60 protein-coding genes (1 of these 60 cut by a window edge) are annotated in these 55,570 nt (G+C 57.7%); 46 read left to right on the top strand and 14 right to left on the bottom strand.

Annotation, left to right across the window (positions count from 1 at the left end):
* The 32 genes from fusA to bfr all read left to right on the top strand — a co-directional run.
* Positions 1-843, top strand: the 3' end of a protein-coding gene (gene fusA, locus HYI44_RS14675) for an elongation factor G (RefSeq protein WP_122838844.1). 1,263 nt of this gene lie to the left of the window's left edge; the window shows 843 of its 2,106 coding nt (coding positions 1,264-2,106); its start codon lies beyond the left edge, outside the window; its stop codon occupies positions 841-843.
* A gap of 31 nt (positions 844-874) precedes the next feature.
* Complete coding sequence (gene tuf / locus HYI44_RS14670) at positions 875-2,068, top strand: elongation factor Tu (protein WP_008145495.1); 1,194 nt, start codon at positions 875-877, stop codon at positions 2,066-2,068.
* 141 nt (positions 2,069-2,209) lie between these two features.
* Complete coding sequence (rpsJ, locus tag HYI44_RS14665) at positions 2,210-2,521, top strand: 30S ribosomal protein S10 (RefSeq protein WP_003186070.1); 312 nt, start codon at positions 2,210-2,212, stop codon at positions 2,519-2,521.
* An 80-nt stretch (positions 2,522-2,601) separates the two neighbouring features.
* The gene (gene rplC, locus HYI44_RS14660; protein ID WP_003186059.1) at positions 2,602-3,237 is read left to right on the top strand and encodes a 50S ribosomal protein L3; all 636 of its coding nucleotides are present in this window, start codon (positions 2,602-2,604) and stop codon (positions 3,235-3,237) included.
* Positions 3,238-3,249: 12 nt separating this feature from the next.
* Complete coding sequence (gene rplD / locus HYI44_RS14655; protein ID WP_007896707.1) at positions 3,250-3,852, top strand: 50S ribosomal protein L4; 603 nt, start codon at positions 3,250-3,252, stop codon at positions 3,850-3,852.
* On the top strand, positions 3,849-4,148 hold the full coding sequence (gene rplW / locus HYI44_RS14650) for a 50S ribosomal protein L23 (protein ID WP_002555488.1): 300 nt from the start codon (positions 3,849-3,851) through the stop codon (positions 4,146-4,148). The genes rplD and rplW overlap by 4 nt, the downstream gene beginning before the upstream one ends.
* Before the next feature lie 14 nt (positions 4,149-4,162).
* Positions 4,163-4,987 carry a 50S ribosomal protein L2 gene (gene rplB / locus HYI44_RS14645; RefSeq protein WP_008030897.1) on the top strand — a complete coding sequence of 275 codons (825 nt, stop codon included), beginning with the start codon at positions 4,163-4,165 and terminating at the stop codon, positions 4,985-4,987.
* A gap of 16 nt (positions 4,988-5,003) precedes the next feature.
* Positions 5,004-5,279, top strand: coding sequence for a 30S ribosomal protein S19 (gene rpsS, locus HYI44_RS14640; protein ID WP_002555486.1), 276 nt, complete (start codon positions 5,004-5,006; stop codon positions 5,277-5,279).
* A 13-nt stretch (positions 5,280-5,292) separates the two neighbouring features.
* Positions 5,293-5,625, top strand: a complete 333-nt coding sequence (gene rplV, locus HYI44_RS14635; RefSeq protein ID WP_003103908.1) for a 50S ribosomal protein L22 — start codon at positions 5,293-5,295, stop codon at positions 5,623-5,625.
* Between the two features lie 13 nt (positions 5,626-5,638).
* Positions 5,639-6,325, top strand: a complete 687-nt coding sequence (gene rpsC / locus HYI44_RS14630) for a 30S ribosomal protein S3 (RefSeq protein WP_003176422.1) — start codon at positions 5,639-5,641, stop codon at positions 6,323-6,325.
* Positions 6,326-6,337: 12 nt separating this feature from the next.
* On the top strand, positions 6,338-6,751 hold the full coding sequence (rplP, locus tag HYI44_RS14625) for a 50S ribosomal protein L16 (RefSeq protein WP_122838845.1): 414 nt from the start codon (positions 6,338-6,340) through the stop codon (positions 6,749-6,751).
* Positions 6,751-6,942, top strand: a complete 192-nt coding sequence (gene rpmC / locus HYI44_RS14620) for a 50S ribosomal protein L29 (RefSeq protein WP_008030901.1) — start codon at positions 6,751-6,753, stop codon at positions 6,940-6,942. The genes rplP and rpmC overlap by 1 nt, the downstream gene beginning before the upstream one ends.
* Before the next feature lie 2 nt (positions 6,943-6,944).
* A complete protein-coding gene (gene rpsQ, locus HYI44_RS14615) occupies positions 6,945-7,211 on the top strand; it encodes a 30S ribosomal protein S17 (protein WP_003176419.1) in 267 nt (88 codons plus the stop codon).
* A 23-nt stretch (positions 7,212-7,234) separates the two neighbouring features.
* On the top strand, positions 7,235-7,603 hold the full coding sequence (gene rplN, locus HYI44_RS14610; protein ID WP_002555479.1) for a 50S ribosomal protein L14: 369 nt from the start codon (positions 7,235-7,237) through the stop codon (positions 7,601-7,603).
* 11 nt (positions 7,604-7,614) lie between these two features.
* On the top strand, positions 7,615-7,929 hold the full coding sequence (gene rplX, locus HYI44_RS14605; RefSeq protein ID WP_003176416.1) for a 50S ribosomal protein L24: 315 nt from the start codon (positions 7,615-7,617) through the stop codon (positions 7,927-7,929).
* A 22-nt stretch (positions 7,930-7,951) separates the two neighbouring features.
* The gene (gene rplE, locus HYI44_RS14600) at positions 7,952-8,491 is read left to right on the top strand and encodes a 50S ribosomal protein L5 (RefSeq protein ID WP_003176415.1); all 540 of its coding nucleotides are present in this window, start codon (positions 7,952-7,954) and stop codon (positions 8,489-8,491) included.
* 13 nt (positions 8,492-8,504) lie between these two features.
* Positions 8,505-8,810: a 30S ribosomal protein S14 gene (gene rpsN / locus HYI44_RS14595; RefSeq protein WP_003176414.1), complete on the top strand. Its 306-nt coding sequence runs from the start codon at positions 8,505-8,507 to the stop codon at positions 8,808-8,810.
* Positions 8,811-9,018: 208 nt separating this feature from the next.
* Positions 9,019-9,411 (top strand): 30S ribosomal protein S8, encoded by a 393-nt coding sequence (gene rpsH, locus HYI44_RS14590; protein WP_008065722.1) that lies wholly within the window; start codon positions 9,019-9,021, stop codon positions 9,409-9,411.
* Between the two features lie 12 nt (positions 9,412-9,423).
* Positions 9,424-9,957 carry a 50S ribosomal protein L6 gene (gene rplF, locus HYI44_RS14585; protein WP_003176412.1) on the top strand — a complete coding sequence of 178 codons (534 nt, stop codon included), beginning with the start codon at positions 9,424-9,426 and terminating at the stop codon, positions 9,955-9,957.
* 10 nt (positions 9,958-9,967) lie between these two features.
* Complete coding sequence (gene rplR, locus HYI44_RS14580; protein ID WP_017341069.1) at positions 9,968-10,318, top strand: 50S ribosomal protein L18; 351 nt, start codon at positions 9,968-9,970, stop codon at positions 10,316-10,318.
* Positions 10,319-10,321: 3 nt separating this feature from the next.
* On the top strand, positions 10,322-10,822 hold the full coding sequence (gene rpsE / locus HYI44_RS14575; protein ID WP_003186035.1) for a 30S ribosomal protein S5: 501 nt from the start codon (positions 10,322-10,324) through the stop codon (positions 10,820-10,822).
* 2 nt (positions 10,823-10,824) lie between these two features.
* A complete protein-coding gene (gene rpmD / locus HYI44_RS14570) occupies positions 10,825-11,001 on the top strand; it encodes a 50S ribosomal protein L30 (RefSeq protein ID WP_003186033.1) in 177 nt (58 codons plus the stop codon).
* 3 nt (positions 11,002-11,004) lie between these two features.
* Positions 11,005-11,442 carry a 50S ribosomal protein L15 gene (rplO, locus tag HYI44_RS14565; protein WP_007896782.1) on the top strand — a complete coding sequence of 146 codons (438 nt, stop codon included), beginning with the start codon at positions 11,005-11,007 and terminating at the stop codon, positions 11,440-11,442.
* A complete protein-coding gene (secY, locus tag HYI44_RS14560; RefSeq protein WP_008073883.1) occupies positions 11,443-12,771 on the top strand; it encodes a preprotein translocase subunit SecY in 1,329 nt (442 codons plus the stop codon).
* 27 nt (positions 12,772-12,798) lie between these two features.
* Positions 12,799-12,915 carry a 50S ribosomal protein L36 gene (gene rpmJ / locus HYI44_RS14555; RefSeq protein WP_002555468.1) on the top strand — a complete coding sequence of 39 codons (117 nt, stop codon included), beginning with the start codon at positions 12,799-12,801 and terminating at the stop codon, positions 12,913-12,915.
* A 130-nt stretch (positions 12,916-13,045) separates the two neighbouring features.
* Positions 13,046-13,402 carry a 30S ribosomal protein S13 gene (gene rpsM, locus HYI44_RS14550; protein ID WP_024077676.1) on the top strand — a complete coding sequence of 119 codons (357 nt, stop codon included), beginning with the start codon at positions 13,046-13,048 and terminating at the stop codon, positions 13,400-13,402.
* A gap of 30 nt (positions 13,403-13,432) precedes the next feature.
* Positions 13,433-13,822, top strand: a complete 390-nt coding sequence (rpsK, locus tag HYI44_RS14545) for a 30S ribosomal protein S11 (RefSeq protein ID WP_002555466.1) — start codon at positions 13,433-13,435, stop codon at positions 13,820-13,822.
* An 18-nt stretch (positions 13,823-13,840) separates the two neighbouring features.
* On the top strand, positions 13,841-14,461 hold the full coding sequence (rpsD, locus tag HYI44_RS14540; protein ID WP_003210056.1) for a 30S ribosomal protein S4: 621 nt from the start codon (positions 13,841-13,843) through the stop codon (positions 14,459-14,461).
* 22 nt (positions 14,462-14,483) lie between these two features.
* The gene (locus tag HYI44_RS14535; protein ID WP_003186012.1) at positions 14,484-15,485 is read left to right on the top strand and encodes a DNA-directed RNA polymerase subunit alpha; all 1,002 of its coding nucleotides are present in this window, start codon (positions 14,484-14,486) and stop codon (positions 15,483-15,485) included.
* A gap of 42 nt (positions 15,486-15,527) precedes the next feature.
* The gene (gene rplQ / locus HYI44_RS14530; protein WP_007896790.1) at positions 15,528-15,914 is read left to right on the top strand and encodes a 50S ribosomal protein L17; all 387 of its coding nucleotides are present in this window, start codon (positions 15,528-15,530) and stop codon (positions 15,912-15,914) included.
* A 239-nt stretch (positions 15,915-16,153) separates the two neighbouring features.
* Positions 16,154-17,608: a catalase gene (locus HYI44_RS14525; protein ID WP_225569702.1), complete on the top strand. Its 1,455-nt coding sequence runs from the start codon at positions 16,154-16,156 to the stop codon at positions 17,606-17,608.
* 149 nt (positions 17,609-17,757) lie between these two features.
* The gene (gene bfr, locus HYI44_RS14520; protein WP_045057470.1) at positions 17,758-18,222 is read left to right on the top strand and encodes a bacterioferritin; all 465 of its coding nucleotides are present in this window, start codon (positions 17,758-17,760) and stop codon (positions 18,220-18,222) included.
* Between the two features lie 78 nt (positions 18,223-18,300).
* On the opposite strand, the gene uvrA is transcribed toward bfr, so the two are convergent.
* A complete protein-coding gene (uvrA, locus tag HYI44_RS14515) occupies positions 18,301-21,135 on the bottom strand; it encodes an excinuclease ABC subunit UvrA (RefSeq protein ID WP_225569701.1) in 2,835 nt (944 codons plus the stop codon).
* Positions 21,136-21,326: 191 nt separating this feature from the next.
* On the opposite strand from uvrA, the gene HYI44_RS14510 reads away from it, so the two are divergent.
* The 8 genes from HYI44_RS14510 to HYI44_RS14475 all read left to right on the top strand — a co-directional run bounded on the left by HYI44_RS14510 (position 21,327) and on the right by HYI44_RS14475 (position 31,278).
* Complete coding sequence (locus HYI44_RS14510) at positions 21,327-22,724, top strand: MFS transporter (protein ID WP_045057472.1); 1,398 nt, start codon at positions 21,327-21,329, stop codon at positions 22,722-22,724.
* A 9-nt stretch (positions 22,725-22,733) separates the two neighbouring features.
* A complete protein-coding gene (locus HYI44_RS14505; protein WP_045057473.1) occupies positions 22,734-23,267 on the top strand; it encodes a single-stranded DNA-binding protein in 534 nt (177 codons plus the stop codon).
* A 143-nt stretch (positions 23,268-23,410) separates the two neighbouring features.
* A complete protein-coding gene (locus HYI44_RS14500; RefSeq protein ID WP_225569700.1) occupies positions 23,411-24,625 on the top strand; it encodes a site-specific integrase in 1,215 nt (404 codons plus the stop codon).
* The gene (locus tag HYI44_RS14495) at positions 24,615-26,135 is read left to right on the top strand and encodes a site-specific integrase (protein ID WP_225569699.1); all 1,521 of its coding nucleotides are present in this window, start codon (positions 24,615-24,617) and stop codon (positions 26,133-26,135) included. The genes HYI44_RS14500 and HYI44_RS14495 overlap by 11 nt, the downstream gene beginning before the upstream one ends.
* Positions 26,128-28,143, top strand: a complete 2,016-nt coding sequence (locus HYI44_RS14490; RefSeq protein ID WP_225569698.1) for an integrase — start codon at positions 26,128-26,130, stop codon at positions 28,141-28,143. The genes HYI44_RS14495 and HYI44_RS14490 overlap by 8 nt, the downstream gene beginning before the upstream one ends.
* A 2-nt stretch (positions 28,144-28,145) precedes the next feature.
* Entirely contained in the window at positions 28,146-28,559 is a 414-nt protein-coding gene (locus tag HYI44_RS14485) for a hypothetical protein (RefSeq protein WP_225569697.1), read from the top strand.
* Positions 28,559-28,999: a VPA1267 family protein gene (locus HYI44_RS14480; RefSeq protein ID WP_225569696.1), complete on the top strand. Its 441-nt coding sequence runs from the start codon at positions 28,559-28,561 to the stop codon at positions 28,997-28,999. Before HYI44_RS14485 ends, HYI44_RS14480 begins: the two co-directional genes overlap by 1 nt.
* Positions 28,996-31,278 carry an ATP-dependent DNA helicase gene (locus HYI44_RS14475; protein WP_225569695.1) on the top strand — a complete coding sequence of 761 codons (2,283 nt, stop codon included), beginning with the start codon at positions 28,996-28,998 and terminating at the stop codon, positions 31,276-31,278. The genes HYI44_RS14480 and HYI44_RS14475 overlap by 4 nt, the downstream gene beginning before the upstream one ends.
* A gap of 317 nt (positions 31,279-31,595) precedes the next feature.
* Here the strand turns inward: HYI44_RS14475 and HYI44_RS14470 are convergent, their stop codons facing one another.
* The 3 genes from HYI44_RS14470 to HYI44_RS14460 form a co-directional block, all read right to left on the bottom strand.
* Positions 31,596-32,096: a hypothetical protein gene (locus tag HYI44_RS14470; RefSeq protein ID WP_225569694.1), complete on the bottom strand. Its 501-nt coding sequence runs from the start codon at positions 32,094-32,096 to the stop codon at positions 31,596-31,598.
* A 390-nt stretch (positions 32,097-32,486) separates the two neighbouring features.
* Complete coding sequence (locus tag HYI44_RS14465; protein WP_225569693.1) at positions 32,487-34,691, bottom strand: OsmC domain/YcaO domain-containing protein; 2,205 nt, start codon at positions 34,689-34,691, stop codon at positions 32,487-32,489.
* Between the two features lie 135 nt (positions 34,692-34,826).
* A complete protein-coding gene (locus tag HYI44_RS14460; protein WP_122838848.1) occupies positions 34,827-35,381 on the bottom strand; it encodes a cysteine hydrolase family protein in 555 nt (184 codons plus the stop codon).
* Between the two features lie 101 nt (positions 35,382-35,482).
* On the opposite strand from HYI44_RS14460, the gene HYI44_RS14455 reads away from it, so the two are divergent.
* The 3 genes from HYI44_RS14455 to HYI44_RS14445 all read left to right on the top strand — a co-directional run bounded on the left by HYI44_RS14455 (position 35,483) and on the right by HYI44_RS14445 (position 38,456).
* On the top strand, positions 35,483-36,469 hold the full coding sequence (locus HYI44_RS14455) for a GlxA family transcriptional regulator (RefSeq protein WP_225569692.1): 987 nt from the start codon (positions 35,483-35,485) through the stop codon (positions 36,467-36,469).
* A gap of 129 nt (positions 36,470-36,598) precedes the next feature.
* Positions 36,599-37,708, top strand: coding sequence for a DUF3182 family protein (locus tag HYI44_RS14450; protein WP_122838850.1), 1,110 nt, complete (start codon positions 36,599-36,601; stop codon positions 37,706-37,708).
* A complete protein-coding gene (locus HYI44_RS14445) occupies positions 37,698-38,456 on the top strand; it encodes an alpha/beta hydrolase family protein (protein WP_045057478.1) in 759 nt (252 codons plus the stop codon). The genes HYI44_RS14450 and HYI44_RS14445 overlap by 11 nt, the downstream gene beginning before the upstream one ends.
* Positions 38,457-38,530: 74 nt before the next feature.
* On the opposite strand, the gene HYI44_RS14440 is transcribed toward HYI44_RS14445, so the two are convergent.
* The 4 genes from HYI44_RS14440 to HYI44_RS14425 are packed head-to-tail and all read right to left on the bottom strand — an operon-like array spanning position 38,531 to position 42,510.
* Positions 38,531-39,517 (bottom strand): lysylphosphatidylglycerol synthase domain-containing protein, encoded by a 987-nt coding sequence (locus HYI44_RS14440; RefSeq protein ID WP_225569691.1) that lies wholly within the window; start codon positions 39,515-39,517, stop codon positions 38,531-38,533.
* Entirely contained in the window at positions 39,504-40,796 is a 1,293-nt protein-coding gene (gene clsB, locus HYI44_RS14435) for a cardiolipin synthase ClsB (protein WP_122838853.1), read from the bottom strand. Before clsB ends, HYI44_RS14440 begins: the two co-directional genes overlap by 14 nt.
* Complete coding sequence (locus HYI44_RS14430) at positions 40,793-41,587, bottom strand: endonuclease/exonuclease/phosphatase family protein (protein ID WP_412548491.1); 795 nt, start codon at positions 41,585-41,587, stop codon at positions 40,793-40,795. Before HYI44_RS14430 ends, clsB begins: the two co-directional genes overlap by 4 nt.
* Positions 41,584-42,510 (bottom strand): DUF72 domain-containing protein, encoded by a 927-nt coding sequence (locus HYI44_RS14425; protein WP_122838855.1) that lies wholly within the window; start codon positions 42,508-42,510, stop codon positions 41,584-41,586. The genes HYI44_RS14430 and HYI44_RS14425 overlap by 4 nt, the downstream gene beginning before the upstream one ends.
* 231 nt (positions 42,511-42,741) lie before the next feature.
* Between HYI44_RS14425 and HYI44_RS14420 the strand changes: the two genes are divergently transcribed.
* Positions 42,742-44,865 (top strand): mechanosensitive ion channel family protein, encoded by a 2,124-nt coding sequence (locus HYI44_RS14420; RefSeq protein ID WP_225569690.1) that lies wholly within the window; start codon positions 42,742-42,744, stop codon positions 44,863-44,865.
* 130 nt (positions 44,866-44,995) lie between these two features.
* On the opposite strand, the gene HYI44_RS14415 is transcribed toward HYI44_RS14420, so the two are convergent.
* Positions 44,996-49,300, bottom strand: coding sequence for a DEAD/DEAH box helicase (locus tag HYI44_RS14415; protein ID WP_225569689.1), 4,305 nt, complete (start codon positions 49,298-49,300; stop codon positions 44,996-44,998).
* Between the two features lie 135 nt (positions 49,301-49,435).
* Here HYI44_RS14415 and HYI44_RS14410 point away from each other — a divergent pair, with 135 nt between their 5' ends.
* Complete coding sequence (locus HYI44_RS14410; protein ID WP_122838858.1) at positions 49,436-50,320, top strand: sugar nucleotide-binding protein; 885 nt, start codon at positions 49,436-49,438, stop codon at positions 50,318-50,320.
* Positions 50,313-51,242: an NAD-dependent epimerase/dehydratase family protein gene (locus tag HYI44_RS14405; RefSeq protein ID WP_225569688.1), complete on the top strand. Its 930-nt coding sequence runs from the start codon at positions 50,313-50,315 to the stop codon at positions 51,240-51,242. The genes HYI44_RS14410 and HYI44_RS14405 overlap by 8 nt, the downstream gene beginning before the upstream one ends.
* Before the next feature lie 93 nt (positions 51,243-51,335).
* Here HYI44_RS14405 and HYI44_RS14400 read toward each other — a convergent pair whose 3' ends face one another.
* The 5 genes from HYI44_RS14400 to HYI44_RS14380 form a co-directional block, all read right to left on the bottom strand.
* Positions 51,336-52,034 (bottom strand): OmpW/AlkL family protein, encoded by a 699-nt coding sequence (locus HYI44_RS14400; RefSeq protein ID WP_225569687.1) that lies wholly within the window; start codon positions 52,032-52,034, stop codon positions 51,336-51,338.
* 247 nt (positions 52,035-52,281) lie between these two features.
* Positions 52,282-52,800 (bottom strand): DUF3299 domain-containing protein, encoded by a 519-nt coding sequence (locus HYI44_RS14395; RefSeq protein ID WP_122838861.1) that lies wholly within the window; start codon positions 52,798-52,800, stop codon positions 52,282-52,284.
* Between the two features lie 11 nt (positions 52,801-52,811).
* Positions 52,812-54,077: an ABC transporter permease gene (locus HYI44_RS14390; protein WP_225569686.1), complete on the bottom strand. Its 1,266-nt coding sequence runs from the start codon at positions 54,075-54,077 to the stop codon at positions 52,812-52,814.
* A gap of 1 nt (position 54,078) precedes the next feature.
* The gene (locus tag HYI44_RS14385) at positions 54,079-54,789 is read right to left on the bottom strand and encodes an ABC transporter ATP-binding protein (protein ID WP_045057489.1); all 711 of its coding nucleotides are present in this window, start codon (positions 54,787-54,789) and stop codon (positions 54,079-54,081) included.
* A 137-nt stretch (positions 54,790-54,926) separates the two neighbouring features.
* The gene (locus HYI44_RS14380; protein ID WP_225569685.1) at positions 54,927-55,529 is read right to left on the bottom strand and encodes a DUF2796 domain-containing protein; all 603 of its coding nucleotides are present in this window, start codon (positions 55,527-55,529) and stop codon (positions 54,927-54,929) included.
* Positions 55,530-55,570 lie beyond the last annotated feature (41 nt).

The following is a 55,570-nucleotide window of genomic DNA, read 5'->3' as shown; positions in this document are numbered from 1 at the left end:
GAGCCTAAGACCAAGGATGACCAGGAAAAAATGGGTATCGCTCTGGGCAAGCTTGCTCAGGAAGATCCATCTTTCCGCGTCAAGACTGATGAAGAGACTGGTCAAACGATCATCTCCGGCATGGGCGAGTTGCACCTGGACATCCTGGTTGACCGGATGCGCCGTGAGTTCAACGTCGAAGCCAACATCGGTAAGCCTCAGGTTTCCTATCGTGAGCGCATCACGAAGAACTGTGAAATCGAAGGCAAGTTCGTTCGTCAGTCCGGCGGTCGTGGTCAGTTCGGCCACTGCTGGATCCGTTTTGCTCCTGCTGACGAAGGTCAGGAAGGTCTGCAATTCGTGAACGAAGTAGTGGGTGGTGTGGTTCCTAAGGAATACATCCCGGCTATCCAGAAGGGCATCGAAGAGCAGATGAAGAACGGCGTTGTTGCCGGCTATCCGCTGATCGGCCTGAAGGCTACTGTGTTTGATGGTTCCTACCACGACGTCGACTCCAACGAGATGGCGTTTAAGGTGGCTGCATCCATGGCGACCAAGCAACTGGCCCAGAAGGGCGGTGGTGAGCTGCTTGAGCCGATCATGGCGGTAGAGGTTGTTACACCTGAAGACTATATGGGTGACGTGATGGGCGACCTTAACCGTCGTCGCGGCATGATTCTGGGTATGGAAGATACGGTTTCCGGCAAAGTTATTCGTGCCGAGGTTCCGTTGGGTGAGATGTTCGGTTACGCAACCGACGTTCGCTCCATGTCCCAAGGTCGCGCAAGCTACTCTATGGAATTCAAAAAATACAATACGGCTCCGTCGCACATCGTCGAAACCGTTACCAAAAAACAAGGCTGATTCAGCCCCTTTAGGCTAGGAGTTAATTGTCGTGGCTAAAGAAAAATTTGACCGTACCCTCCCGCACGTCAACGTTGGCACTATCGGTCACGTCGACCACGGTAAAACCACGCTGACCGCTGCTCTGACTCGCGTCTGCTCCGAAGTTTTCGGTTCGGCCGTTGTTGCTTTCGACAAGATCGACAGCGCTCCGGAAGAAAAGGCTCGTGGTATCACCATCAACACCGCGCACGTTGAATACAACTCGCTGATCCGTCACTACGCTCACGTTGACTGCCCAGGTCACGCTGACTATGTGAAGAACATGATCACCGGTGCTGCGCAGATGGACGGCGCTATCCTGGTTTGCTCGGCCGCTGATGGTCCGATGCCACAAACCCGTGAGCACATCCTGCTGTCCCGTCAGGTTGGCGTTCCGTACATCGTTGTCTTCCTGAACAAGGCTGACATGGTAGACGACGCTGAGCTGCTGGAACTGGTTGAGATGGAAGTGCGCGATCTGCTGAGCACTTACGACTTCCCAGGCGACGACACCCCGATCATCATCGGTTCCGCTCTGATGGCTCTGAACGGCCAAGACGACAACGAAATGGGCACCACTGCCGTTCGTAAACTGGTTGAGACTCTGGACAGCTACATCCCAGATCCAGTCCGTGTTATCGACAAGCCGTTCCTGATGCCAATCGAAGACGTATTCTCGATCTCCGGTCGCGGTACTGTTGTAACTGGCCGTATCGAGCGTGGTATCGTCAAGGTTCAGGATCCACTGGAAATCGTTGGTCTGCGTGACACTACCGTCACCACCTGCACCGGTGTTGAAATGTTCCGTAAGCTGCTCGACGAAGGTCGTGCTGGCGAGAACTGCGGCGTGCTGCTGCGCGGCACCAAGCGTGACGACGTTGAGCGTGGCCAGGTTCTGGTCAAGCCAGGTTCGGTTAAGCCGCACACTACCTTCGAAGCTGAAGTGTACGTGTTGAGCAAAGAAGAAGGCGGTCGTCACACTCCGTTCTTCAAAGGCTACCGTCCACAGTTCTACTTCCGGACCACTGACGTGACCGGTAACTGCGAACTGCCGGAAGGCGTTGAAATGGTAATGCCAGGCGACAACATCAAAATGGTTGTCACCCTGATCAAAACCATCGCAATGGAAGATGGTCTGCGTTTCGCCATTCGTGAAGGCGGTCGTACCGTCGGCGCTGGCGTCGTAGCCAAAATCATCGCTTAATAAGTGATGACTTGAAAAAGCCCCCGCCTAGCGGGGGCTTTTTTATTGGGTTGACACTGTGGTAGCCCGTCTATAGAATTGCGCCTCCTTTTAACGGGCGTATTGCGCTCGCTGGGAATAGCAGCCGGAGTCTGAAATCCAATGCAAAATCAGCAAATCCGTATCAGGTTGAAGGCTTTTGACCATCGCCTGATCGACCAATCCACCCAGGAAATCGTGGAAACCGCGAAACGTACTGGTGCTCAAGTGCGTGGTCCAATTCCACTGCCTACCCGTAAAGAGCGGTTCACCGTTCTGGTCTCCCCGCACGTCAACAAAGACGCGCGTGACCAGTACGAGATCCGTACTCATAAGCGCGTGCTGGACATCGTCCAGCCAACGGATAAAACCGTTGATGCTCTTATGAAGCTTGATCTTGCGGCCGGTGTGGAAGTGCAGATCAGCCTCGGCTAAGACTCGGTCTTAGTCGTGTAACGCTCTGAAATGGGCGGCCATAGCGGGTGAAAGCCCCGTACACTCATGAGGTTTACAACATGACTATTGGTGTAGTCGGTCGTAAATGCGGTATGACCCGTATTTTCACCGAAGAAGGTGTCTCCATTCCGGTCACGGTCATTGAGATCGAGCCGAATCGCGTCACCCAGTTCAAAACTGAAGAAACCGATGGCTATCGTGCAGTGCAAGTCACTGTAGGCGAGCGTCGTGCTTCGCGTGTTACAGCTGCTCAGGCTGGCCACTTCGCTAAAGCGAACGTTGCCGCTGGTCGTACCGTAATGGAATTCCGCCTTGAAGAAGGCGAGTACCAGGCCGGCGATCTGATCAACGCTGAAATCTTCGCCGCTGGTCAACTGGTTGATGTAACCGGTCAGTCCAAAGGTAAAGGCTTCCAGGGTACGATCAAGCGTTGGAACTTCCGCGGGCAAGATAATACCCACGGTAACTCCGTGTCCCACCGCGTTCCAGGCTCTATCGGCCAGTGCCAGACTCCTGGTCGTGTATTCAAGGGCAAAAAAATGTCCGGTCATATGGGCGCTGAGCGCGTGACCGTGCAGTCCCTCGAAGTAGTGCGCGTGGACGCTGAACGCAATCTGTTGTTGGTCAAGGGCGCTGTTCCTGGCGCTACTGGCGGCAACTTGGTTGTACGTCCAGCAGCCAAGGCTCGCGGTTAAGGGGAAGCTGACATGCAATTAAATGTAAATGACGCTCAAGCGATCGAAGTTTCCGAACTGACATTTGGCGGCGAATTCAACGAGACGCTGGTTCACCAAGCAGTCGTGGCCTACATGGCCGGCGGCCGTCAAGGTAGCAAGCAGCAAAAGACCCGTTCCGACGTTCGTGGTGGCGGTAAGCGCCCATGGCGTCAGAAAGGTACTGGCCGCGCGCGTGCCGGTACTATCCGTAGCCCAATCTGGCGTGGCGGCGGTACCACTTTCGCAGCTCGTCCTCAGGATCACACCCAGAAGCTGAACAAGAAGATGTATCGCGCAGCAATGCGTTCCATCCTTGCTGAGCTGGTGCGTACTGATCGTCTGGTTGTGGTTCAGGACTTCGCTGTTGATGCACCGAAGACCAAAGATCTGCTGAACAAACTGACCGGCATGGGCCTGACTGACGTCTTGATCGTGTCTGAAGTAGTTGATCAGAACCTGTACCTGGCTGCTCGCAACCTGCCACACGTTGATGTACGTGACGTGCAAGGTTCCGATCCAGTTAGTCTGATCGCATACGACAAGGTGTTGATCACCGTGTCGGCCGTGAAGAAATTCGAGGAGCTGCTGGGATGAACCAGGAACGCGTATTTAAAGTTCTGCTTGGCCCGCACGTTTCCGAGAAGGCTACGGTTCTGGCTGACAAAAAAGGCCAGTTCGTTTTCAAGGTTGCAACTGACGCAACCAAGCTGGAAATCAAGAAGGCCGTCGAAAGCCTGTTCAGCGTGAAAGTAGAGCGTGTTACTACCCTGAATGTTCTGGGTAAGAGCAAGCGCACTGCTCGCGGTCTGGGCAAGCGTAATGACTGGAAGAAGGCAGTTATCTCCCTTCAGCCAGGCCAAGATCTCGATTTCAGCAGCAGTGCTGAGTAAGGAAGGGGTGCATCATGGCAATCGTTAAATGCAAACCGACTTCCCCTGGCCGCCGTCATGTGGTCAAGGTGGTCAACCAGGAGCTGCATAAAGGCGCTCCTCACGCACCGCTGCTCGAGAAGAAATCGAAGTCTGGTGGTCGTAACAACAATGGTCGCATTACCACTCGTCACATCGGTGGTGGCCATAAGCAGCATTATCGTCTGGTCGATTTCCGTCGCAACGACAAAGATGGCATTCCAGCCACTGTCGAGCGTATCGAATACGATCCAAACCGTACTGCTCACATTGCTCTTATGTTGTACGCAGACGGCGAACGCCGTTACATCATCGCCCCTAAAGGCGTGAACGCTGGCGACCAGCTGATTTCGGGTGCTTTGGCTCCGATCAAGCCGGGCAACCAGTTGCAACTGCGCAGCATTCCAGTTGGTAGTACCGTACACGGCATCGAATTGAAGCCAGGTAAAGGCGCGCAAATCGCTCGTTCCGCTGGTGCTTCGGCTCAGCTGATCGCTCGTGAAGGTGTCTACGTGACCCTGCGTCTGCGTTCTGGTGAGATGCGTAAAGTGCTGGCTGAATGCCGCGCGACCCTGGGTGAAGTCTCGAACTCCGAGCACAGCCTGCGTTCGCTGGGTAAAGCTGGTGCCAAACGCTGGCGTGGCGTTCGCCCAACCGTTCGTGGTGTTGCCATGAACCCGGTTGACCACCCACATGGTGGTGGTGAAGGTCGTACCTCTGGTGGTCGTCATCCGGTATCGCCATGGGGCTTCCCGACTAAGGGCGCGAAGACTCGTGGTAATAAGCGTACCGACAAAATGATCGTCCGTCGTCGCAAGTAAATAGAGGGATACGACAGTGCCACGTTCTCTGAAAAAAGGTCCTTTTATTGATCTTCACCTACTGAAGAAGATCGAAGTGGCGGCGGAAAAGAACGATCGCAAACCAGTTAAAACCTGGTCGCGTCGTTCGATGATCCTGCCACAAATGGTCGGCTTGACCATTGCAGTGCATAACGGTCGTCAACATGTTCCAGTTCTCGTGAACGAAGACATGGTCGGCCACAAACTAGGCGAGTTTGCCGGTACCCGCACATATCGTGGGCACGTGGCAGACAAGAAAGCCAAGCGTTAAGGGGTAAGGAACGATGGAAGTAGCCGCTAAGTTGTCGGGCGCTCGAATCTCCGCCCAGAAAGCCCGCTTGGTCGCCGACCAGATCCGCGGGAAGAAGGTGGGCGAAGCGCTCAACCTGTTGGCTTTCAGCAGTAAGAAAGCCGCCGAGATCATGAAGAAAGTGCTGGAGTCGGCCGTAGCCAACGCCGAGCATAACGAAGGCGCAGACGTTGATGACCTTAAAGTCAGCACCGTTTTCGTCAACGAAGGGCGTTCGCTGAAGCGAATCATGCCGCGTGCCAAAGGCCGTGCTGATCGCATCGTCAAGCGGTCTTGCCATATCACTGTCAAGGTTGCTGACAAGTAACGGAGTCGAAGAGATGGGTCAGAAAGTACATCCCATTGGCATTCGCCTGGGAATCGTCAAGGAGCACACCTCCGTCTGGTACGCAGACGGTCGGACTTATGCGGACTATTTGTTCGCTGATCTGAAGGTGCGTGAGTATCTCCAAGACAAACTAAAAAGCGCGTCCGTAAGCCGTATCGATATCCATCGTCCGGCTCAAACAGCACGTATCACCATCCACACCGCTCGTCCAGGTATCGTTATCGGGAAGAAAGGTGAAGATGTTGAGAAACTGCGTCAGGACCTGACCAAGCAAATGGGTGTGCCTGTGCACATCAATATCGAAGAAATCCGCAAGCCGGAACTCGACGGTATGTTGGTTGCGCAGAGCGTAGCTCAGCAGCTGGAGCGTCGCGTAATGTTCCGTCGCGCTATGAAGCGCGCTGTACAGAACGCCATGCGCATTGGTGCCAAAGGCATCAAAATCCAAGTGAGCGGTCGTCTCGGCGGTGCTGAAATCGCACGTACTGAATGGTATCGCGAAGGTCGTGTGCCACTGCACACCCTGCGTGCCGACATCGACTATGCCAACTACGAAGCTCACACCACTTACGGTGTGATCGGTGTAAAGGTTTGGATCTTCAAAGGCGAAGTAATTGGTGGTCGCCAAGAAGAACTGAAACCACAAGCACCAGCGCCTCGTAAAAAAGCTGCTAAGTAAGGGGTACGCCAAATGTTGCAACCAAAGCGTACGAAGTTCCGCAAGCAGATGACTGGCCACAACCGTGGCTTGGCTCTGCGCGGTAGCAAAGTCAGCTTCGGCGAATATGCGCTGAAGTCTGTAGCTCGTGGTCGTCTCACCGCTCGTCAGATCGAGTCAGCGCGTCGTGCACTGACCCGTCACGTTAAACGTGGCGGCAAGATCTGGATCCGTGTATTCCCGGACAAGCCGATCTCCAAAAAGCCCCTCGAAGTTCGGATGGGTAAAGGTAAGGGTTCTGTGGAGTACTGGGTTGCCCAGATTCAGCCAGGCAAAGTCCTGTATGAAATCGAGGGCGTTTCTGAAGAGCTGGCGCGTGAGGCTTTTGCCCTGGCTGCTGCAAAGCTGCCGCTCGCCACCGCTTTTGTTAAACGGACGGTGATGTGATGAAAGCGAACGAACTTCGTGAAAAAGACGCGCCGCAGCTTAACGAGCAACTGCTCGGCCTGCTGCGCGACCAGTTCAATCTGCGCATGCAGAAAGCAACTGGCCAGTTGGGGCAGTCTCACCTGCTCCGGCAAGTTAAGCGTGACATCGCTCGCGTGAAGACTGTGCTCAAACAGCAGGCAGGTAAGTAATCATGGCTGAAGCCGAAAAAACCGTCCGTACGCTGACTGGCCGTGTTGTCAGCGACAAAATGGACAAGACCATCACCGTTCTGATCGAGCGTCGCGTAAAGCACCCGATCTACGGTAAATACGTTAAGCGTTCGACTAAGCTGCACGCGCACGACGAAACCAATCAGTGCCACATCGGCGACAAAGTCACTATTCGTGAAACTCGTCCTTTGGCCAAGACCAAGTCTTGGGCGCTGGTTGATGTTCTCGAACGCGCTGTGGAAGTCTAAGGACTAGGGGTCGGAGAAATTATATGATTCAGACTCAATCCATGCTCGATGTGGCCGATAACAGCGGCGCACGCCGCGTTATGTGCATCAAGGTGCTGGGTGGCTCCCATCGTCGTTACGCTGGTATCGGTGACATCATCAAAGTTACCGTGAAGGAAGCAATTCCCCGCGGTAAGGTGAAAAAAGGCCAAGTGATGACTGCTGTTGTAGTCCGCACTCGTCACGGCGTACGCCGTGCTGATGGCTCCATTATCCGCTTTGATGGCAACGCTGCTGTTCTTCTGAACAACAAGCAAGAGCCGATCGGCACCCGTATCTTTGGGCCAGTGACCCGTGAACTTCGTACTGAGAAGTTCATGAAGATCGTCTCGCTCGCCCCAGAAGTGCTGTAAGGAGATCCGACATGCAAAAGATTCGTCGTGACGACGAGATCATCGTGATCGCCGGCAAAGACAAAGGTAAGCGCGGTAAGGTGCTTAAGGTTCTCGCTAACAACCGTCTGGTTATTGGTGGTCTGAACCTGGTTAAGCGTCATACCAAGCCTAACCCGATGTCGGGCGTGCAAGGCGGTATCGTCGAAAAAGAAGCTCCACTGGACGCTTCTAACGTCGCCATTTTCAACGGCGAAACCAACAAGGCTGATCGCGTTGGTTTCAAAGTAGAAGACGGCAAGAAAATTCGTGTCTTCAAGTCGACCCAAAAAGCGGTTGATGCTTGAACACTGCTAGGTAGATGAGACCATGGCACGACTAAAAGAGATTTACTGGAAAGAAATCGCACCGAAGCTTAAGGAAGAACTTAAGCTTTCGAACGTGATGGAAGTTCCACGCGTTACAAAAATCACCCTGAACATGGGTCTGGGCGAAGCGGTCGGTGACAAAAAAGTCATCGAGCACGCTGTTGCCGACCTGGAAAAGATCACCGGTCAGAAAGTCGTTGTGACTTACGCTCGGAAATCCATCGCTGGCTTTAAAGTCCGTGAAGGTTGGCCGATCGGCGTCAAAGTGACCCTGCGCCGTGAGCGTATGTACGAATTCCTGGATCGTCTGCTGTCGATCTCCCTGCCTCGGGTCCGCGACTTCCGCGGCCTGAATGCCAAGTCCTTCGATGGTCGTGGTAACTACAGCATGGGCGTTAAAGAGCAGATCATCTTCCCGGAAATCGACTACGACAAGATCGATGCTCTCCGCGGTCTGGACATTACCCTGACCACCACTGCCAAGAACGATGATGAAGGTCGCGCCCTGTTGCGTGCTTTCAAATTCCCGTTCCGCAACTGATTGGAGTAGGAAAATGGCCAAGATGAGCATGAAAAACCGCGAGCTGAAACGTCAGCTCACGGTTGCCAAGTACGCCAAAAAGCGTGCAGCACTGAAAGCTATCATCGTTGATCTGAACGCAAGTCCAGAAGCGCGTTGGGAAGCTACAGTAGCTCTGCAGAAGCAGCCACGTGACGCAAGCGCCTCGCGCATGCGTAACCGCTGCCGCCTGACCGGTCGTCCACACGGTGTTTACCGCAAGTTCGGCCTCGGCCGTAACAAACTGCGTGAAGCTGCAATGCGTGGTGACGTACCTGGTCTGGTTAAAGCCAGCTGGTAAGTACCTTCGAAGTCCAGGTGGCCAGAATCGCAAGAGACTGACCGCCGGTGACCTAGAATCTGGAACAAGCCCCTTTTGGGGCTTGTTTCATTTCCGGAGTATGTCTAAAATACGCGGCTCGCCTGAGCCCGTGTGTTTTAGGCCCGGAGATTCTCGGCGACATATGTAGCCGCAAGGCTAATTTTTTTGTATTAGGAGCGTCTAGCCCATGAGTATGCAGGACCCGTTAGCGGACATGCTAACTCGAATCCGTAATGCCCAGATGGCTGAAAAGTCCGTCGTAAGCATGCCTTCTTCCACGTTGAAGGTGGCTGTAGCTAAAGTCCTGAAGGACGAAGGTTACATCGCGGGTTATCAGATCAGCAGCGAAACAAAACCACTGCTGTCTATCGAGCTGAAATATTTCGAAGGCCGTCCGGTCATCGAAGAAGTGAAGCGCGTTAGCCGTCCAGGCCTGCGTCAGTACAAGTCCGTCGATGATCTGCCAAAAGTTCGTGGCGGTCTCGGTGTGTCTATCGTCTCCACCAACAAAGGTGTGATGACGGATCGTGCTGCGCGCGCTGCCGGTGTCGGCGGCGAAGTTCTTTGCACTGTGTTCTAAGGGGGGATAAGCATGTCACGCGTCGCTAAGAACCCCGTTAAGCTGCCAGCCGGTGTCGAAGTCAAATTCGCAGGCCAACAGCTTTCGGTGAAGGGTGCCAAGGGCACTCTCGAACTGAACATCCATTCGTCCGTTGAGATCGTTGAAGAAGCTGGTGAGCTGCGTTTCGCTGCTCGCAATGGCGATCAACAAACTCGCGCAATGGCTGGTACCACTCGTGCGTTGGTAAACAACATGGTCCAAGGCGTAAGCCAAGGCTTCGAGCGCAAGCTCCAGCTGGTCGGTGTTGGTTACAAAGCGCAAGCAAAAGGCACAGTGCTGAATCTGGCTCTTGGCTTCTCGCACCCAGTGGATTATGAACTGCCGGAAGGCATCACCGCTGAGACTCCTAGCCAGACCGATATCCTGATCAAGGGCATCGACAAGCAGCTGGTAGGTCAAGTGGCCGCCGAGATCCGCGACTTCCGTCCACCAGAGCCGTACAAAGGCAAAGGTGTGCGCTACGCGGACGAAGTCGTCCGTCGTAAAGAAGCCAAGAAGAAGTAGGGCATAGCAAATGACCGACAAAAAAGTTACTCGACTGCGTCGCGCTCGCAAAGCACGCCTGAAAATGCACGAACTCGAAGTCGTGCGTCTCTGCGTGTTCCGCTCGTCGCAGCACATCTACGCCCAGGTCATTTCGGCCGACGGCGCCAAAGTTCTGGCATCCGCCTCGACTTTGGATAAAGAACTGCGTGATGGTGCCACTGGCAACATCGACGCGGCCACTAAGGTTGGCCAGCTGGTCGCTACGCGTGCTAAGGCCGCTGGCGTCTCGCAAGTGGCTTTCGACCGCTCTGGCTTCAAGTACCACGGCCGCGTTAAAGCGCTGGCTGATGCTGCTCGTGAAGCTGGGCTGGAGTTCTAAGTTATGTCAAATAACGACCAAAAGCGCGACGAAGGCTACATCGAGAAGCTGGTTCAAGTTAACCGCGTAGCCAAAACCGTTAAAGGCGGCCGTATCTTCACTTTCACCGCGTTGACCGTGGTGGGTGATGGTAAAGGGCGCGTTGGCTTCGGCCGTGGCAAGTCGCGTGAAGTGCCTGCTGCGATCCAGAAGGCAATGGAAGCTGCTCGCCGCAACATGATCCAAGTTGACCTGAACGGCACCACTCTGCAGTACGCAATGAAGTCCGCTCACGGCGCTTCGAAGGTGTACATGCAGCCTGCTTCTGAAGGTACCGGTATCATCGCTGGCGGCGCTATGCGTGCTGTCCTCGAGGTTGCTGGCGTTCAGAACGTTCTGGCCAAGTGCTATGGCTCGACTAACCCGGTAAACGTGGTTCACGCCACTTTCAAAGGTTTGAAAGCTATGCAGTCTCCTGAATCCATTGCCGCCAAGCGTGGCAAAAGCGTCAAGGAGATCTTCTGATCATGGCTACCGTTAAAGTAACGCTGATCAAAAGCATGACCGGCCGCATCCCTAACCACAAACTGTGCGTTAAGGGTCTGGGTCTGCGTCGCATCGGTCACACTGTAGAAGTACTTGATACTCCCGAGAATCGCGGGATGATCAACAAGGCTTACTACATGCTGCGTGTCGAGGGTTAATCGATGAAACTCAATGATCTGAGTCCAGCGCCGGGTTCCCGTCGCGAAAAGCATCGTCCGGGCCGTGGTATCGGTAGTGGTTTGGGCAAGACCGGTGGCCGTGGCCACAAAGGTCAGTCCTCCCGCTCCGGTGGCACCATTGCTCCAGGCTTTGAAGGCGGTCAACAGCCGCTGCATCGTCGCCTGCCGAAGTTCGGTTTCGTTTCCCTGAAAGCCATGGACCGCGCAGAAGTGCGTCTGTCCGAGCTGGCTAAAGTGGAAGGCGACATCGTCACCGTGCAGTCCCTGAAAGATGCCAACGTGATCAACGTCAACGTTCAGCGTGTGAAAATCATGCTGTCCGGCGAAGTGACTCGCGCTGTTACCATCGGAAAGGGAATCGGCGCCACCAAAGGTGCGCGTGCGGCTATCGAAGCAGCTGGCGGCAAGTTCGAGGAATAAATGGCTAAGCAAGGTGCTCTCTCTGCGCTCGGCAAAGGCGGTATGTCTGAACTCTGGGCTCGTCTGCGTTTTCTGTTCCTGGCGATTATCGTCTACCGAATAGGCGCACACATCCCGGTTCCAGGTATCAACCCGGACCGACTCGCGGACCTGTTTCGACAGAATGAGGGGACCATTCTTAGCTTGTTCAACATGTTTTCCGGCGGCGCGCTGGAGCGGATGAGCATCTTTGCACTGGGGATCATGCCGTACATTTCGGCGTCGATCATCATGCAACTGATGACAGCCGTCAGCCCGCAGCTGGAGCAGTTGAAGAAGGAAGGTGAAGCTGGGCGTCGCAAGATTGCCCAGTACACCCGCTACGGCACTGTCGTCCTCGCTCTCGTTCAGGCAATTGGCATGTCCATTGGTCTGGCGGGGCAGGGCGTATCGTTCACTGGTGACTTTGGCTTCCATTTCGTCGCAGTATCCACTTTTGTGGCTGGTGCGATGTTCATGATGTGGCTGGGTGAGCAGATTACTGAGCGTGGTGTTGGCAACGGTATCTCGATGTTGATTTTCGCAGGTATCGTCGCCGGTCTTCCGAGAGCGATCGGGCAGTCTTTCGAGTCTGCGCGTCAGGGTGATATCAACATTTTCGCCCTGGTTGCGATCGGTTTGCTGGCAGTAGCGATTATCGGTTTTGTGGTGTTCATTGAGCGTGGCCAGCGTCGTATTGCTGTTCACTACGCCAAGCGTCAGCAGGGCCGCAAGGTCTTTGCTGCGCAGACTAGCCACTTGCCGCTGAAGGTGAACATGGCCGGTGTTATTCCGGCTATTTTCGCGAGCAGCATTTTGCTGTTCCCGGCTTCGTTGGGTACCTGGTTCGGTCAGTCTGAAGGTATGGGCTGGTTGCAGGACATCTCGCAGTCGATCGCTCCTGGTCAGCCGTTGAATATTCTGCTGTTTAGTGCAGGGATTATTTTCTTCTGCTTCTTCTATACGGCGTTGATGTTCAATCCGAAAGACGTAGCGGAAAACCTGAAGAAGTCCGGTGCCTTTATTCCGGGCATCCGTCCAGGCGAGCAGTCGGCGCGCTACATTGATGGCGTTCTGACGCGTTTGACCCTGTTCGGTGCTCTATATATGACGGCCGTGTGCCTGCTGCCCCAGTTCCTGGTGGTTGCGGCAAACGTTCCGTTCTACCTTGGCGGGACCTCGTTGCTGATCGTCGTCGTGGTTGTGATGGACTTCATGTCCCAAGTACAATCGCACCTCGTTTCGCACCAGTACGAATCCCTGATGAAGAAAGCCAACCTGAAGGGTTACGGCAGCGGAATGTTGCGTTGAGTACCCATAAGGTTCGAGGAGTTGGTGATGAAAGTTCGTGCATCGGTGAAAAAGCTGTGCCGTAACTGCAAGATTATTCGCCGCGAAGGTGTTGTTCGAGTAATTTGCAGCGCGGAACCGCGTCACAAACAGCGCCAAGGCTGAGTGTGATTGTGCTTCAAGCCCGGTAGCTAGTGCGCTACCGGGTTGATTATTTGTTATTACAGCGATATTATCTCGCGCCCTATTTCTTGGCTTCCGGGGCGTAGGTAGCTGTCAATTGGAGTCCCACTGAATGGCCCGTATTGCAGGCGTTAACATTCCAGATAACAAGCATACTGTTATCTCGCTGACCTACATCTATGGTGTTGGTCGCACTACTGCGCAGAAAATTTGCGCAGTTGCTGGGGTAAACCCAGCCGCTAAGATCAAGGATCTGAGCGACGAGCAGATTGAATTGCTGCGTGGCGAAGTGGCGAAGTTCACCACTGAAGGTGACCTGCGTCGCGAAATCAACATGAAAATCAAGCGTTTGATGGACCTCGGTTGCTATCGCGGTCTGCGTCATCGTCGTGGTCTTCCAGTGCGCGGTCAGCGTACCAAGACTAACGCGCGTACCCGTAAAGGTCCGCGTAAGCCGATCCGCAAGTAATCGCCCCAGCGAATCGACAGGAAAATTATCATGGCAAAACCTGCTGCTCGTCCTCGTAAAAAAGTTAAAAAGACAGTGGTTGATGGCATCGCCCACATCCATGCTTCTTTTAACAACACAATCGTGACCATCACCGACCGTCAAGGTAACGCGCTTTCTTGGGCTACCTCCGGTGGTTCGGGTTTCCGCGGTTCCCGCAAGTCCACGCCGTTTGCTGCTCAAGTAGCTGCTGAACGTGCTGGTCAAGCTGCGCTGGAATACGGCCTGAAAAACCTCGACGTTAACGTCAAGGGTCCAGGTCCAGGTCGTGAGTCTGCTGTCCGTGCTTTGAACGGCTGTGGCTATAAGATCGCCAGCATCACCGACGTGACGCCAATCCCGCACAACGGGTGCCGTCCGCCGAAGAAGCGCCGCGTGTAATCCAGGAGATTGTAAAGAATGGCTCGTTACATTGGTCCAAAATGCAAACTCGCTCGTCGCGAAGGCACCGATCTCTTCCTGAAGAGCGGCGTGCGCGCGATCGAATCGAAGTGCAACATTGAAGCAGCACCTGGTATCCACGGCCAACGCCGCGGTCGCCAGTCCGATTACGGCACCCAACTGCGTGAAAAGCAGAAGGTCCGTCGTATCTACGGCGTTCTCGAGCGTCAATTCAGCGGCTACTACAAAGAAGCTGCTGGCAAGAAAGGTGCAACCGGTGAAAACCTGCTGCAACTGCTCGAATGCCGTCTGGACAACGTTGTATACCGTATGGGCTTTGGTTCGACTCGTGCCGAATCCCGTCAGCTGGTATCGCACAAATCCGTAAGCGTTAACGGTCAGACCGTAAACGTGCCGTCGTACCAGGTTCGTGCTGGTGACGTGGTCGCGATTCGCGAGAAAGCAAAGAACCAACTTCGCATTGTCCAAGCTCTCGATCTGTGTGCCCAACGTGGCCGCGTAGAATGGGTAGAAGTAGACACTGAGAAGAAGTCGGGCGTTTTCAAGAACGTTCCAGCTCGCAGTGATCTGTCCGCCGACATCAACGAAAGCCTGATTGTCGAGCTCTACTCCAAGTAAGGGCTAGAAAATAGGTGCATCCATGCAGATTTCGGTAAATGAGTTCCTGACACCCCGCCATATTGATGTGCAGGTTGTCAGTCCAACCCGCGCCAAGATCACTCTCGAGCCTCTCGAGCGTGGTTTCGGCCACACCCTGGGCAACGCGCTGCGACGCATCCTGTTGTCCTCAATGCCCGGCTGTGCAGTAGTCGAGGCCGAGATTGACGGTGTACTCCATGAGTACAGCGCCATCGAAGGCGTACAGGAAGACGTAATTGAAATCCTGTTGAACCTTAAAGGTCTGGCTATCAAGCTGCACGGTCGTGACGAAGTTACGCTGACCTTGTCGAAGAAGGGTTCGGGGGTGGTTACCGCTGCCGATATTCAGCTGGATCATGATGTCGAGATCGTTAACCCCGATCACGTAATCGCTAACCTGGCGTCTAACGGCGCCCTGAACATGAAGCTCACCGTAGCTCGTGGTCGTGGTTATGAACCGGCAGACTCGCGTCAGAGCGATGAAGACGAAAGCCGCAGCATCGGTCGCTTGCAGCTTGACTCTTCGTTCAGCCCGGTTCGCCGTATCGCATACGTGGTGGAAAACGCCCGTGTCGAGCAGCGTACTAACCTGGACAAGCTGGTTATTGATCTGGAAACCAACGGTACCCTGGATCCTGAAGAGGCTATCCGCCGTGCTGCAACCATCCTGCAACAGCAGTTGGCTGCGTTCGTCGATCTCAAAGGTGACAGTGAGCCAGTGGTTGTCGAGCAGGAAGACGAGATCGATCCGATCCTGCTTCGCCCGGTTGACGATCTGGAACTGACTGTACGTTCGGCTAACTGCCTTAAGGCGGAAAACATCTACTACATCGGTGACCTGATTCAGCGTACCGAAGTAGAGCTGTTGAAGACTCCGAACCTTGGCAAGAAATCCTTGACTGAAATCAAGGACGTTCTGGCCTCCCGCGGTCTGTCCCTCGGCATGCGCCTCGACAACTGGCCGCCTGCAAGTCTTAAGAAGGACGACAAGGCGACTGCCTGATCGTCGTAATCACCGAACGTTGTGTTTGGTAAGGAATGAACCATGCGTCATCGTAAAAGTGGTCGTCACCTGAGCCGCACCAGCTCGCACCGCAAGGCCATGTTTCAAAACATGGCGGTGTCGCTGTTCGAGCACGAGCTGATCAAAACTACACTGCCAAAAGCCAAAGAACTGCGTCGCGTTGCTGAGCCGCTGATCACTTTGGCCAAGACAGACAGCCTGGCTAACCGCCGTCTGGCTTTCGACCGTACTCGTTCGAAAGCTATCGTTGGTAAGCTCTTCAACGACCTGGGCAAGCGTTACGCTACCCGTGAGGGTGGCTACCTGCGCATCCTCAAGTGCGGTTTCCGCACTGGTGACAACGCGCCTATGGCGTACGTTGAGCTGGTTGATCGTCCAGTTGGCGGTGAAGCTGTATCCGCTGAGTAAGACGTCAGTCTGAAACGAAGAACCGGGCCTAGTTGCCCGGTTTTTTGTGTCTGCAAGAAATGCATCGCTCGTACAAGCTCCCTGTGGTGGTTACGGTCATCATTCGGTCGGGACTGTTGTTAGTATTTTTCTATTGATTGTCGCAAATTAATGAATTTGTAGATTAGGCGATCAATGGTAATACTCGTCTCAAGCCGATTAGCCGGCAAGATCCAGACCTGACAGAGGATGAACACCGCATGAGCCAAACCAAAACGCTAACCACCGCCAGTGGCGCTCCTGTCGCTGATAACCAGAATTCCCGCTCTGCAGGCCCTCGCGGCCCGCTGCTGCTCGACGATTTTCATCTGATCGAGAAGCTCGCACATTTCAACCGTGAAAACATTCCGGAACGCCGCGTCCACGCCAAGGGTTCAGGTGCCTATGGCACGTTCACGGTCACGCGTGACATTACCGAGTACACCAGCGCCAAGCTGTTCGAAGCGGTCGGCAAGCAAACCCCGACCTTCCTGCGATTCTCCACCGTAGGTGGTGAGCGTGGTTCGGCCGATACCGAGCGTGATCCACGGGGCTTCGCCCTGAAGTTCTATACCGAGGAAGGTAACTGGGACATCGTCGGTAACAACACGCCAGTGTTCTTCATCCGTGATCCGCTGAAATTTCCTGACTTCATCCACACGCAAAAACGTCTGCCCCAGAGCAATCTCAAAAGCGCGCAGATGATGTGGGACTTCTGGTCGCACTCGCCAGAGGCGCTGCACCAGGTCACCATCCTGTTCTCGGACCGGGGCATCCCTGACGGCTACCGTCACATGCACGGCTTCGGCAGCCACACCTACAGCCTGCTCAATGCCAAGGGCGAGCGTCACTGGGTGAAGTGGCACTACAAAACCCGACAAGGGATCAAGAACCTCGCGCCAGCAGATGCTGCACGCCTGGCCGGTACCGATCCAGATTACGCCCAGCGCGACCTGTTTGAAGCGATCGAGCGCGCAGACTTCCCGAAATGGCGCGTTTGCATTCAGATCATGACTGAAGCCCAAGCGGCTGCTCATTACGAGAATCCTTTCGACGTGACCAAGACCTGGTCGCAGAAAGAGTTTCCTCTGATCGAAGTGGGTGAGCTTGAGCTCAACCGTAATCCGCTGAACTACTTCGCTGAAGTCGAGCAAGCGGCATTCGGGCCAAGCAACATGGTCCCAGGTGTTGGCTTGTCGCCGGACCGCATGCTCCAGGGCCGTGTATTCGCTTATGCGGATGCCCACCGCTACCGCATAGGTACCAATCACCAGCATCTGCCGGTGAATGCACCTCGCAGCCCTGTGAACACCTACCAGCGCGACGGCTCGATGGCGTTTGGCAGCAATGGTGGTGCGGCACCCAACTATGAGCCCAACAGCTACGTGGACGCTCCTAAGCAGGCGCCTCGATACGCCGAGCCAGCCCTGCAGCTGAGCGGCGCCGCTGACCGCTTTGATCATCGCGAAGACACCGACTACTACAGTCACGCCGGTGCGCTGTTTCGCCTGATGAGCGACGAGCAAAAGCATTTGCTGGTCAGCAACATCAGCGCAGCGATGTCGGGTGTTTCCAGCGACGTGGTTGATCGTCAGCTGCAACATTTCTTCAAGGCCGATCCGGCGTATGGAGAAGCAATCGCAAAGGCACTCAACGTACAGATTAACGAAGTCTAAACGAGAAGCAGAACCGCCCTCATTTGGGCGGTTTTTGCGTTATTTAAGCCGGTTTTCTCTGAATATCTTCGCTTTTATTGCGTCTGGCGAGTGACGTTCCGGGCATGTTGGTTCAAACTACAGACTTTCAAGCAGGGAGATGTAGGGCGATGCAAGGCCACCCAGATGTTATCGATTACCTCAACACGTTGCTGACCGGCGAACTCGCCGCGCGTGACCAGTATTTTGTTCACTCGCGGATGTATGAGGACTGGGGGTTCACCGAGCTCTACGAACGCATCAACCACGAGATGGAAGAAGAGGCGCAGCACGCTGACGCCCTGATGCGTCGCATCCTGATGCTCGAAGGTACGCCACGCATGCGTCCGGATGACCTGGATGTGGGCACCACCGTGCCTGACATGCTCGCCGCCGACCTGCGCCTGGAATACAAAGTCCGCGCCGCACTCTGCAAGGGCATCGAGCTCTGCGAGTTGCACAAGGACTACGTCAGCCGCGAGATCCTGCGTATTCAGTTGAATGACACCGAAGAAGATCACACCTACTGGCTCGAGAAGCAGTTGGGCCTGATCAAGTTGATCGGTCTGGAGAATTACCTGCAATCGCAGTTCTGATTGCAAAATCTAAAGATCGTCCATACAAAAAAGCCCCTGTCACCGACAAAGTGACAGGGGCTTTTTCATAGGCGCAGATCAGTCCCGGTCGCGAGCCAGCAACGGCTTGAGATAAAAACCGGTGTGAGACTGCTTCATCTCGGACACTTCTTCGGGTGTGCCCACTGCGATGATCTGCCCACCCTTGGAGCCACCCTCGGGGCCGAGATCCACCAGCCAGTCAGCCGTCTTGATCACATCCAGGTTGTGCTCGATCACTACCACGGTATTGCCGTGGTCGCGCAGACGGTGCAACACATCGAGCAGTTGCTGGATATCCGCAAAGTGCAAGCCGGTGGTCGGCTCATCGAGGATGTACAGGGTCTTGCCCGTGTCACGTTTCGACAGCTCGCGGGACAGTTTGACCCGCTGGGCTTCACCGCCGGACAAGGTGGTCGCCGACTGTCCGAGCTTGATGTAGGACAAGCCCACGTCCATCAGGGTCTGAAGCTTTCGCGCCAGAGCCGGAACCGCATCGAAGAATACCCGGGCTTCCTCGATGGTCATCTCGAGGGTTTCGTGAATGTTCTTGCCCTTGTACTTGATCTCCAGGGTTTCGCGGTTGTAGCGCTTGCTCTTGCAGACGTCGCACGGCACGTAGATGTCCGGCAGGAAGTGCATCTCTACCTTGATCAGGCCATCACCCTGGCACGCTTCGCAGCGGCCACCCTTTACGTTGAAGGAGAAGCGACCCGGGCCGTAACCACGGGATCGGGACTCCGGTACGCCGGCAAACAATTCGCGAATCGGCGTGAACAGTCCGGTGTAGGTCGCCGGGTTGGAGCGCGGCGTACGACCGATCGGGCTCTGATCGATGTCGACAACCTTGTCCAGATGCTCCAGCCCCTTGATGCTGTCGTGTGCGGCAGCTTCGAGTGTGGTTGCACCGTTCAGCGCAGTGGCGCTCAGGGGAAACAGGGTGTTGTTGATCAGCGTCGACTTGCCCGAGCCGGACACGCCGGTCACGCAGGTCAACAGGCCGATCGGAATCTCCAGGTCGACATTGCGCAGGTTGTTGCCGCGAGCGCCCTTGAGAGACAACGACAGCTTCTTGTTGCGTGGGGTGCGCTTGGCGGGCACCGCGATCTTCACACGTCCGGACAAATACTTGCCGGTCAATGAATCCGGGTGGGCCATGACCTCGGCGGGCGTGCCCTCGGCAACGATATGTCCGCCGTGTACACCGGCGCCTGGGCCGATATCCACTACGTAATCCGCCAGGCGGATCGCGTCTTCATCATGCTCGACCACGATCACCGTGTTACCGATGTCGCGCAGGTGCTTGAGGGTGCCCAGCAGACGGTCGTTGTCACGTTGATGCAGACCGATTGAAGGCTCGTCGAGGATGTACAGCACGCCCACCAGGCCGGCGCCAATCTGGCTGGCCAGGCGGATTCGCTGGGCTTCACCGCCGGACAAGGTGTCAGCACTACGGTCCAGCGAGAGGTAGTCGAGACCCACGTTAACCAGGAACTGCAGGCGCTCGCGTATTTCCTTGAGGATTTTGTCGGCAATTTCACCGCGACGACCGGTAAGCTTCAGCCCACCGAAATATTCACAGGCGTCGCCAATCGGCAGGTTGGTCACTGCCGGCAGCGTCTTCTCGCCCACCCAGACGTGCCGCGCTTCGCGACGCAGTCGGGTGCCGCGGCAGTCCGGGCAAGGCTGGGTACTCAGGAACTTGGCCAGCTCTTCGCGTACCGACGCCGACTCGGTTTCGCGATAGCGACGTTCCAGGTTAGGCACGATGCCTTCGAATAGGTGCGAGCGTTTGACGATATCGCCACGGTCATTCAGGTATTTGAAGTCGACGTTCTGCGAGCCACTGCCATGCAGAATGAATTTCTGCTGATCGGCGGGCAATTCGTTGAATGGCACTTCAAGGCTGAATTTGTAATGCGAGGCCAACGACCCGAGCATCTGGAAGTAATAGACGTTGCGCCGATCCCAGCCGCGTATGGCGCCCTCTGCGAGTGTCAGCTCGCCATTGACCAGTCGCTTGATATCGAAAAACTGTTTCACCCCCAGGCCGTCGCAGGTGGGGCAAGCGCCAGCCGGGTTGTTGAAAGAAAACAGCTTTGGCTCAAGCTCGCTGATCGCATGGCCGCAGATCGGGCAGGCGAAGCGCGCGGAGAAGATGATCTCTTCACCAGGCTCGTCGTCCATCGGCGCTACCAGGGCAATGCCGTCGGCCAGTTTCAAGGCGGTCTCGAAAGACTCGGCCAGGCGCTGTTGCAGATCGGCGCGAACCTTGAAGCGGTCGACCACGACATCAATCGAATGCTTTTTCTGCTTGTCCAGCTTCGGCAGTTCATCCAGCTCGCACAGCCGGCCGTTCACCCGGGCGCGCACGAAGCCCTGGGCGCGCAGCTCTTCGAAGACCGAAAGGTGTTCGCCTTTGCGCTCGCGAATGACCGGGGCCAGCAGCATCAGCTTGCTGCCCTCCGGTTGGGCGAGGACCAGGTCGACCATCTGGCTGACGGTTTGCGCTTCCAGCGGGATATCGTGGTCCGGGCAGCGCGGGATACCAACGCGGGCGTACAGCAGGCGCAGGTAATCGTAGATTTCGGTGATGGTGCCGACGGTCGAGCGCGGGTTGTGCGACGTCGACTTCTGCTCGATGGAAATCGCTGGCGACAAGCCTTCAATGGTGTCGACGTCAGGTTTTTCCATCATCGACAGGAACTGCCGCGCATAGGCCGACAGCGATTCGACGTAGCGGCGCTGGCCCTCGGCGTACAGGGTGTCAAAAGCCAGGGAAGACTTGCCGGATCCGGACAGGCCGGTGATGACGATCAGTTTGTCCCGTGGCAGGGTCAGGTCGATGTTCTTCAGGTTGTGGGTTCGGGCCCCACGAATCAGGATCTTGTCCAAAGTGGCCTCGCTTGGCGGGCGTCGAAAACGTAGGAGTATACGGCCAAATACTGGATGGATGCACACTATCAAACGAGCGGGTTATTCTCTTACATGAAGAGTCTGTCAGGTGAGCGCGGCAAAGCGTCGCGATATACCCTGTCAATCGATGGGACTGGTAGAATCGCCGCCGGTTCACATGAGGTTTTTCCATGCACGATCCCCACAGCGAACGCATGAGTGGCAGTGAGACCCGCGCAGCAAGCGGTCTGGCCCTGGTGTTCGCCTTCCGTATGCTTGGCATGTTCATGGTGTTGCCCGTGTTGGCGACCTATGGCATGGACCTGGCTGGCGCCACCCCGGCCCTCATCGGACTGGCGATTGGCGCTTACGGCCTGACCCAGGCGCTCTTCCAGATTCCGTTCGGCTTCATTTCCGATCGCATCGGCCGTCGCCCGGTGATCTACCTGGGGCTGATCATCTTTGCCCTGGGTAGCGTATTGGCCGCCAATGCCGATTCGATCTGGGGGGTGATTGCCGGGCGGATCCTGCAGGGTGCAGGCGCGATTTCCGCTGCGGTGATGGCACTGCTGTCCGACCTGACCCGCGAGCAGCACCGCACGAAAGCCATGGCCATGATCGGCATGACCATCGGTTTGTCATTCGCCGTCGCAATGGTCGTGGGCCCTCTGCTGACACGCGCCTTCGGCCTCTCCGGGTTGTTCCTGGCCACTGGCGCCATGGCGCTGCTTGGCATCGTCATCGTGATGTTCATGGTGCCCCGTGCCACCGGTCCGCTGCAGCATCGAGAATCCGGTGTGGCCCGCCAGGCGCTGCTGCCAACGCTCAAGCATCCGGACCTGTTGCGCCTGGACCTGGGCATTTTTGTGTTGCACGCCATGTTGATGTCCAGCTTCGTCGCCTTGCCCCTGGCACTGGTCGAAAAAGCAGGCCTGCCCAAGGAGCAGCACTGGTGGGTTTACCTCACTGCGCTGCTGATTTCCTTCTTCGCCATGATCCCGTTCATTATCTACGGCGAGAAGAAACGCAAAATGAAACGAGTTTTATTGGGCGCGGTGCTGACGCTGATGCTCACTGAGCTATTCTTCTGGCAGTTCGGCGATAGCTTGCGGGCTCTGGTAATCGGCACGGTGGTGTTCTTTACCGCGTTCAATCTGCTGGAAGCTTCGTTGCCATCGCTGATCAGCAAGGTTTCACCGGCAGGCGGCAAGGGCACGGCCATGGGGGTTTATTCCACCAGTCAGTTCCTCGGTTCGGCGTTGGGCGGGATCATGGGCGGGTGGATGTTCCAGCATGGCGGTTTGTCGGCTGTGTTCCTTGGATGCGCCGGGCTGGCTGCCCTCTGGTTGGCCTTTGCTGTTACCATGCGCGAACCACCCTACGTGACGAGCCTGCGCTTGCCGCTGTCGCCCGAGGCGATCCGCGAAGCGGGTCTGGTCGAGCGCCTGATGGCCGTCGTAGGGGTAACAGACGCAGTCGTGGTTGCTGATGAAGCAGCCATTTACATCAAATTGGACACCGAACTATTGGATCGCACCACCCTCGAGCGCCTGGTGAACAACCCGGCCCCGACAGCGTGCGAAGCCTAGGAGAACGTTATGGCCCGTGGGGTTAACAAAGTCATATTGGTCGGCACTTGCGGCCAGGATCCCGAAGTTCGCTACCTGCCTAACGGTAACGCCGTGACTAACCTGAGTCTGGCGACCAGCGAACAGTGGACCGACAAGCAAACCGGTCAGAAGGTCGAGAAGACCGAATGGCACCGTGTATCGATGTTCGGCAAGGTTGCCGAGATCGCCGGCGAATACCTGCGTAAGGGTTCGCAGGTGTACATCGAAGGCAAGCTGCAGACCCGCGAATGGGAAAAAGACGGTATCAAGCGTTACACCACTGAAATCGTGGTCGACATGCAAGGCACCATGCAGTTGCTGGGCGGCCGTCCACAGCAGGGCGACCAGCAAGGCGGGGGCAACAACTACCAGCAGTCCGCCCCGGCTCCACGCCAGCAGGCTCCGCGCCCGCAATCGGCACCGCAACAGTCTGCACCGCAACAGTCGCGTCCAGCCCCTCAGCAGGCCGCTGCGCAGCCGGCTCCGGATTTCGACAGCTTTGATGACGATATCCCGTTCTGAGTCCCACCAAAGACCTTTTTGTTAGGTTTTTCCTGAGAGCCCCCGCATTGCGGGGGTTTTCTCGTTTTTGAGCCGTAAAAAATAAATTGACGGTTTTTTACTACGCACCTACCTTGAATTTACGTTAGATATTCGAGGTGTGCATGCAGCTATCAACGAGAAGATTCCAAGGAGAAGGCGGGGAAAGGTTTTCCATCCTCGTGGATGACTTTGGCATGCCTCTTTACTACCCAGCGCTTTATGTCACCGCAGAGCTGCGCGGAGCTTCACTTTCGATCAACACTATCAACAGTGCGTTGTCCGCGATCAAAGGGATGTACGCCTGGCAGGAGTATTACGGCTTCGATTTAGAGTCGCGTTTTAAGCGAAGCGAGCTGCTTGAGCCCCATGAAATCCATTCGTTGCGGGATTTCATGCAGAAGCCAATGGGTAGCATGCTGCCGGATGGGATGAAAGTCGTATCCATTAATAGTCGGAAGAGGGTCTCTAAAGACGCCCAGTACAACCGTCTGACAACCATCGCAGGCTATGTCGGATTTCTCGCTGGTAGGTTGCATCCGGTGACGCCGGAAAGCCTCGAAGCCATCAACGCTATGGTGGCTAGGATCAAAGCAAACCGACCAAAGATCGGCGGTGAGATCGAGAACGACAGATCAGAATCGTACTTGGATGACGCCGTTCTTGATTCTCTGGAAGAGATCCTGAGGCCAGGTAACGAAACGAATCCAGTTGCAGACATTGGTTTGCAGTATCGAAATGCACTGATGTTCACCATCCTTCGTGTCACGGGGATGCGACGTGGAGAGCTGCTGAATCTCAAAGTCGACGACTTCGACTTCGCTAAGTACACGGTGAAGATCGTGCGTAGGCCTGACTCTGGGGGTGACCCTAGGGCCTATCAGCCGCTTGCGAAAACGAAGGAGCGCACAATTCCGCTGATCCCAGAGCTCATGGATCAGATCTATAGCTATATCACCAAGTACCGCAGTCGCGTGCCTGGTGCTCGGAAACATGGATATCTCTTTGTTGTTCATCGGCCAGGGAAAACATTGGGGTGGCCAATTTCCAATTCGGGCTTTGGGAAATTCATTGAGACGCTCTCCAGTGTTGCTGATGCTTTTACTGACCTACATGCCCATGCGCTCCGCCATCAGTGGAATTACATTTTTTCAAAGAGATGTGAAGAGAATGGCTGGACGCCTGAGCGAGAACAAAAAATGAGGTCTTATCTCATGGGGTGGAGTGAAACTTCTGGGACGGCACAAACCTATAACAAAAGGCATATCAGAGAATCTGCTGGTAAAGCCGGAATGGAATTACAGAGGAAGTACTTGAGGAGTCCGTCTGATGAGAATTGATGAAAGCCGTGTATTAGCGCAGTACGAGCGCAAGGTATTCTTCTCGAAGGACGGATACGAAATTTCCGTTTATTCCAATCATTGGCGCCTGAATAAAGATCATGCTTTCAACTTTGATATTCAGGATTCTGTCGGCGGTGATCTTTTGCGGTCGTTTCGGCAGGTTTTGGCATTCTACGGAGAAACGTGCTCGGCTGGTCACACGACAGGTGTATACAATCGGTTTAAGAAGTACTTCGAGTTATCTCAAGGCGTTGAGATGTTTAGTCCAGAGTCGCTGATCTCCTATCGTGACAGGCTAGGCAAGAAGGATGAATACCAGCTTAGCTCCATTCGAGCATTCATGAGGACATGGCTCAGTCTTGGCTATCCGGGAATTCCATCGAAAACTATGGCCATGCTCGAAAAGTGGCGTATTAAAGGTAATGAGAAGGGTTATGCGGTACAGTCCATGTGTCCAGAGAGCGGCCCTTTTACCGATATCGAAATGGACGGGATTGTTTCTGGAGTGCTGGATTGTTATGCGTCAGGTGCTCTGAAATTGCGTGACACTTGCTATGCGATGATTCTTGCTATGACAGGTCGCCGGCCAACTCAAGTGGTTTCTCTGAAGCTTAAAGATCTGATCTTCGTCGACGGGAAGTATTCTATTAACTTTCCTCGGGCAAAACAAAAATATGCGGAATGGCGTAGTGCTTTTAAGAAATTTGAGATAGTTGAAGATTTGTGGGTTCTTCTACAATTGCAGGCCAATCGTGTTAAGGCATCTTTTGAAGGTCTTACTGGAACAGCATTGCCAAGTGTTGTAGTCGGTGAGCTCCCGCTCTTCCACTCTCTGCATAACTACGATGCCTTGGAGGATTTGAGGTCTCAGTTGGATGGAGATTTCCTGCACGCCCGCACCCTCGAAGTGAATGAGACGATGAGAGTTGTTAAAAATGTCGTGGGTTTAATCAGTGAGCGCACTGGCGCGGTTACACATTTGAATGCCTACCGCTTTCGATACACATTGGGAACAAACTTGGCCCGAGAAGGGCGGAGTGAATACATCATCGCAGAAGCACTTGACCACTCAGACATCCAGAATACCGGCGTTTACGTGAAGAATATTCCCGATATCGTCGAGCGCATCGACAAAGCTGTTGCCTTACAACTGGCACCTATCGCACAAGCTTTCCAGGGAGTGATCGTCAGGGATGAGACGAAAGCTCGCCGTGGTGAGGATCGCTCCAGCAGAGTGTGCAGTGCAGGCGGAAAGGTCGGCACCTGCGGCAGCTATGGTTTCTGTGGTGCTCTTGCGCCGATTGCCTGTTACACCTGCTCTCACTTTCAGCCTTGGCTGGATGGGCCACATGAGCTTGTTCTGGATGAACTCCTTAGTGAACGCGACAGCGTACTTGATACCACGCGCGACCTGAAGATCACTTCCGTAAACGACCGGCTCATCCTTGCCGTCAGTAATGTAGTAGCCCGTTGCAATGCCATGAAGAGCGAACTTGCTGATGTCTAATGTCTTTCTTTTTGTGCCAAAAGACCAAGTCACCAGTCGGAAAAACTTGGAAGAGTTCATTCTCATGTGTCGTGACAGCCTCACGGTGTTCGGCGATGACTTGGACTGGTACAGCCACGCATGGCCAGGGGTAGGCAATTTCACCAAGAAGGGAGCTCAATCTCGTGGGTTCACTCAAGAGGAACTGCTGGACGCTGAAATAATTTCTTTCGCCAAGGCGTACGTTCGCTACCAGCAAGGCCATAACCCGAGCAAGCTGAAGAACGAGTTCAAGGCCATTCGCTGTATTGAAGCAGCACTCCTTGAGATCAAAGGCTGCGCGGACATCACCCAAACTGACATCAGTGTGATGAACGAGGCTGCCCAAGTTGCGCGCACCTACGAGGCGTCTTCGTATCAAGCTGGAATCAGCCTGGTGAAGCTCTTAGAGTTTCTCTATGAAAGTAGGATCATCCCTACACCAGTCGCTTGGAAGAACCCAATCAAGAAGCCGAAGGAGATTCACGGTACAGATGGTGTAGCCAAGCAGCGCCGTCGGGAAAAACTGCCAGCGGACTATCTGCTTGACTCAATGGCGGAGATTTTCTGCAACGATCTTTTGGCTGCCCGAGATCGCTTCACTTCATCGATTTTCGCGTTGTGCATGTGTGCCCCCTCAAGAATCACGGAAGTTCAGGATTTGCCGGTGAACTGCTTGCACCGGGGGCCTGACAAAAAAGGAGTGATGCGTCTCGGACTGAGGTTTTACGCCGGTAAGGGCTATGAGTCGGATATCAAATGGATGCCTACGCCGATGGAGCAAGTCGCCGTAGAAGCCGTGCGCCGCCTCGCTGAAATGTCCGAGCCTGGCCGCAAGCTCGCAAAATGGCTGGAAACCAACCCGGACAAGTTCTATCGCCATGAAGGCTGCCCGAACGTAGGTGAAGACCAGCCGCTGACTGATGCACAAGCATGTTTGGCGATAGGCTTTGATCCGGGAGACTCCGCAGGCGTTTCCCGCCAAAGACTAAAACTGGGGATGAAGTTGTACAAACCGTTCCCTGCTTTTTACGCAGAGCACGGTTATGTGACGCTACGGTTTCTTAATGGCTATATGCACAGCAAGCTACCCAAAGGGTGGCCGTGGATGAACGAAGAGCGACGCATCAAATATTCTGATGCTCTCTGTTGTTTTCGACAAAACGAGTTCCGCATGGATATGCCGCCTCGACCAATTATTGTGTGGGGGCCTGGGAAGAGTACGTTCACTACTGACATCAACTACATCGATGGTCAGGAACGGAGTATCTGGGAGCGTCACAATTATAAGAACGCAGATGGCACCCCTATATCCATGGGGTCGCACCAGATTCGCCATTTTTTGAATACGTTGGCTCAGCGCGGCGAGCTTGGTCAATTGGACATTGCGAAATGGTCTGGCCGAGCGAATGTTCATCAGAACGCTACTTATAACCACATGACCGATGACGAGCACGTTGAAATGGCAAGGGAAGCTGGGATCGGGGTCGCGTTGACCAAGATCCGGGAGAATAAGCCGGTAACACTGAAGGATCTCGATGACATCGGTGAAGGGATCGCGCACATCACGATTTTCGGGTTCTGTGTGAAAGACCTTTCGATGGTGCCATGCCAGAAGCACCGGGACTGCCTCAACTGCACCGAGCAAGTCTGCGTCAAAGGGGATGACGGCAAGTTACAGCGGCTCAAGAGTCACAGAGATTCGATTCGCCTCCAGCTCGCAAAGGCTCAAGCAGCGAACGAAGATGGTATCTACGGCGCTGATCGCTGGAGCCAACATCAGATCAAAACCTTGGAGCGAGCTGACCAGCTGATTAAGATCCTTGAATCGAAAGACACTCCAGATGGCACCATCATTCGCTTGAGTGCTGACCAGGAGTTCAGTCCTCTGAAGCGTGCAATTGCAGCACGAGCCATGGCTCCGAGCCTGCCTGCTCCGAAGCAGGACGAGCCGGATATGGACGAGATTCGCGCGTTGATGGGGATGTAACGATGGCCAAACATCTAAGTGATCGAGACGTAGATCTGGTTGTCGGTGTAATTGATGGCTGGGACGGAAAGCTGAGCTGGGACGCTCTTAGCGATGCTGTTGAGCCATATATCGGGACGCGACCAGCCCGGCAAACGCTGGCCTTGCAGGAGAAAATCAGGAGCGCCTTCGATCACCAGAAAGAAAGACTGAGGTCGGGCTATGTGAAGTTGAAACCACCAGCGAGCCTGCGGATCGCTGAGCAACGGATTCGTCGGCTTGAGGCTGAAAATCACCGTCTAGAGCGTGAGAACGAACGGTTGCTGGAGCGGTTCATGCGCTGGCAGTACAACGCTCACAAATTCAACGTGTCGGCTGAGAAACTGGATGCTCCGCTTCCGTTTGTTGATCGTAATTCGTCGGAGGCTAAGTCGTAATGGCCAACGGGCAACAGATCGCAGAAGAAAACCACGCCGCATTTTTGGCCTGGTCGACATCTAAGTCTGATGGCGACTTCAGGGAGTATGTGTATCGCGGCAAGCTCAAGCGCTCTGAAATCGCGACTGAGTGCGGTTTCGGGACGAGTGCTCTGACTCAGAACCCCGCAATCCGTTCTGCACTGAATAATCTCGAAAACGAGCTTCGGGCCGCAGGAATACTCCCTCCCTTGGTCGCTTCGCTGCCTGCAGGTCAGCGAGCGGAGCCAGCGCTCAGAGACACCGAGGCAAAACAGCGCCGGCAGGACGGTCAGCGGCTTAACTCTCTGGAGCAAGAAAACGCCTCTTTGCGAGCGGAGCTCCAAGCCGCAAAGCAGATGCTTGATCGACACGCGCTGATCACCGAGTTTCTCGAAGAGACAGGGCGGATGCCACGATGAACGCCGTCGCTCCTGCACTGATCAATGTTTGCATTCGTGTCACCAGTATTCGCTCTGCGAACCGAAAGGGCTGCATCGCATTTGGCCATCGCATGGACGTATCTCGCGGTATCAATGACCGGTCGAGCCCAGTGGTTATCCGGGTGCCGGAGGCTATCGCAAAGCTCTCTGACATCGCCGTAGGTGCAATCTTTGAGGTCTACGGCGAAGTCAGCACGGTTCTGCGGACTCATGGTGCCTTTGCGATAAATGAGATGACCGTTGACGCTCAGGACATTCGCCTTGTTCGCCCTAGCGGCTCCCAGGTTATTCAGTGGTTGGGTGACAACGTAAAGGGCGTGGGAGAGGTTAAGGCCACCCGTCTATGGGATGTTCTCGGCGGACGGTTGTACGACGCTCTCGACAGTGCAGATCACACAGCTATCGAGCTGATCATTCCAACGGAAGAAGTCCGGGAGCGGTTGTTCAGGCGCTGGGCAGAAGATGGTGATGCGAAGACCCTCCGTTTTGTACAGAACAAGCGCATACCGCTGGATATAGCCCGGAAAGCTATCCGTTTCCACAAGAAAAACACCATTGCTGCGCTTACGAACGACCCTTATCGGTTACTCAGCTTCGCCGGTGGTTGGACAGACGTGGACAAGATCGCCAGGGAAAGCTTTGATGTCACCCTGGATGATCCACGACGGCTGACTGCGGCTCTGGAAGAATCTCTCTATAGGGCATCAGAAAAGGGGCACACCTGCAGTTCGCTCACGGATCTGCACAGAACTGTCGCATCGCTGATCAAACCCCACGCGGCGCCAATCTCTGCCATGTCCAAGGCATTGCTCACCGGCGCCTCAGCGGGCCAGTTTGTCTGCAAAGAACTCATTGATCTGGGCACCATGTTGTTCGCTCCGGGCTCGTGGATTATGGAGCGTCGTAGTGCTGAGTTTGTGCGAAACCTGATCGTTACCCCATCGTTACAGCCGCAATTATTCCCTGTGGACGTAAACGAGGTGATCGCAAGGTTCGAAGAGTCGGAGCGAGCTCATTTGGGCATGCCGTCGTTCAGCCTAAACGCTGCCCAGCGTAGTGCGGTGGCCACCTCGTTTTCGAATCGGTTCAGCGTCATCACAGGCGGTGCCGGAGTCGGCAAGACGACGGTGCTCAAGACGTTGTACAAAGTGCTTGATACTACCGGACGACCTCGGTTTCAAATGGCCCTCTCAGGCCGGGCTACGGCCCGAATGATCGAAGCAACAGGCGAGGAGGCCCGCACTATCGCAGGCTTCTTGCGAAAAGTGACCGACAAGGACATGGGGCCGGCACCCATCATTGTGATCGATGAAGCGTCGATGCTCGACCTTGTGACGTTCTATCGACTTGTTCAAAAACTGCCTGCTGATTGCCAAGTCATTCTGGTAGGTGACCCGTATCAGCTTCCCCCTATTGGTGCCGGGCTGATTCTGCATGTGCTCTGCGGCATGGCCGGCGTTCCTACCACGGAGCTCGTAGAGGTCAAGCGTCAGGCAGAAGACTCTGCTATTCCATTGGCTACCCGTGAGATTCGGAATGGCTGGTGTCCGGCTTTCAGCTCGGACGAAAGCGATGATGCTGTGTTTCTTCCATGTGCGGACGATCAGATCATTTCTACGGTGATCAGGCTCTATGAACAGGATCGGGAGGGCACTCAGATCCTTTCGGCCACCCGATCATGCGATTTCGCCGGCGTAGATGCGCTCAATCGCACTTGTCATCAGCGCTACGCCGATCACAGCCAGCAATTACTAGCCGAGAACCCTGAAACGGGAGAATTCGAGGCAACTGGCATGTGTGTAGGCGATTTGGTGATGTACACGGCCAACGACTGGGGACGAAACCTTCAAAACGGCTCCCTAGGCCAGATCGATGAGATCTTCGACAAGCCGCGCTCTGTAGACCTGGGCGACGATGAGAAGGCTCGTATCTGCGTTGCGCTAGGGATGGCAACGTTCGACGGAGTGAAGCATTACGTCCTGGATACTGACGTTGACTCACTGGAGCTCGCCTACTCGATCACGGTTCACAAGGCCCAGGGTTCGCAGTTCAGGCGCGTGATCATCCCAGTGCGCAAGTCCCGCATCCTCGACAGAACCTTTGTCTACACCGCCGCAACCAGAGCACAAGTCCAGGTAATCTTCGTAGGAGATTATGAGGCCGTGAAAGAGGCTATCGCACAGCCTCCAAAGGCGTTCTCGCGTCAGATTGGGCTACGTGCGCTACTTGCGGCTGAGCTGCCCAAGCTAGTGGCGTAGACTCGCGTTGATGGAGGGGTGTACGCGTCTAGAGGCGTACAAATCGATTGAAAAAGTAGTTAGCGGTTGCTAATCTACGTGTGAGGGCTCAATAAGAGCATTGCTGTTCGGTATCACGGTGACTATTGACCGACAGTGCGGATTGCAGGGCGCACCACCCTGCGGTAGCGGCAACCTGGCAACAACGGTTGGCTTGCGACCCAACCATTCTCGCAATAAGGAATTTCCTTAGAATGAGCATGGTTTGCTAAGTAAGCGCTGCGACTACCAGCCCTCCTAGAACACCCCGTCAAAAGGCGCCCACGTGGCGCCTTTTGTCATTCTACGTTGCAGATAACCTTGCCGACTTCTGTGCCGTGCCCACGGCGATTGATCTTGTAGGCTGTCACGACCGAATAGAATTCAAATACGTGATCTTCGTCTACCACCGGCTCCAGGATCACGAAGCCCTTTGAGCTCCTCAAGACAGCGATCCGATAGCCATTCTTGGTTTGGTGGAACTCACAGTAGATTGGAGCCTTGTGGACAATGACTGACGCCACATAGGCCGCAACATCGTCTACCGTTTTGCATCCCCAGCGTGGCAGTTCGTGACCATGCTCGTCCCAAATGTGTTTAACGCCGTACCCCTTGTTAGGCCCGATGTGACGACCTGCGCGGAGGTGGATGTGGCCGCCTGGCAGAGTGATGCCACGTGATGTTATCTCTGGAACAAATCCGAAACTTTGATGACCGGTAGTGGGGTGTGCAATGAGGTCATCTTTGTGAAGGGTCGACACATAGACGGGGGAGAGGAAGGGGGTTTGCGGTTTCGACACGTCGGGCTCCATGCAGGTGACACTATTGTGCCACAGCTAAAGCGAGGTATCTGTCGCTGGCCAGGATCTTGAGATGCGACCGTTCGTCGGCTTTTTGGAGGTCTGATCGAGCCGCACTGTGCGCAAGCGCTTCGGTGAATTTTGTTAGGTTTTTCGAGACAAAAGAGTATCTCAATGCCAAAACCAAACAAAAAATCGAACAAGATGTTCCAGTGTTTGAGGTATGGTAGATCCATAAGGCTACGCAGCGTGGGTTATTCACTCACTCACTCAGTGGGGTCTAAAGCTTTTCGGTGTTTATAACCGTTCTGATCCGCAGCTTGTTCAGAACCGCAAAATAAAAAAAGCGAAGCCATAGGGCTTCGCTTTTTTGTGGGCGCCGTTAAAAGGTTAACGTGACAGAGCAGTCACATTGGCCCGCGCCGAGTGCAGTTTCTTGTAACTGTCGATCAGCCGCAGGTGCCGGTCCAGCCCCTCCAGCTTCATGCTGGTCGGCGTCAAGCCATGGAAGCGCACGCTGCCGTCCACCGAACCAATCGCCGCATCCGTTCGCTCGTCGCCAAACATCCGGCGGAAATTAGCCGCGTAGTCTTCCAGTTCCAGGTCTTCGTCGAGCTTCATTTCCAGCACGACGTTGACTGCCTGATAGAACAGGCCACGTTCAACGGTGTTGTCGTTGTACTGCAGGAACATTTCCACGGCCTCTTTCGCCTCTTCATATTGCTGCAGGGCGAGATAAATCAGCAGCTTCAACTCCAGGATCGTCAACTGACCCCAAGCGGTGTTGTCATCAAATTCGATGCCGATCAACGAAGTGATGTCGGTGTAGTCGTCCAGCTCACTTTCCACCAGGCGCTCAACCAGTGCCTGCAGTTCCTCGTCGTCCAGGCGATGCAGGTTGAGGATGTCGGCGCGGAAGAACAGCGCTTTGTTGGTGTTGTCCCAGATCAGGTCGTCCGCCGGATAGATTTCCGAGTAGTCCGGCACCAGGATGCGGCATGCCTTGGCGCCGATATGCTCGTAAACCGCCATGTACACCTGCTTGCCCATGCCGTCGAGAATGCCGAACAAGGTTTCGGCTTCTTCGGCATTCGAGTTTTCGCCCTGGCCGGAGAAGTCCCACTCGACGAATTCGTAATCCGATTTGGAACTGAAGAAGCGCCACGACACCACGCCGCTCGAGTCGATGAAGTGTTCGACGAAGTTGTTCGGCTCGGTGACCGCGTGCCCTTCAAAAGTCGGCTGGGGCAAGTCGTTGAGGCCTTCGAAGCTGCGACCCTGGAGCAATTCGGTCAGGCTGCGTTCCAGTGCCACTTCCAGGCTTGGGTGGGCGCCGAACGAGGCGAATACGCCGCCGGTGCGCGGGTTCATCAGGGTCACGCACATCACCGGGAATTCACCTCCCAGGGATGCATCCTTGACCAAAACGGGGAACCCTTGCTCCTCCAGGGCCTGAATGCCGGCCAGGATACCCGGGTACTTCGCCAGCACGTCGGCCGGCACATCAGGCAAGGCAAATTCGCCTTCGATGATTTCGCGTTTGACCGCGCGCTCGAAGATCTCCGACAGGCATTGCACCTGGGCTTCGGCCAGGGTGTTGCCGGCGCTCATGCCGTTGCTCAGGAACAGGTTCTCAATCAGGTTGGAAGGGAAGTACACCACTTCACCGTCCGAACGCCGCACGTAAGGCAGCGAGCAGATGCCCCGTTCTTCATTGCCCGAGTTGGTATCGATCAGATGGGAGCCGCGCAGCTCGCCGTCGCGGTTGTAAATCTTCAGACAGTATTCGTCGAGAATTTCAGTCGGCAGCGCGTCTTTGCGGCCAGGCTTGAACCAGCGCTCGTCCGGGTAGTGCACAAACGCGGCGTTGGCGATGTCTTCGCCCCAGAACTGATCGTTGTAGAAGAAGTTGCAGTTGAGTCGCTCGATAAACTCGCCCAGCGCCGACGCCAGCGCGCCTTCCTTGGTCGCACCCTTGCCGTTGGTAAAGCACATTGGCGAGTGCGCATCGCGGATATGCAGCGACCACACATTGGGCACGATATTGCGCCACGAGGCGATTTCGATCTTCATGCCCAGGTTCGCCAGAATGGCCGACATGTTGGCGATGGTTTGCTCCAGCGGCAGGTCCTTGCCGGCAATATAGGTGCTTGCCTGGGCGTTGGAAGCCGGCATCAGCAGCGCCTGGGCATCGGCGTCGAGGTTGTCCACTTCCTCGATCACAAACTCGGGGCCGGCCTGCACCACTTTTTTCACGGTGCAACGGTCGATGGACCGCAGGATGCCCTGGCGGTCTTTGTCGGAAATGTCGGCGGGCAGTTCGACCTGGATCTTGAAGATCTGGTTGTAACGGTTTTCCGGGTCGACAATGTTGTTCTGTGACAGCCGGATGTTGTCGGTAGGGATATTGCGGGTGCTGCAGTACAACTTTACGAAGTACGCCGCGCACAGCGCCGATGAAGCCAGGAAGTAGTCGAAAGGGCCCGGTGCCGAGCCATCGCCCTTGTAGCGGATAGGTTGATCGGCCACCACCGTGAAGTCATCGAACTTGGCTTCAAGTCGAAGGTTGTCGAGAAAGTTGACCTTGATTTCCATGGGGGTTACCAGAATAGCGGGCTAGTCGATTTGGCCGCCATTATCCGGCATTTCAACGGTAAGTCTCCCCCGTCGGGCTGTTTTAGCCGGCAAAGCAAGGGCCGGCCGGAGGATTCGGCCTGGCCCTTTTCACGGTCAGCGGCTGGCTGCGAGGAATTCGTCAGTCGAGATCACGCTGGCGTAAGCAAAGCCCAAGGCCGACATGAACGCGGCGTGAACCTGGGCGGCTGGCACTGTCACGCCATTGAACTCCAGGTCGCGTGAGGCGCAAGCGTCGTGAATCACGGTGACGGTGTAGCCGAAGTCGGCAGCGGCGCGGGTAATGCCGTCGATGCACATGTGGCTCATGCTGCCGACCACGACCAGTTCCCTGATACCTTGCTCATCGAGGATCGACTGCAGTTCGGTTTCACGGAACGAGTTGACGAAGTGCTTGAGCACCACCGGTTCATCGGCGCGGTTCAGAACCTTGGGGTGCAATTTCGCGCCGTCGGAGCCTGGAGTGAAGAAGGGCGCTTCGTCGGAAGTGAACTCATGGCGAATATGCACCACCGAGTCACCGGCATCGCGAAAGGCCTTGAGCAGCCTTACGGCGTTGTCGGCAGCAGCGTCGGCGCCGACCAGCGGCCACTTGCCCTGGGGAAAGTAGTCGTTTTGGATATCGACTACGATGAGTGCTTGCTTGGCCATGACTGTTTCCTCTTGAAGTGTTTGGGTGTGCAATGGAGTATCGGGTGTGGCAGGCATTCCGAGGATTGGCCGCACCGACAATAGAAGGGGGAAAACTGACAATGAGTCTGCAAAGGACCGTCGCCGAGCTGGGTGTGCTGATCTATCCAGGCGCACAGATGGCAGCGGTACATGGCTTGACGGATCTGTTCGGGGTGGCCAACCGCATTGCTGCCGAACATCAGGCTGCACAACTGCCGCTGTTGCGGGTCAGTCATTGGCAGGTGACCGGCGATCTGCCCCCGACCCGGGTATACGACAGCCATCCCGGACCCGAACAATCCCTGGTGGCGATTTTGATCCCGCCGTCGATTGCCGGTTTTACCGAGGGCCAGGCCCCGCCGGCGTTGTTCCACTGGTTGCGTGAGCAACACGCCAGTGGTGCGACCCTGGGTGGCGTTTGCGTGGGTTCGATTCTGCTGGCCGAGAGCGGTTTGCTCGACGGCCGCAGCGCCACCACACACTGGACCTCGGCCAAGGGTTTCGCCGAGCGCTATCCTGCGATCAAGCTCAAGGCCGACACGCCGATTGTCGATGATGGCGACCTGATTACCACGGCCGGGTTGATGGCCTGGTCAGAGCTGGGCCTGCGGCTCGTCGACCGCCTGCTCGGGCCGAGCATCGCTACCGGCACCGCACGCTTTCTGGTGGTCGAGCACAGCGACAGTGCCAGCGAGTGCGGCAGCAACTTCTCACCTATTCTCAGTCATGGCGACGCGGCGATCCTCAAGGTTCAGCATTGGCTGCAAAGCACAGGCGCGACCGAGGTATCCCTGAGCGTAATGGCGCAACGCGCGGGCCTGGAAGAACGCACTTTCCTGCGTCGTTTTCGTGCCGCTACCGGGCTCAAACCGACCGAGTACTGCCAGCATCTGCGCGTCGGCAAGGCGCGGGAAATGCTTGAATTCACCAACGGCACGATCGATCACATTGCCTGGACGGTGGGGTATCAAGACCCGAGTGCGTTCCGGGCCACGTTCAGGAAAATTACCGGCCTGGCGCCGAGTGATTACCGCAGTCGCTTCGGCGTCGGCGCTGGCCAGAGTTGAACGCTCGAACAGGGGGAATGTCGGAGTGATTAACCGCAAGATTCACTGGCGGCATCCAGCAGGTGGCACCAGGCTTGATCAGAAGCCCTGACCTGCGACATCCACCAAGCGCAGATTGAAGGGGGATGCATGACCCCAACAAACCGCAAGAAACTGGTCGTCGCACACTCCGTGCGGGCCCAGGCACCTCAGCATGAGGTGGAGACCAACCGCGCGCTGGCTCGTTGGCTGGCGCAGATTCTCGGGCTCAAGTTCGGTGGCAGTTACGACGCGAGCGTACACGGCGGTCGCGAGCTGTATCTATTGCCAACCCAGACGCTGGTAGGCGTGGCGGCCGCTCGGGAACTGGGGGTGAGGGGACCGGAGGATTTGTGGGGCGGCTATGTCGACCACGATTTCATCTGCACCAAGGCCATCAGCCATGGTTTATTCAGTCGCGATGCCTATGCGCCTGAAGGCTGGTCACCGTTGTTTTCCGAGCGGGTGCGTAACGTGGTGCTGGACGGTCTGAGTGTCTTTTCCCTGGAAGACGCCCGTCCCGCAGCGGAGCATCTGTTGCAAAGCGGCCCGATCCGGTTAAAACCGGTGCACGCCTGCGCCGGTCGTGGCCAGGAGGTCGTCAAAACCCTCCAGCAATTTGACGCCATTCTCGCCAGACCCGATGCCCAGTCCTTGTTCAGCGAAGGTGTGGTGCTGGAGCAGGATCTGCAAAATGTCATCACCCACAGCGTCGGCCAGAGCTTCATCGGCGACCAGGTGCTCAGCTACTGCGGTGATCAGTACCTGACCGAGGATGCTCACGGCGAGCAGGTCTACGGCGGTTCAAACCTGCTGGTCGTCCGGGGATACTACGAAGACCTGCTCGAGTTGCCGTTGGCAGAAGATGTGCGGCTGGCGATTCGCCAGGCCCAAGTGTTCGATAGCGCCGCCGACGAGGCCTACCCCGGTTTCTACGCTTCGCGGCGCAATTACGATATCGCCCAAGGCCTGGACAGCGAAGGGCAGGTGCGCAGCGGGGTGCTGGAGCAGTCCTGGCGCATGGGCGGCGCCAGCAGCGCCGAGGTGGCGGCCCTGCAGTCCTTCGTCAACGATCCGGGGATGCGCGCGATACGCGTGTCGTCGGTGGAAACCTACGTTGATCAGCCGTTGCCGGCGGACGCTATCGAGGTGTACCGCGGACCCGCGGAAAACAGTGACTTTCTTCTCAAGTACGTAACGGTCAAATCCTATGACGGCTAGAAGCGAAACCATTCAGATCGACATCGACGATGAACAGATGAGCGGGACTTTCCTGAGCCCCAAGTCGAAAGTGCCAGGCGTGCTGTTTGTGCACGGCTGGGGCGGTAGCCAGGAGCGCGACCTGGAACGGGCCATGGGCATTGCCGGGTTGGGTTGCGTGTGCCTTACCTTTGATTTGCGGGGGCACACCGGCGGCACCGGCATTCCTCTGACCCGGGTCACCCGTGAGGACAATTTGCGCGACTTGCTGGCCGCCTACGACCGGCTGCTGGCCCATCCGGCCCTGGATACTTCGGCGATTGCGGTGGTCGGCACCAGTTACGGTGGTTACCTGGCGTCGATCCTGACGTCATTGCGCCCAGTGCGCTGGTTGGCCTTGCGAGTGCCGGCGCTGTATCGCGATGAGCAGTGGCACACGCCCAAGCGAGAGCTGGACAAGACTGATTTACGCGACTATCGCAGCACGCTGATCCGCGCCGACAGTAATCGCGCGCTGCACGCGTGTTCACAGTTCACCGGGGATGTCTTGCTGGTGGAGTCGGAGACTGATGATTTTGTCCCCCATGCGACCATCATGAGTTACCGCGCGGCGTGCCAGCAGACTCACTCGTTGACCCATCGGATCATCGATGGTGCGGACCATGCCTTGAGCGAGCCGGTGTCGCAGCAGGCGTACACCTCGATCCTGGTGGACTGGATTACCGAGATGGTGGTGGGTGAGCGTTTGAGTATTATTCAGTCGAAGTGAGAGGTGTGGAGAGGCTTAGATGCCATCGCGGGCAAGCCTTGCCCGCGATGGCGTCCGTGATAACGCCATCCAGATCAACCTGGCTTCTTGGCAATGCGCAGCGATTTGGCCTTGGCTTCCACCACCAGGTACATCACCAGCGTAATCAGCAGCGGCAAAATAAAGTAGATCGCCCGATACGCCAGCAACCCCGCCACCAGGCTGCCGCGCGAAGCTTCATGCTGCAGCAGCGCGACAAACACCGCCTCCAGCACCCCAAGACCGGCAGGTATGTGGGTAATCACCCCGGCGATGGCGCTGATCAGCAGTACACCCAGCACCAGTGGATAATCCAGCTTGCTGGGGAGCAAGGTGAAAATCACGGCTGCCATCAGCGACCAGTTCAGCGCGCCCAACGCCAGTTGCAGGACCGCCATGCGCAGCGACGGTAGATTGATTTCCACTCCGCGAATCGACCACTCGCGCCGTTTGGAAAACCGACACGCCGCCAGATACCCTGCGCTCACCAGCAACAGCAGCACCCCGACGCCCTGCAGGGCCGTGCTGCTCAGCTTCCAGCCCGGCGGCATGCGCACCAGTCCACTGCTGAACACCGCACCGGCAATCACCATATAGCCGAACCAGTTGGTCGCCAGGCTGAGGCCGAGGATCTTGGCAATGTTCGCCTTACTCACGCCCAGACGCGAATACAGGCGATAGCGCATGGCGATGCCGCCGACCCAGGCGCTGAGATTGAGGTTAAAGGCATAGCTGATGATGCCCACCGGAAGGATCTGTTTCCAGGTCAGGTCCTGGCGTATGTAGGTGCGACCAATCAGGTCGAAACAGGCGTATACCAGAAAGCTCACCAGCGTCAGCCCTGCAGCGATGATCAAGGTGCGTACCTTGAAGTCCGCCAGGGTGTCGAACACTTCATTCCATTCGATGCGGCGGGCGAGCATCGTGAACAGCACGATCAGCGCCAGGAAAAACAGCATCGTCAGTGGCCGTTTCCAGCGACTCCAGCGGGATTTTCCCGGGCTCTCGGCGTGCGGCGCCGACTGTGTTTCAGCGCTGCTCATGGCGATCACTCCCGGTTGAATGGGTAAACAATTTCAGGCGCGGCTTATGGGCCGGCAACCAACCGGCCCATGCAGGGAAGTGGCGCAGAAAGTGGAACACCAGAAAGCCCACGGTCATGTGCCAAACCCGCCCGCGTGGAGATTTCTCTGCGGACATGGCCTTGCAGTGATTGTTGCTCAGGTCTTCAAGACGCTCGAACAGTTGACGATTGAAGGTGCGATCGCGAATCAGCACATTGGCTTCAAGATTCATCGACAGGCTCAGCGGGTCCAGGTTGCTCGAGCCAACGGTGCTCCAGTCCTCATCCACCAGCGCCACTTTGCCGTGCAACGGGCGCTGGCAGTACTCGTGAATCTGCACGCCGGATTTGAGCAGGTAGTCGTACGTCATGCGTGCAGCCAGCTTGGCGACCAGCATGTCCGGCTGGCCTTGCAGGATCAGTTTGACCTCCACGCCCCGGCGGGCCGCATTGCGGATCTCGCGCAGCAGGCGATAGCCCGGGAAAAAATAGGCGTTGGCGATCACCACCCGGCGCTGAGCACTGCGCAGTACCTGCCGATAGACCTCTTCGATATCGGTGCGATGGTCACCGTTATCGCGATACACCAGGCGCACCTGGCCATCGTGGTCGGTGAACGCCAGTTCCGAGCGCCGCTGCCGACGACGCTGCCACCAATACTTGGCGCGGCCAGGGCGACCACTTTGCAGCAGGGCAAAGTGATGAATGTCCGCCACCGCCGGCCCCTGGATCTCCACGGAATAGTCCTGCTTGGCTTCAGGGCCGAAATCGAGCAGGTGATCGCCGGAGAAGTTGATGCCGCCGATAAATGCAACCGTGCCGTCCACCACCACGATCTTGCGGTGCAACCGGCGGAACCAGTTGGTGCGCACGCCCAGGCGCTTGGGGGCCGGGTCGAATATCTGCAGGTGCACTCCGGCTTCGCTCAGCGCTGTGAGATAGCCCGTGCTGAGTTCGCCGCAGCCAAAACCATCGAGGCTGGCAGTGACGCGCACCCCGCGTCTGGCGGCGTCGATCAGCACTTCCTGCAGCTCGTTACCGACCTTGTCTTCGAAGACGATGAACGTTTCCAGGAGGATTTCCGTCTTGGCCTGGCGCATGGCCTCGAACACCCTGGGGAAATATTCCTCACCGTTTTCCAGCAGTTCCACACGATTATTGCCTTGCCAGCCGTACTCGACATCAACGGCTGCAGGCTCGCGCACCGGGGGGACGGAAACGCTGTCCAGAGTGGTTTTATCCATCGACGGGATACTCATAGCTCGATCTCCACCGATAGCGGTGCGTGGTCGGAAAGATGGGACCAGGGCCGTGCAGCCAATACCTGCGGACGGCTGGCCTTGAGGTTGCGGACATAAATGCGGTCCAGGCGCAGGACCGGCAGGCGAGCCGGAAAGCTGCGCGCGGGCTTGCCATGGTGCTCGGCGAACACTTCGCGCAAACCGCACGGCTTGAGCAGCGCATCGGCGCGCTGGCGCCAGTCATTGAAATCGCCGGCGACTATCACCGGCGCATCCTTGGGCAGCTCCTCCAGACGCCGGGCCAGCAGGCGCAGTTGTTCGTTGCGGTGGGCCTCGTGCAGGCCCAGGTGGACGCAGATCGCATGCACCTCGGGACCGTCGCCCGGCAGGCGTAGCACGCAGTGCAAAATCCCGCGGTTTTCATGGCCGCTGATGGACACGTCGAGATTGTCATGGCGGATGATCTGAAATTTCGACAGCAGCGCATTACCGTGATCGCCCGCCGGGTAGACCGCGTTACGGCCATAGGCAAATTGTGGCCACAGGCTGTCGGCGAGGAATTCGTACTGCGGCATCGTCGGCCAGTTGTCGTAGCGCTGGGGATGTTGCTCGTGGGTGCCGTGTACTTCCTGTAAAAACACCACGTCGGCGGACACGGCGCGCACCGCTTCGCGTAACTCGGGCAGGATGAAACGCCGGTTGAGCGCGGTGAAACCCTTGTGAGTGTTCACCGTCAGCACGGTGAAACGCCGCACGGCCGCGTGGGTTTGCAATTGTTCTGGTGCCTCGGGCTGTTCAGACATGCTCATGACAGCACTCCTTCGGCTGCGGGCTCGCCGGGGGTAGTGGCCAGACTGTCTTCAAGATGGAAGCGCTCCAGCAGCCGGCGCGCATCAAACGGCGCGCGCACCTTGATGTCGTTATCGAAATAGCAGAACACTTCACGGGACTTGCGCGGCTGGGGCTTGAGCCGTGGAGCGATCAGCTGTGGATCCGCGGGTTGCTGCCCATGGTTCCAGGCATCGATCCGGTCGCCCCAGCGTTTCAGCGCCTGGGTGGTGTAGCCGCTGGCATACAGCTCTTCGGCGCCGTGCAGGCGCAAGTAGACAAAATTGCTCGTGATGTCTTCGCGATAGGGCCATTTTCCCGCAGTGTCAGCGATTACCAGTGCCACGTTGTAGCGCTTGAGCAAGCGCACGAACGCCGGGTCGACGAAGCTATCGTTGCGGATTTCCACGGCATGGCGCAGGGGCCGTTTCCTGTAGGCCTTGATACTGGCATGCCCCGGTACATGGGAGTCGTGCTGGCGGGCGAGAGCAGCGGCCTGCTGGGTGTTGTGGGGTAGCTGTTCAAGAAAGCTCTCGAACAGCTCGGCATTAAATGTGAAGTTGGGCGGGAATTGCCAGAGGATCGGCCCCAGCTTTTCCTTGAGTTCCAGCACCCCGGAGGCGAAGAAATTGGCCAGGGGCTTGTGCACGTCGCGCAAGCGTTTGACGTGGGTGATGAACCGTGGAGCTTTGACGCTGAAGACGAAATCCGCCGGGGTTTGGGCGTACCACTCGGCATACCGCTGCGGACGTTGCAACGCGTAGAACGATCCATTGATTTCGATGCTGTTGACCGCCCTCGACGCGAACTGCAACTCGCGTTTCTGGGTCAACCCCTTTGGGTAGAAATCCCCCCTCCAGGGCAAGTAGCGCCAGCCTGAAATACCAATATGAATCCCCGCCATGTCGCCTCCCGTCTTGTGGTCCTCGGTTTACCCCGCTCCATTGCTGACTGCGGGGCGATAGAGAAAGTTTCGAGCGGGCTACGGACGGTATCGCCCGTGGATAAGCGGCGAGGAGAGGGTTTTGCCAGTTGTTGATGGGGCACTGCTGCCGTTATCTCGCGGCCAAAACCGAACTTGCACGGGATTTGTCGATCAGTTCCTCACAGATGCGTTTTCGAGGAGCTCCGCGTTTTGCTCAAGTTCAAGACCGCGATACTACTGGGGGCGTTGCTGATTTTTGCCAGCAACGCGTTACAAGCCGCCGCATTGCCAGGCCTTCCAGCCGCTGCTGAAGAGCCGGCCACGCCGGAGCCGCTGGTGCAGGGCGGTTTGCTCGGTGCCATCAGTTCCAGCATCGACAACGTGCAGGACAAACTCGACCTCAACGAAGACCTGGTGGACGCCTGGCGTTTGCGAGCTGATCGGGCTGCGGACGAGGTCGACAAGCTGGTGAACCAGCCTTCGGCGCGCTCGCCCATGAGCGTCGTGGGTGACTTCCTGTTGTTGTCCGGGGTCTGGCTGGGGGCCTTTGCCTTGCTCACGGTGCTCGGTGGCCTGCTGGCCAAGCGGCTGAACCAGGGTCGCTGGCTGGGTACCCGCCAGCGCAGTCAGGACCTGCTCAGCTACGTATTGCCCTACACATTGCCCGCGATTATGTGTCTGCCGCTGACGCTGTCCATCAGCCATTTCCTACCGGCTTCGGTCGGCCGGGCATTGGCGTTGTGCTTTGCCTACGCCACCAGCAGCGGGATATTTTCCACTTCGATGCTGCTGTGTGTGATCGTCATGTTCAACACCGGGCACAAGCGTGCGGCGGTGCAGATCATCCGCGACTACTGTCCCAAGCCTCTATTCCTGATCGGCTTCCTCGCCGCGCTGAGTGACGCACTGACCAGCCCGCAGATCGCCCGGCAACTGGGCGGTAATATCACCAGCAGCATCGCGGTGTTCACCGGGCTGTTTGCGTCGATCATCTTTGGCTTGCTGGTGATCCGCCTGCGTCGTCCGGTGGCTCACCTGATTCGCAACAGACCCCTGGCGCAACGGCTCAAGCAACCATCGCTGCAGGAGTCCCTGCGAATTTTCTCCGGACTCTGGTACTGGCCGATCCTGCTGATGGTCATGGTGTCGGCGATCAATTTGATCGGGGTGGGGGAGGATAATCAGAAAGCCCTGCGTTGTGCGTTGTTCACCACCATCCTGCTGATCGCCACGGTATTTCTCAGCACGGTATTCCAGCACCTGTTCAAGTCGCGAAAAGCCGAGGCGCTGCAGCGCAGCAGCGCTTACAAGGAGCGTTTTCTCAGCCTGCTGCACGCACTGGTGCGGATTGTGATGGCGGTGGCTTTTATCGAGATTCTGGGCCGGATCTGGGGTGTTTCGCTGTTCGAATTTGCCGAACGCAACTCGATCGGGCGGGCAATCAGTGACTCGCTGAGCCGCATTGGCCTGATTTTCCTGGTGACCTGGCTGTTCTGGGTGGTGCTCGACACGGCCATTCAGGAGGCCCTGAAGCCGCCCGTCAACAAGCGCTCATCGGCGCGTCAGCCCAGCACCCGGGTGAAAACCATCCTGCCGCTGCTGCGCAATGCGATGAAGATCATTCTGGTAGTGATCTGCGCGATTACCACCATGGCCAACCTGGGGATCAACGTGGCGCCACTGCTTGCCGGTGCCGGGGTGGTCGGTCTGGCGATCGGTTTCGGCTCCCAGCAGCTGGTTCAAGACGTGATCACGGGCCTGTTCATTATCATTGAAGACACGCTATCGATCGGCGACTGGGTGGTGCTCGACTCGGGCCACGCCGGCACGGTCGAGGGCCTGACCATCCGCACCTTGCGCCTGCGCGATGGCAAAGGCTTCGTGCACTCGGTGCCGTTCGGCCAGATCAAGGCGGTTACCAATCAATCAAGGCAGTTCGCCTATGCGTTTTTCTCGGTGCAGTTCACTTATGACACCGATGTTGATAAGGCCATCGAACTGATCCGCGAGGCCGGGGAATCAATCCGCGAAGATGCGTTCCTCAAGTACAACCTGCAGGGGCCGCTGGACGTGTTCGGTGTCGACAAGATGGACCTCAATGGTGTGGTGCTGACCGCACAGTTCCGCACGGTATCGGGTGGGCAATATGCGGTGAGCCGGGCGTTCAACCAACGCTTGAAAAAGCTTGTGGATAACAGCCCTTGGGTGCATTTCGCGCAGACTTATCCACAGCAGGTTTTGTTGCCCAAGCGGCAGGGCGATGAGGCTCTGGAGAATGGGCAGGCTCCAGAGCATGGAGCTGTTTTGCTGCCGGATCCGCCGCGTAGTCAGTGATTTATATGAGGGCTGCTGGCCCCTTCGCGGGCAAGCCCGCTCCCACAGTGGACCGTGTTAACACGAGATTTTCTGATCACAAATCCCTGTGGGAGCGGGCTTGCCCGCGAAGGGGGCAGCGCAGCCAGCCTCAATGCTGGATCAACCTGCTCCGTACCTCAGCACCCGCCTGGGGATCCAGCTCCAGCCAGATCTGCTGTTTGCCCGCAATCACCGCAGCAGCCGGCACCCCGTCGCGATACACCAGCCGATTGCTCGCCAGTGCCGGCACCTTCGCGCCGGGTAACAGGGTGCCGGCGAGGTTCAGCGGGTCAACCCCGCACACCGCCACCAGGCTCCCGTCATGCGGCCGTCGGCGTACCTCGCGCAACAAGGGTATGGCCTCGGGCAGGGCGAACTGTTCCCCGGCCAATCCGCTGACGAACCGTCCACCGCGAATCTCCCCGCGAGCCTCCAGTCGATGAAAAGTGCGCAGCAACTCACGCCACCCTGGCAACCAGTCTGCCTCTCGTTCCAGCAAGCGCCAGAACACCACCCCGTAGCGTCGAAGCAGCGTCATGGCAATGTGTTCCAGGGTGTCGACGGGTGTCGGCGCCGGACGTTTGTTATCCACAACCGGCGCGGCCAACCCTCGCTTCAGCAACGCCCAGCGCCCGGCATCATCCATGCCGCCAATAAAAGCCCCGCGCCCGCGCCGGCTGCTGCGAGCCTGGCGTCTGCTGGCCGGAGCGATCAGCGCCCGCAGGCCGGCAAAGCTGTCGGCGTTCACCAGGCCTGCGCCCACCAATTCCTGCAGGGCGATTTCCAGCTCGGCGCGCAGAAGATGGGCCTCATGAATCAGCTCATCAAAAAACAACGCGCCGTGTTGGCTGAGGGCGTCGTGGACCTTGCGCGCCTTGGGCGACAGTTGCTCTATTGGCGTCTGCTCTGCGAGGCTGCTCCACAACCCGACGCGGGTGCGCGGCAACAACAGGATCGGCGTGCTGCGCAACGCCGTGCTGGCGCCCTTGCCGCGTGTTGTCAGGCGCGTCCACACCCACTTGCCACTGCGACACAGATCATCCAGCCAACTCGGCGAATAACCCTTGATGCGTGCCGGCAGCAGGTCACTGTCCCAGGCGGAAGCGGCGGCGGGGTAGCCTTCAAACTGACCGACAATCGCTGACAACACGGCGCTGCCCTGGCCTTGAGCGGGGGGGGACAGGTGTTGCCAGTCAAACAGGAATCGCATGAAATCCTGCAAAGCCACCGGCTCGATTTCCCGGCGCAGACGCTTGACCGTGTAGCGATGGATTCGCGCCAGAAGATGGCGTTCGCACCATTCTTCCTCGCAGGCGCCGCTGGAAAAATGCCCGCGCAGAACATAGCCTTCCCGCTCAAGGTGCGCCAGCGCCCCGGTGACCTCAGTGGCGGGCAGGCCGAGGGGGCCGGCAATCGCCGACAAGGGCAGCGGGCCGAACGCGCCCAGGCGTGCCCGCACCACTTCCAGCACGGCGTCATCGCGGTCCCAGGCTTCATCGAACCCGGGCAATGCGACCATCGGCGGCTGCACGGACGCCTGTGGATAAATCGCCTGCACACAGGTCAGGCGCTCCAGCGCGAACCACAGCGAATCGCCGATCCGGCTGGCCCGGCCGCCTTCGGCCAGTGCATTCAACCATTCTGACCACTGCGGGTTGGCCTGGGCTTCCTCTTCAGTGATACAGGCAAGACTCATCAGCGCCTCATGCATCTCATCGATGCGGGTGGGCGCCGGCCAGGCTTGCTCACGCACGGCCTGAATCGCGTCGGCGTCGAGGGCGCCAAGATCGTCGGTGGATTGCGCCTCGGTCCAGCGTCGATTGAGCACCGCCTGGGTGCGGCGTTCTTCCAGCGGCGCATCGTCGAGAAAACTGTAGGGCCGCGCACTGAGGATTTCCGCCGCCAAGGGCGAGGGCGCAGGCAGGTCGCGGCTGATCAGGCGCACCTCGCCACGCTCCATGCGCCGCAACAGGTTGAGCCAGCCTTCGCTGTCCATGGCCTCATGCAGGCAGTCGTCGAGGGTCTGCTCCACTAGCGGGTGTTCGGGCACTTCACGTTCACCGGCGAGATTTTCCACGCAGGCAATCTGGTCGGGAAACACGCTGGCGATCAGGTCTTCGCTTTTCATGCGCTGGATCTGTGGCGCGACCTTGCGCCCGCCGGTGTAGCGCGGCAATGCCAGCGCGACTCCGGCATTCCAGCGCCAGCGCACACCAAACAGCGGCGCCTCGAGAACGGCTTGAATCAGCAGGTGCTCGGCGCTGTTGCTGTGCAGGTAGCGCCAGACTTCATCGAGTTCGAAACTGTGGCTGCTGGATAGAGAAAGGACGATGGCGTCCTCGCTGGCGGCGGCCTGCAACTCGAAGTTGAACGTACGGCAGAACCGCTTGCGCAGTGCCATGCCCCAGGCACGATTGATCCGACTGCCAAAGGGCGTGTGAATGATCAGCTGGGTGCCGCCGGACTCGTCGAAGAACCGCTCCATCAGCAGCGTGACCTGGGACGGCAGTGCGCCCAGGGCCAGGCGTGCACGGGCCAGGTAGTCCACCAGCTGTTCGGCGCTGGCGAGGTTCAGGCCAAGGGTGTCGGTCAGCCAGTCCAGGGCCGGTTGCAGGTTGCCGGGTGTGGCACCCAGCAGGTCGTCGAGTCGGGCTTGCAGGCGAGCCACCGCGAATGACAATTCGGCACTGCGCCCTGGCGCCTCGCCGAGCCAGAACGGGATGGTCGGCGGCTGGCCCTGGGCATCTTCAACCCGGACCTTGCCGGCCTCGACCCGCAGGATTCGATAGGACGTATTGCCCAGCTGGAAGACGTCGCCGGCGATGCTCTCGACCGCGAAGTCTTCGTTGACGCTGCCGATGTTCAGCGCCTGGGGTTCGAGCAACACGCTGTAGTCGGCATTGTCGGGAATCGTCCCGCCGCTGGTGACCGCAGTCAGCTTGCTGCCTCGGCGACCGCGTAATGTGCGGGTCAGAGCGTCGCGGTGCAGGTAGGCACTGCGCATGCCCTGGCTTGAGTTGTAGCCTTCGGCGAGCATTTGCAGCAATGCCTGGTAATGCTTTTCGTCGAGTTCGGCGTAGGGCGACGCTTGGCGGAACAGGTCCAGCAGTGCCTGTTCCTGCCATTCCCGGCAACTGACCTCGGCGATGATCTGCTGCGCCAGCACATCCAGCGGCGCCTTGGGAATGTGCAGGGTATCGAGTTCACCCCGGCGTACACAGTCGAGCAGGGCGGTGCATTCGATCAGGTCATCGCGGGTGGTGGCGAACAGGCGACCCTTGGGTGTGCCGCCGACCTGGTGCCCGGAGCGGCCAACCCGTTGCAGAAAACCGGCGATCGAACGCGGCGAGGCAATCTGGCAGACCAGGTCGACGTCGCCGATATCAATCCCCAATTCCAGAGAAGCGGTGGCGATCAGCACTTGCAGCTCGCCGCGCTTGAGACGTTGCTCGGCATCCAGGCGAAACTCCTTGGCCAGGCTGCCATGGTGCGCAGCTACCGCATCCTTGCCCAGGCGTTCGCTCAAGTGGCGGCTGAGGCGTTCGGCGAGGCGTCGGGTGTTGACGAAGATCAAGGTGGTGCGGTGCTCGCGGGCGAGGGCCGCGAGGCGGTCATAGACCAGTTGCCAGACGTCGTTGGCCATCACCGCCGACAACGGCACTGGCGGCACTTCGATGCCCAGGTCCCGCGGACGGGCATGGCCGATGTCGATGATTTCACAGGGGCGATCACGCCCTGCCAGGTAGCGTGACACCGCCTCGATGGGTTTCTGCGTGGCCGACAGGCCGATACGCGTCAGCGGCTCGCTACACAGGGCCTGCAGACGCTCAAGGCTCAGGGCCAGATGGCTGCCGCGCTTGCTGGCGGCGATGGCGTGAATTTCATCGACGATCACTGTACGCGTGGAGCCCAGCATCTGCCGGCCCGAGTCTGAACCCAGCAGCACATAAAGGGATTCCGGGGTGGTGACCAGAATATGCGGCGGGCTCCTGCGCATTGCCGCACGGTCTTTTTGCGCGGTATCGCCGGTGCGTACGGCAGTGGTGATCTGCAAGGCCGGCAGCCCCATGAGCTGCAGCTGTTCGGTGATACCGGCCAGCGGGTTTTGCAGGTTGATCCGGATATCGTTGGACAGCGCCTTGAGCGGCGAAACGTAGACCACCAGGGTTTCGTCAGGCAAACCGCCTGGGGTCTCCAACCCTCGATGCACCAGGTCATCGATCACCGCCAGAAAAGCGGTGAGGGTCTTACCCGAGCCGGTGGGCGCCGCGATCAAGGTCGAACGGCGCTGGCGAATCAGCGGCCACGCCCGGGCCTGGGCGGCAGTCACCGTCGCGAACGTGTTACGGAACCAGGCACTGACCGCAGGGTGGAAGCCCGCCAGGGCAGCGTCCGGAGGGATTGGCAAGTTCATACGGCAATTTACACTTTACGGGTGACGGTTGCGTACTAAACCCGCAAAATGCAACGATTCCGGCAATTATCAATGACATCACCCCGGGTGCTGTCTAACAGCCATCGTTCCAATCAGACTGGGCCTGCTGACTCTATGCGAATGCGCCTTATGTTACTGGGCGGCGGAAATGCCCTTGGGCAGGCGCTGATTCGCCTCGGTGCGGAGGAAGACATCGGTTTCCTCGCCCCCCGCCCGCCGCAAGACGGCTGGGATGCCGCGAGCCTGACGCAATTGCTCGACGACACCCGCCCGGACGCGCTAATCAACCTTGCGTACTACTTCGACTGGTTCCAGGCCGAGGCAGTGAGCGAACAGCGTCTGGCCGGGCAGGAGCGCGCAGTCGAGCGCCTGGCCGAATTGTGCCAGCACCACAATATCGTCCTGCTGCAACCGTCGAGCTATCGGGTGTTCGACGGTTCCCGCGCGACGGCCTACAGCGAAAAAGACGAGCCGGTGCCCTTGGGCCTGCGTGGTCAGGCCCTGTGGCGCATCGAGCAAAGCGTGCGGGCCACTTGCCCGCAGCATGTGCTGCTGCGCTTCGGCTGGCTGCTCGATGACAGCGCCGATGGGGCCCTGGGGCGTTTCCTGGCTCGTGCCGAGCAGCCTGAAGAACTGCTGATGGCTGATGATCGCCGAGGCAATCCGACGCCGGTCGACGATGCCGCCCGGGTGATTATTTCGGTGCTCAAGCAACTTGATTGTGCAGCGCCGCTGTGGGGCACCTACCATTACGCAGGACATGAGGCCACTACGCCGCTGGCACTGGGGCAGGCTATCCTGACCGAAGCGCGCAACCTGCACCCGCTGGCCATCGAAGCACCCACCGCCCAGGCTCACGCCGCGCGCCCTGACGCTGCCGACGAGCCGCAGCATGCAGTGCTGGCCTGTAAGAAAATTCTGCACACGTTCGGGATTAAGCCGCGTGCCTGGCGCGCGGCACTCCCGAGCCTACTGGACAGGTTCTATCGCCATGGCTGACGGCCCAATTCTCATCACCGGCGGTGCCGGTTTCATCGGCTCGCACCTGACCGATGCCTTGCTCGCCAAGGGCCATTCGGTGCGCATTCTCGACGACCTGTCCACCGGCAAGCGCAGCAACCTGCCGCTGGACAACCCCAAGGTCGAGCTGATTCTCGGTGATGTCGCCGATGCAGCGCTGGTGGCGCGTACGATGGTCGGCTGCAGCGCCGTGGCACACCTGGCGGCGGTCGCTTCGGTCCAGGCCTCGGTGGATGATCCGGTCAGAACCCACCAGAGTAATTTCGTAGCTTCGTTGAATGTGTGCGAAGCCATGCGCCAGGCCGGAGTCAAACGCGTGTTGTTTGCCTCCAGCGCGGCGGTCTACGGCAACAACGGTGAAGGCGAGTCGATCGACGAAGAAACGCCCAAATCGCCGTTGACGCCCTATGCCTCGGACAAACTGGCCAGCGAGCATTATTTTGACTTCTATCGGCGACAGCATGGCCTGGAACCGGTGGTCTTCCGTTTCTTCAACATCTACGGCCCGCGCCAGGATCCGTCCTCGCCGTACTCCGGGGTGATCAGCATCTTCAGCGAGCGGGCGCACAAAGGCCTGCCGATCACCGTGTTTGGCGATGGCGAGCAGACTCGGGATTTTGTTTACGTTGAAGACCTCGTCGACCTGCTGGTGCAGGCCATCGAGAAGCCGCAGGTCGAGGTGGGCGCGATCAATGTTGGCTGGAACCAGGCGACTACACTCAAGCAGATGCTGCAGGCGCTGGAAGTGGTCGTGGGTCAGTTGCCGCCGGTGAGCTACGGACCGGCGCGCTCCGGAGATATTCGTCATTCACGGGCGAACAATCGACGGCTGCTGGAGCGGTTTACCTACCCTGAGCAGACGCCGATGAGCGTGGGGTTGGCGCGGTTGTTGGGGCGCTGAGTCCTGCCGCAATGATAAAGGCGCCTCAAAGGCGCCTTTATCGTTTCTGGATGGTGTTGACCTTGCTCGCGAAAGCGTTCCAACCCAAGCGGTTTAGAACTTGTAACCCAGGCCAACCATGTAGATGAACGGATCCACATCCACGTCGACCTTGGCCCGGGTGCCCGGTGCCACTACGTTGTTTTCCACAGTGGCGGTGGTGTCGATGTCGATGTAGCGCACCTGCGCGTTGAGCATGATGTTGTCGGTGATCATGTAGTCGGCACCCACCTGGAACGCCATGCCCCAGGAGTTTTCCGCCTTGAAGTTGCTGAAACCGTTGGCGCTGGCTTCACTGCCCACGTGTTCGTCGTAGATCCAGGTGTAGTTGATGCCGGCACCCACATACGGCTGGAATAGCGACTTGTGATCCAGCGGGTAGTACACCACGCTCAGGGTCGGCGGCAGGTGTTTGAGCGAACCGAGTTTGCCGTTGGCCGCGCCCAGGGCGGTGCCTTTGATCTTCACGTCGTGCTCGAACGGGGAGGCGGCGAGCAATTCGATACCCCAGTGGCTGTCGATCATGTACGCGAAGTTCAAGCCCAGCTGCGTGTCGCTGCTCATGGTCGCCTTGCCACCCAGGTCGGCCCCGGCCAGTGGGCCCTGGTCGACCTTGACGCTGGAGCTGTCGGCTTTCGGGTTGACGGTGATAGCGCCAGCGCGAACGATGATATCGCCAGCGTCGTGGGCATGGGCGAGCGGGGCTGCGAGCGCGAGGGCAAACAGCGAAGCGCAGAGCGCGGACTTGTGCATGAGGGCTCCAAAGGACGTTAAAAGTTTTCGATGTCCAATGGTAAGGCGGCTAACAATCTGCTCTGTTGACTCAGCTCAATGAAACAGCGAAGGGGTGGTTTTTCGTGGAACCTTTGCGGGCCCCATCGCTGGCAAGCCAGCTCCCACAGGTTCCGTCGGTGATACAAATAGTGTGAACGACTCGATCACTGTGGGAGCTGGCTTGCCAGCGATGGGGCCATTACAAACAGCCTAAAATGACCGGGGTTCACTCCGGCAGCTCATACGCATAAATCTTGTCCGCCTCCATCTGATACCCCGCATCCGCCAGTTCGCTGGTTGACGCCTTCACCTGCATCGCACCCTCGATCCAGTAAGGCTGATACAGCTCGTCCAGCTTCACGCCCAACTCGCTTTTCACATGCACGATCTGGTTCGACGGCGGTGGCGGTACGTGGATGCAGGCGCCGAAATACGGCACCAGCAGAAACTCCGTGGTGCGCCCTTCCTCACTCACTTCCAGTGGCACGATATACCCCGGCAGGCGAATGTTCTGGCCGTCGAGTCCCTGCACCACGGGGGCATTGGGCATGTCCTGCTTCGCCGCTGGTGCCGATTCGGCCGACAGCGCACTGCTCATCTGCGACAGGTCATGCAGCGGCGTCATGTTCGGCACTTCCGGTGCTGCGTCCGGGGGGATCATTTCCGACCAGGTCAGATCCTTGGGCTCGGCTGCCCACAGCGGCAGGGCGAACAGCATCAACAGCGCGAGCAGGACGCGGGGCATCTTCGACTTCCTCATAAACGGATCGACAGGCCATCGGCAAGGGATTGGCGATACGCACGCCAGGCCGGCACGCTGCCCATCAGTAACGCAGCGCACAGGATGCCACCGAGCAGCGTCCATTCATATTCACTTGGCCACGCCAACGGTAAATACAACCCGTAGTTGGCCTGCACATAACCCTGGGCGCCTGCGATACACACGTACAACAGGGCCACGCCGGCAATCACCCCGGACAACGCCAGGGCAAACGCCTCCAGCACCAGCAACGAGGCGATATGCCACGGACGAGCGCCGACCGAACGCAGAATCGCCATCTCCCGCCGGCGTTCGTTGAGGCTGGTGAGAATCGCCGTGAGCATGCCGATCAACCCGGTCAGCACCACGAACAGCGACACCACGAACAAGGCTTTTTCCGCCGTGCTCATCAGGCTCCACAATTCCTGCAGGGCGACGCCGGGCAGGATGGCAAGCATCGGCTCGCCGCGAAATTCATTGATCTCACGCTGCAGGGCGAAGGTGGAAATCTTGCTGTTCAGGCCCAGCATGAAGGCGGTGATCGCTTGCGGCGTCAGGTCCATGTTGCGTGCCTGATCGGCACTGACGCGCCCATTACCCCGGGCCGGTACGCCGTCGTGCCAGTCCACGTGAATCGCTTCCATGCCACCCAGGCTGATGTGCAGCGTGCGGTCCACGGGCGTACCCGTGCGTTTGAGGATGCCGACCACGGTGAATGGCTTGTCGTCGTGCTTGACCAGGCTGATCACCGCGACGCCGTGGGCCAGGACCAGTTTGTCGCCGAGTTTGTAGTGCAGCGCATCGGCCACCTCGGCGCCGAGCACCACTTCGAACGGATCGGTGGCGAATGGGCGACCGTCGACCAGTTCCAGGTGCTGCTGGCGTGCGTATTGATAGTGCTCGAAATACGCCTCGGTGGTGCCCATCACCCGGTATCCGCGATGGGAGTCGCCGAGGGACATCGGGATGGCCCACTTCACTTTCGGGTTGTTGGCGAAGTGCTCGAAGCTGTCCCAGCGGATGTTGTTGGTGGCATTGCCGATGCGAAACACCGAGTACAGCAGCAGATTCACCGAACCGGAGCGTGCGCCGACGATGAGGTCGGTGCCACTGATGGTGCTGGCGAAACTGGCCTTGGCTTCGGTACGAACGCGTTCCACGGCCAGCAGCAGGCAGACCGACAAGGCGATGGCGAATGCAGTCAGGATCGCAGTAAAGCGACGATTAGCCAGGCTGGCCATGGCTAGACGAAACAGATACATCTCAAACCTCTTCGGACGTGGCGGCGCGGTTGAGTTCGGCCAGGGACAGATGGCGGTCGAACAGCGGCGCCAGGCTCTGGTCGTGGCTGACGAACAACAGGCTCGATCCAGCTTCGCGGCATTCGGCAAACAGCAGGCGGATGAAGTTTTCCCGGGCGTCGTAGTCCAGCGCCGAAGTCGGCTCGTCGGCGATCACCAGTTCAGGCTGGCCGATCAGCGCTCGGGCGGCGGCTACTCGCTGTTGCTGACCGATGGAAAGGGAGTCGGCGCGTCGGCTCAACAGGTTCTGATCTTTCAGGCCCAAGTGGGCAAGCAGGGTGACGGCAGCCTGGTCGACGCTGCCGTGACGCTGGATAGCCCGTTCGGCGCGCAACCTGGAGAAATGGCAGGGCAACTCGACGTTCTCGCGCACCGAGAGGAATGGCAGCAGGTTGAACTGCTGGAAAATGTAGCCGGTGTGATCGACGCGAAACGTGTCGCGCGCACCGGCGGACAGCTCGGTCAGCTCCTGGCCAAGCAGGCGGATGCTGCCGCGATCTGGCTTCTGCACGCCGCCGAGCAGCCCCAGCAGAGTGGTCTTGCCGCTGCCACTGGGCCCCTTGAGAAACAGGCTCTCGCCGGCTTCCAGGCGAAACGCCGGGATGTCGAGCAAGGGCGGATGACCGGGCCAGCTGAAGCCCAGGTTGGACAGTTCGATGAGAGGTTGAGTCATAACACCGGTTTCGTAAGTGAACGCCCCCGTAGGAGCTGCCGAGTGCAACGAGGCTGCGATCTTTTGCTTTTTCAAAGCAAGATCAAAAGATCGCAGCCTCGTTGCACTCGTCAGTGCCTACAGGACTCAGGGTGGATTCAGAATTTCAGGGCAGCCGCCTTGGCCGTCACTTCAACGCCCTGCTGGCCACTAGGGCCGATCAGTTGTACCTGAATTTTCTGGGTGGCCGGGAAGGCATTGAAGATATTCGCCAGGTCCAGGGACTTCAGCGCTGCCGGTGTCGAACAGGTGAAGTGGTAATGGGCGTGAATTTCGCTGTGATCGTGGTGATGCTCGCCCTTGGACGCCGCTTCGTGATCATCATTGGCGTCCGGTTTGTCACCGAACAGCGGGCTTTCCAGCTCTTGACTGGTTGCCACGCAGCCGGCAGCGGTCGGCAGGCTGAACAGGGACAGGGGCTTTTCCAGCTGGGCCCGGGCAGCGGCGACCCTGGCTTTGTCGGCATCGGTGGTGGCCTGGTGTTCGAAACCCACCAGGTTCATTGCCGGGCTTTGCAGTTCCAGCTCCAGTGTCTGACCGTCCAGCGCCGCGTTCAAGCGGCCGACGCCATGCTCATGGGCCTCCAGGCTGCCATGCTCTTCGTTATGTTCATGGTCGTGATCATGTTCATGGGCTTGAGCGGCGTAAGCATCGGCCAGCGGCAACAGGGCGAATGGCAAAGCGAGCAACAGACGACGCATGGGGACTCTCCGGGCGGAAGGTGACGAAATGTTATGTGATC

Source organism: Pseudomonas sp. Y24-6 (assembly GCF_020295325.1).
GTDB lineage: Bacteria > Pseudomonadota > Gammaproteobacteria > Pseudomonadales > Pseudomonadaceae > Aquipseudomonas > Aquipseudomonas gregormendelii.
This window is presented reverse-complemented; position numbering and strand designations above follow the sequence as displayed.

Excerpts from the sequence above, each read along its gene's own strand:
- rpsJ (WP_003186070.1), top strand. The coding sequence starts at position 2,210 with ATGCAAAATCAGCAAATCCGTATCAGGTTGAAGGCTTTTGACCATCGC.
- rplC (WP_003186059.1), top strand. The coding sequence starts at position 2,602 with ATGACTATTGGTGTAGTCGGTCGTAAATGCGGTATGACCCGTATTTTC.
- rplD (WP_007896707.1), top strand. The coding sequence starts at position 3,250 with ATGCAATTAAATGTAAATGACGCTCAAGCGATCGAAGTTTCCGAACTG.
- rplW (WP_002555488.1), top strand. The coding sequence starts at position 3,849 with ATGAACCAGGAACGCGTATTTAAAGTTCTGCTTGGCCCGCACGTTTCC.
- rplB (WP_008030897.1), top strand. The coding sequence starts at position 4,163 with ATGGCAATCGTTAAATGCAAACCGACTTCCCCTGGCCGCCGTCATGTG.
- rplV (WP_003103908.1), top strand. The coding sequence starts at position 5,293 with ATGGAAGTAGCCGCTAAGTTGTCGGGCGCTCGAATCTCCGCCCAGAAA.
- rpsC (WP_003176422.1), top strand. The coding sequence starts at position 5,639 with ATGGGTCAGAAAGTACATCCCATTGGCATTCGCCTGGGAATCGTCAAG.
- rplP (WP_122838845.1), top strand. The coding sequence starts at position 6,338 with ATGTTGCAACCAAAGCGTACGAAGTTCCGCAAGCAGATGACTGGCCAC.
- rpmC (WP_008030901.1), top strand. The coding sequence starts at position 6,751 with ATGAAAGCGAACGAACTTCGTGAAAAAGACGCGCCGCAGCTTAACGAG.
- rpsQ (WP_003176419.1), top strand. The coding sequence starts at position 6,945 with ATGGCTGAAGCCGAAAAAACCGTCCGTACGCTGACTGGCCGTGTTGTC.
- rplN (WP_002555479.1), top strand. The coding sequence starts at position 7,235 with ATGATTCAGACTCAATCCATGCTCGATGTGGCCGATAACAGCGGCGCA.
- rplX (WP_003176416.1), top strand. The coding sequence starts at position 7,615 with ATGCAAAAGATTCGTCGTGACGACGAGATCATCGTGATCGCCGGCAAA.
- rplE (WP_003176415.1), top strand. The coding sequence starts at position 7,952 with ATGGCACGACTAAAAGAGATTTACTGGAAAGAAATCGCACCGAAGCTT.
- rpsN (WP_003176414.1), top strand. The coding sequence starts at position 8,505 with ATGGCCAAGATGAGCATGAAAAACCGCGAGCTGAAACGTCAGCTCACG.
- rpsH (WP_008065722.1), top strand. The coding sequence starts at position 9,019 with ATGAGTATGCAGGACCCGTTAGCGGACATGCTAACTCGAATCCGTAAT.
- rplF (WP_003176412.1), top strand. The coding sequence starts at position 9,424 with ATGTCACGCGTCGCTAAGAACCCCGTTAAGCTGCCAGCCGGTGTCGAA.
- rplR (WP_017341069.1), top strand. The coding sequence starts at position 9,968 with ATGACCGACAAAAAAGTTACTCGACTGCGTCGCGCTCGCAAAGCACGC.
- rpsE (WP_003186035.1), top strand. The coding sequence starts at position 10,322 with ATGTCAAATAACGACCAAAAGCGCGACGAAGGCTACATCGAGAAGCTG.
- rpmD (WP_003186033.1), top strand. The coding sequence starts at position 10,825 with ATGGCTACCGTTAAAGTAACGCTGATCAAAAGCATGACCGGCCGCATC.
- rplO (WP_007896782.1), top strand. The coding sequence starts at position 11,005 with ATGAAACTCAATGATCTGAGTCCAGCGCCGGGTTCCCGTCGCGAAAAG.
- secY (WP_008073883.1), top strand. The coding sequence starts at position 11,443 with ATGGCTAAGCAAGGTGCTCTCTCTGCGCTCGGCAAAGGCGGTATGTCT.
- rpmJ (WP_002555468.1), top strand. The coding sequence starts at position 12,799 with ATGAAAGTTCGTGCATCGGTGAAAAAGCTGTGCCGTAACTGCAAGATT.
- rpsM (WP_024077676.1), top strand. The coding sequence starts at position 13,046 with ATGGCCCGTATTGCAGGCGTTAACATTCCAGATAACAAGCATACTGTT.
- rpsK (WP_002555466.1), top strand. The coding sequence starts at position 13,433 with ATGGCAAAACCTGCTGCTCGTCCTCGTAAAAAAGTTAAAAAGACAGTG.
- rpsD (WP_003210056.1), top strand. The coding sequence starts at position 13,841 with ATGGCTCGTTACATTGGTCCAAAATGCAAACTCGCTCGTCGCGAAGGC.
- HYI44_RS14535 (WP_003186012.1), top strand. The coding sequence starts at position 14,484 with ATGCAGATTTCGGTAAATGAGTTCCTGACACCCCGCCATATTGATGTG.
- rplQ (WP_007896790.1), top strand. The coding sequence starts at position 15,528 with ATGCGTCATCGTAAAAGTGGTCGTCACCTGAGCCGCACCAGCTCGCAC.
- HYI44_RS14525 (WP_225569702.1), top strand. The coding sequence starts at position 16,154 with ATGAGCCAAACCAAAACGCTAACCACCGCCAGTGGCGCTCCTGTCGCT.
- bfr (WP_045057470.1), top strand. The coding sequence starts at position 17,758 with ATGCAAGGCCACCCAGATGTTATCGATTACCTCAACACGTTGCTGACC.
- HYI44_RS14510 (WP_045057472.1), top strand. The coding sequence starts at position 21,327 with ATGCACGATCCCCACAGCGAACGCATGAGTGGCAGTGAGACCCGCGCA.
- HYI44_RS14505 (WP_045057473.1), top strand. The coding sequence starts at position 22,734 with ATGGCCCGTGGGGTTAACAAAGTCATATTGGTCGGCACTTGCGGCCAG.
- HYI44_RS14500 (WP_225569700.1), top strand. The coding sequence starts at position 23,411 with ATGCAGCTATCAACGAGAAGATTCCAAGGAGAAGGCGGGGAAAGGTTT.
- HYI44_RS14495 (WP_225569699.1), top strand. The coding sequence starts at position 24,615 with ATGAGAATTGATGAAAGCCGTGTATTAGCGCAGTACGAGCGCAAGGTA.
- HYI44_RS14490 (WP_225569698.1), top strand. The coding sequence starts at position 26,128 with ATGTCTAATGTCTTTCTTTTTGTGCCAAAAGACCAAGTCACCAGTCGG.
- HYI44_RS14485 (WP_225569697.1), top strand. The coding sequence starts at position 28,146 with ATGGCCAAACATCTAAGTGATCGAGACGTAGATCTGGTTGTCGGTGTA.
- HYI44_RS14480 (WP_225569696.1), top strand. The coding sequence starts at position 28,559 with ATGGCCAACGGGCAACAGATCGCAGAAGAAAACCACGCCGCATTTTTG.
- HYI44_RS14475 (WP_225569695.1), top strand. The coding sequence starts at position 28,996 with ATGAACGCCGTCGCTCCTGCACTGATCAATGTTTGCATTCGTGTCACC.
- HYI44_RS14465 (WP_225569693.1), bottom strand. The coding sequence starts at position 34,691 with ATGGAAATCAAGGTCAACTTTCTCGACAACCTTCGACTTGAAGCCAAG.
- HYI44_RS14460 (WP_122838848.1), bottom strand. The coding sequence starts at position 35,381 with ATGGCCAAGCAAGCACTCATCGTAGTCGATATCCAAAACGACTACTTT.
- HYI44_RS14455 (WP_225569692.1), top strand. The coding sequence starts at position 35,483 with ATGAGTCTGCAAAGGACCGTCGCCGAGCTGGGTGTGCTGATCTATCCA.
- HYI44_RS14450 (WP_122838850.1), top strand. The coding sequence starts at position 36,599 with ATGACCCCAACAAACCGCAAGAAACTGGTCGTCGCACACTCCGTGCGG.
- HYI44_RS14445 (WP_045057478.1), top strand. The coding sequence starts at position 37,698 with ATGACGGCTAGAAGCGAAACCATTCAGATCGACATCGACGATGAACAG.
- HYI44_RS14440 (WP_225569691.1), bottom strand. The coding sequence starts at position 39,517 with ATGAGCAGCGCTGAAACACAGTCGGCGCCGCACGCCGAGAGCCCGGGA.
- clsB (WP_122838853.1), bottom strand. The coding sequence starts at position 40,796 with ATGAGTATCCCGTCGATGGATAAAACCACTCTGGACAGCGTTTCCGTC.
- HYI44_RS14430 (WP_412548491.1), bottom strand. The coding sequence starts at position 41,587 with ATGAGCATGTCTGAACAGCCCGAGGCACCAGAACAATTGCAAACCCAC.
- HYI44_RS14425 (WP_122838855.1), bottom strand. The coding sequence starts at position 42,510 with ATGGCGGGGATTCATATTGGTATTTCAGGCTGGCGCTACTTGCCCTGG.
- HYI44_RS14415 (WP_225569689.1), bottom strand. The coding sequence starts at position 49,300 with ATGAACTTGCCAATCCCTCCGGACGCTGCCCTGGCGGGCTTCCACCCT.
- HYI44_RS14410 (WP_122838858.1), top strand. The coding sequence starts at position 49,436 with ATGCGAATGCGCCTTATGTTACTGGGCGGCGGAAATGCCCTTGGGCAG.
- HYI44_RS14405 (WP_225569688.1), top strand. The coding sequence starts at position 50,313 with ATGGCTGACGGCCCAATTCTCATCACCGGCGGTGCCGGTTTCATCGGC.
- HYI44_RS14400 (WP_225569687.1), bottom strand. The coding sequence starts at position 52,034 with ATGCACAAGTCCGCGCTCTGCGCTTCGCTGTTTGCCCTCGCGCTCGCA.
- HYI44_RS14395 (WP_122838861.1), bottom strand. The coding sequence starts at position 52,800 with ATGCCCCGCGTCCTGCTCGCGCTGTTGATGCTGTTCGCCCTGCCGCTG.
- HYI44_RS14390 (WP_225569686.1), bottom strand. The coding sequence starts at position 54,077 with ATGTATCTGTTTCGTCTAGCCATGGCCAGCCTGGCTAATCGTCGCTTT.
- HYI44_RS14385 (WP_045057489.1), bottom strand. The coding sequence starts at position 54,789 with ATGACTCAACCTCTCATCGAACTGTCCAACCTGGGCTTCAGCTGGCCC.
- HYI44_RS14380 (WP_225569685.1), bottom strand. The coding sequence starts at position 55,529 with ATGCGTCGTCTGTTGCTCGCTTTGCCATTCGCCCTGTTGCCGCTGGCC.